Below are 56,909 nucleotides of genomic sequence, written 5' to 3'. Positions count from 1 at the left end.
TCGATGGAGCCGTCCTTGAGCGCCGGGATGTAGGTCTCGCGGCTGCCGATGTTCAGCTTCTTGCTGACCTTCACGCCGGCCTTGGTCAGCGCGGCGGCGTAGATCTCGGCGAGCAGCTGGCTCTCCGGGAAATTGGCCGACCCGACGGTGATCGTGTCCGACGGGGACTGGGAGCCGCTGTTGCCACCGGCGAGCGGGTCGCCACCGCCGCCCCCACCGCACGCGGTCAGGCCCAGCGCTGCCACCAGGACGGTGACCAGGCCGGCTACGGTTCGCTTCATCTCTGGATTCCTCCACTCGTCCTCACCGGGCGCAACCCGGGTGAGACAACCAGCCGTTGCACGCCGGTGAGCACCAGCTCGACCAGCACCGCGAGCACGGCGACCAGGATCGCGCCGCCCGCCATCTGGGGATAGTCGTGCAGCGCCAGGCCGTCGAACACGTACCGTCCGAAACCGCCGAGCCCCACGTAGGCGGCGATGGTCGCGGTGGCCACCACCTGCAGGGCGGCGCTGCGCACGCCGCCGAAGATCAGCGGCATCGCGTTGGGGATCTCGACCTGGAACAGGATCTCCCGCTCGGTCATGCCCACGCCGCGGGCCGCGTCGACCACGACCGGCTCGACGGCGCCGATGCCGGCGTAGGCGCCGGCCATGATCGGCGGGATGGCCAGCAGGGTCAGCGCGGCGATCGGCGGGATCAGGCCGATGCCGGCCAGCAGCACCACCAGCGTCAGCACACCGACGGTGGGCAGCGCCCGCAGCACGTTGGCCGCGCCGACCAGCACGAAGCCGCCGCGCTTGGTGTGCCCGACCATCGCGCCCAGCGGGAAGCCGATCACGACGGCGATGAGCAGGGCCAGCGCGGTGTACCAGAGGTGCTCCACCAGCCGTGCCGGCACTCCGGTCGAGCCGCTCCAGTTGGCGGGGTCGAACAGCCAGCTCGTCAACAGGTTCACGGCCTACCTCCCCACCCTGGTCCACGGCGTCACGAGCCGCCCGATCAACTGCAGCACCAGGTCCGCGATCAGGGCCAGCACCAGCGTCGCGACGATGCCGGTGACGATCTCGGTGACGAACTGGAGCTGGAAGCCGTTGGTGAACAGCTGGCCGTAGCCGGCGATGCCGATCAGCGCGCCCACGCTGACCAGGCTGATGTTGGACACCATGGCCACCCGCAGGCCGGCCACGACGACCGGGATGGCCAGCGGGAACTCGACGCCCACGAAGCGCTTGAGCGGCCGGTAGCCGATGGCCGTGGCCGCCGCGACGATGGTCGGCGGCACCGACGACAGCGCGTCGGCGATGGACCGGACCAGCAGCGCGATGGTGTACACGGTCAGTGTGATGATCACGTTGACCGGGTCCAGCGTCTTGGTGCTGATCAGCGCGGGCAGGATGACGATCAACGCCAGGGACGGGATCGTGTAGAGCAGGCCGCTGACCGTCAGCAGGATCGCCCGCGCGGGCCGCCAGCGGCTGGCCGCCCAGCCCAGCGGGATCGCGATGATCAGGCCGATCACCACCGGCAGCACCGACAGGTAGACGTGCGTCACCGTGAGGTCACCGAGCAACCCCAGGTGGTCGAACACCCACGTCATTGCGGGACCTCGCCGGAGGTGCGCGCGGCGGCCAGCGCCCGGAGCACCTCGTCGGCCGTGATCGAGCCGACGAGCTCGCCGCTGCCGTTGACGGCGACACCGTGTGCGGACGGGGAACTCAGGGCCGAATCGAGGGCGCTGCGCAGCGAGCCGTGCTCGGTGTCGTACAGGGATCCGCCCGACATCACCAGATCCGCGTCGACGGTGGCGTTCTCGTCCACACCGGACAGACGGTCGGCCGACAACCAGCCGCACGGGTGCCGGCGCTCGTCGACGACGACAATCCAGCCGTCGCTCAACTTCCGCCGCGCGTCGCCGGCGGTGTCGCCGAGCTGCACGCTGGCGATCTCGCCGACGGTCAACCCGGATGCGGTGAGGAAGCCCAGCGCCCGGTAGCCGCGGTCGCGCCCGACGAAGTTGCTCACGAAGTCGTCGGCCGGGCGGGCCAGCAGCTCCGAGGGCTTGTCGTACTGGGCCAGGATGCCGCCGGTGCGGAACACCGCGACCTTGTCGCCCAGCTTGATGGCCTCGTCGATGTCGTGCGTGACGAAGACGATCGTCTTGTCCAGCTCGCCCTGCAGCCGCAGCAGCTCGTTCTGGAGGTCCTCGCGGACGACCGGGTCGACCGCGCTGAACGGCTCGTCCATCAGCAGCACCGGCGGGTCGACCGCCAGCGCGCGGGCCACACCGACGCGCTGCTGCTGGCCGCCGGACAGCTGGGCCGGATAGCGGCCGGCCATGGTGGCCGGCAGGCCCACCGTCTCCAGCAGCTCCGCGGCCCGCTTGCGGGCCTTGGCCCGGCTCCAGCCGGCCAGCACCGGCACGGTGGCGACGTTGTCCAGCACCGTGCGGTGCGGGAACAGCCCGGCCTGCTGGATCACGTAGCCGATACCCCGCCGCAGCAGCGGCGGGTCCGACTGGCGCACGTCTTTTCCGTCGACCAGGATGGCGCCCGAGGTGGCGTCGATCATCCGGTTGATCATGCGCAGGGAGGTCGTCTTCCCGCAGCCCGATGGTCCGACGAACACCGTGATCCGTCCTGGATCCACGGTCAGGTTCAGTTCGTCGACGGCGACGGTGCCGTCATCGAACCGCTTGGTCACGGCCTGGAACTCGATCACCCCGAGGTCCTTCCGGTCGTTGCGGTAGTGCGGACGACAGTAGCCGCAACCTATGACAGCGGCACTCCGTTCCAGCATGTGCGAACCAGTAGGCTTACCCGATTGTGACCCCACTCGACCAGGCCCGCGCGGCCATTTCCGGCCACGGAGCGCGCACCGGGCCGGCACGGCGCGTGATCGACATGCTGTGCCGGCGCCCGCATTCGCTGGCTGAGCTGGTGCGCGACTCGGCCCTGCCACGGCGCGGGGTCGAGGAGTTGCTGTCCGCGCTGGACGGTGACCTGGTGCGAAACCGTGACACGTACGAGATCCGGGCCTCGGCCAGAGCCTCGTACACCGAGGCTTTCCCGGTTCCCCCGATCGTTGAGCCGGATCTCGCCATGATCCGTTCCGATGTGGACTCCGTGCCGCCGCCGCTGGCCGCGCTCGACCACGTGCAGGCCACGCCGGAGACCGTGGCGCGGCGGGCGAAGTGGCTGAACGAGCAGTATGAACTGTCCGGGCGTACCGTGCTCTGCCTCGGTGACCACGACCTGACGTCGCTGGCGGTGGCCGCGGTCAACCCGGCCGCCGCGGTGATCGTCGTCGACCTGGACGACCGCGTGCTGGCCCACATCGACACCCGCGCGCGGGAGCGGGGCCTCAACATCCGCTGCCTGCACGCGGATCTGCGCTTCGGACTGCCGCCTGCCGTAACGGAATCGTCAGATCTGGTCTTCAGCGATCCGCCCTACACGCCGGAAGGCATGGCGCTGTTCGCCGGCCGCGGCATCGAGGCGCTGCGCGACACCGCTTCCGGACGGCTGCTGCTGGCCTACGGCTTCAGCGACCGGACGCCCGCGCTGGGCCAGAAGGTGCAGCAGGAACTGCTCGGCATCGGGCTGGCGTTCGAGGCGATCCTGCCGGGCTTCCACCGGTTCGACGGGGCGCAGGCCATCGGCAGCGCCGCCGATCTCTACGTGTGCCAGGCGACCTCTCGCGGCCGCAAGGCGGCGCAGCGCACCGGCATCTACACCCACGGCCCGCAGTCCATCGAGGCTGTGTCCATTGTGGACAATTCGGCACTGCTGGCGTTCACCGGTGATTCCGTTGTGCAGCAACCGGATTGGACCCAGCCGATCACCGGACGTTCCCTCACGGTCGACGCCTCGGCCGACCCCGGCCCGTGGCTGCTGCGAATTCTGTTGGCCTGCAACGCGGAGAAGCTGTCGGTGCTGGTGCCCAACAACCATGTGGACGTCCGCGACGAGCGGGGGCAGAAGTCACTGTCCACTGTGGTCGCTTCGAAGTACCGGCTGCGGTTCCATCGCAGCACCCCGGACGGCAAGCACGCGGTCGTGGTGGCCACGCGCAGCGGCGCCGGGTTGCTGGACCGGGTGCACGGCAAGCTCGGGAACATGTTGCGGGAAAACATGATCGCCGAATCCGGCGGCACGTTGACGAAGCGTGAGGCCAAGGAGCTCGTGGCGGCCAGGATCCCGGGCGAGACGGACCTACGGCTGATCGACCTGCCCCGGCACCGGATCGAGGCCATCGTCGCCTGAGCTTATGCAGGGAAGGACGCCTTACCCGCGTTCAACGAGGGTAAGGCGTCCTTCCCTGCATAAGAAGGGGTTAGCCGGCGCGGGGGACGTGGAGCGGGCCTAGGGCCAGGATGGCGCGGAACTCGCGTGGGGGGACGGGGCGCGAGAAGAGCCAGCCCTGGTAGGCGTCGACGCCGACGCCGTGCAGCACGTGGAACTGGGTCGCGGTCTCCACACCCTCGGCGACACAGCTGCGACCCATGGCCCGGGCCATGTCCACGACCGCGCGGGCGACCGCGAAGTCGGACGGGTCGTTGCCCACGCCGGACACGAACCGCCGGTCCACCTTGATGATCTGCGCCGGCAGGTCCTTGAGCCGGGCCAGCGAGGAGTAGCCGGTGCCGAAGTCGTCCACCGCGAACCGGACGCCCTTGGCCACCAGGATGTCCATCTGCTGCATGGTCTTGCACGGCAGGTCGACCAGCGCCGTCTCGACCAGCTCCAGCACCACCCGGTCCCACGCGATGCCGGATTCGGCCACGGCGTTGGACACCGCGTCCACGAAGTCCGGGTCGCCTGGAACAAGCCCGGAAAGGTTTACAGCGACGGCGACGGGCTTGCCGTTCGGCACCGGCCATGTCGAAGCCTCGCGCAGCGCGGTGCGGAGCACCCATCTGTCCAGCTCACGCATCATGTCGGCCTGCTCGGCCACCGGCAGGAACGCGTCCGGCGCGAGCAGCCCGCGATCCGGATGCGGCCAGCGGACCAGCGCCTCGGCCGTCTGCACGGTGCCGTCCACGCCGACCACCGGCTGGAAGTGCAGCGTCAGCCCGTCCTTGGCCAGCGCCTCACGCAGCTGCCCCTCCAGGTGCACCTGCCGGTCGGCCGACGCGATCAACGCCGCCGAGGCCAGCGAGACCCGCCCGGCGCCACGCCGCTTGGCCTCGAACATCGCGGCGTCGGCGAAACGCAGCAGGTCGGCCCCGCTGGTCCGGGAGCCGTTGGGGATCGCGGCGCCGATCGACGCCGACACCCGCACCAGCTGACCGTGCACCGGCACCGCGGCCCGCAGCAGGCTGGCCACCCGCGTGCCGAGGGCCTCGACCCCGCCGGCCGCGTCGATGTCGTCGCAGATGATCACGTACTCGTCGCCGGACATGCGCGCCGCCGTGCAGCCGGACGGCAGGCCGCCCTCCAACCGCCGGGCCAGCGCCACCAGCAGCTCGTCGCCGGCGTCATGGCCGAGGGAGTCGTTGACCCGCTTGAAGTTGTCGATGTCGCAGAACAGCACCGCGATCTTCTCGGCGCCTTCGCCGGCCAACAGCCGGGTCAGCGTCTCCTTGACCGCGGCGCGGTTGGGCAAACCGGTGAGCTCGTCGTGATGGGCCTGATGCCGCAGGGATTCCGCGACGCGGCGGCGCTCGGTGATGTCCTGGAACACGACCAGCCAGAACCGGCGGCCGTCGTCCTGCACGGAGATCGCGATGTGCAGCTCGCAGTACACCAGCTCGCCGTCCGGACGGAGCAGAATGCGTTGCGGCACCTTGAATCCGCCCTCGCGCTCGGACGTGAGGCGGGCCGCCGCGGACAGCCAGCCCACCGGCTCGTCCGGGTGCGTGATGCTGCTCGCGGTCATGCCGCGCAGCTGCTCCAGTTCGATGCCGAGCAGGTCGCACAGCGCGTCGTTGGCGTCGACCAGGCGCTCGGCCTCGTCGAACAGGCCGATGCCGACCGGCGTCACCGCGACCAGGTCGGTGAAACGCTGGCTGGACAGCTTCATCCGCGCCTCGGCCGTGCGCTGCGCGGTGACGTCCTGCGCCGTGCCGACCAATACCGGGCCGACGCCCTGCACCGAAGCGCCGTGACAACGCAGCACGCGGACCAGGCCGTCCGGGCGGACGATGCGGTGCTCGCACTCCACCGGCTCGCGATTGACCGCCAACTGCTGCCACAGCTCGTCCACCCAGCCGCGGTCGTCCGGGTGCACCAGGCTCATATAACGCTGGTAGGTGGCGCGTTCCTGCTCGTCCACACCGAGCAGCTCGCGCATCATGCCCGACCAGGTGCAGTCGTCGGTGCCGGTGTTCCACTCCCAGGTGCCCAGGCTCGCCACCCGCTGCGCGTCGGAGAGCCGGCGGCGCTCGTCACGCAGCTCACGCTCCAGCGCACGCTGCTCGGTGACGTCCTGGATGGTGCCCAGCAGCTGCTCGACCTTGCCGTTGGAGGACAGCTGGGCCCGGGCGCGGCAGATGTACACGCGCTCGCCGACGTCGCGGATCTCGACCTCTAGCGGTTCGTCGGTCTGCGCCGTGAGCAGCTTGTCCCGCATCTCGGTGATCAGCAAGTGGTCGTCCGGATGCACGCCCGGCATGAAGGTCTCGTCCGACGAAGAGCCGCCCACCAGCTCGTACATCTCCCGCAGCACCTCGCTGCGGTAGGTGTAGCCGGTGTTCACGTCCAGCGTCCAGCTGCCGATGCGGGCCATCCGCTGGGCCTCGACCAGCCGGGCCCGCTCGTGGGCCAGCTCGTCGTTGGTGCGGTTCCGCTCGGTGATGTCCCTGATGTAGCCGGTGACCAGGCCGAGCCGGCCGTCCACGCCGACCGTGGACCGGGCCTCGCCGCGCAGCCAGCGCACGTCCCCGTCCGGGCGCACGATGCGGTACTCGATGTCGATGGCCTCGCCCGAGAACTGGTGGTTGCTCCAGTAGTCGCGCACCATCTCGACGTCGTCGGGGTGGACCAGGTCCAGCACGGCCTCCGCGCCCGGCTCCACGGAGCCGCGTTCGATGCCGAGGATCTCGTAGTGGCTGTCCGACCACACCGTCTTGCCGGTCGCCGGGTCGAACTCCCAGGAGGCGATGCCGGCCACGTGCTGCACGTCGGTCAGCCGGCGCCGCTCCTCGCGCAGCTCGGCCGCGGCGGAGGCGAGATCGGAGACATCAACCAGCACGATGGCATGCAACCCGGTGCCGGGCACCGGCGTCTGAACCACACGGACCGGCAGTTCACTGCCGTCCACCCGACGGAGCCGGAGATCGGGCTCCTGCCCGGCGAACAGGTCGCGCAGCGCGGCGCCGCCCAGCCGGTCGGGGTCGGTGGCGCCGATCATCGCGGCCGCGGCGGCGTTGGCCTGCATGACCAGGCCCTTCGCGTCGACACGAAGGGTCGGCGGCTCGGACAGCGTCAGCCCGCCCAGCTCGATCGGGCCGCGGCGGGCGTTCGGCAGCCGGGCACCACCGAGCGTGACAGGTGCGCGTCCCGCCTGCCCGCTGCGCTCAGCCACGGCTCCGCCCTTCCGCGTCGGCCACCGGGGCGGCATGGGTGGGCCAAGCCGGCGACTGCATCACAGTGCGCCGGGGGCGCGTCGGTCACGACACGCCCCCGGGGAGCACCTGACGCCAGCGACGGTATCGCGTCCACCGCCGAACTCACAGCCGTCCCCGCCAATATCCTGGCGACGTATGAAAAAAGCGGATCGACCGGCCGAGCGGGTCCGCGTTCGCGACTACGCTACTCCATCCGCCGCAGCGGCCGCGGCGACGGCCCGCGCGACCTCGACGGACACCCGCGGGTCCAGGGCGCTGGGCACGATCCGGTCCACCGCCAGCTCGTCCGTGGCGACCTGGAAGATCGCGTCGGCCGCGGCCAGCTTCATGTTCTCGGTGATCCGGCGGGCCCCCGCGTCCAGCGCGCCGCGGAACACGCCCGGGAACGCCAGCACGTTGTTGATCTGGTTGGGGAAGTCGCTGCGGCCGGTGGCCACCACCGCGGCGTGCCGGGCGGCGACGGCCGGGTGGATCTCCGGGTCCGGATTGGACAGCGCGAACACGATGCCCTGCGGGGCCATCGTCGCGATCAGGTCCTCGGCCACCGTCGAGCCGGACAGGCCGAGGAACACGTCCGCGCCCTTGAGCGCCTCGGCGACGCCGCCGCGCAGGCCCGAGGCGTTGGTGCGGCCGGCCAGCTCCCGCTTGATCGGGTTCAGGTCGTCCCGGTCGGTGTGCACGATGCCGCGCGAGTCGAGCATCGTCACCTCGCCCACGCCGCCGGCCATCAGGATGTTCGCGCAGGCCACGCCGGACGCGCCGGCGCCGGCCACGACCACGCGCAGGTCGGCGAAGTCGCGCCTCAGCACCGTGGTGGCGCCGCGCAGCGCGGCCAGCACCACGATCGCGGTGCCGTGCTGGTCGTCGTGCATGACCGGGCAGTCCAGCGCCTCGATCAGCTTCGCCTCCAGCTCGAAGCAGCGCGGGGCGGAGATGTCCTCCAGGTTCACCGCGCCGAACGACGGGCGCAGGCGGACCAGCGTCTCCACGATCTCGTCGACGTCGGTGGTGCTCAGCACCAGCGGGATGGAGTCAAGGCCGCCGAACTTCTTGAACAGCGCGGACTTGCCCTCCATCACGGGCAGCGACGCGCTCGGACCGATGTCGCCGAGGCCGAGCACCGCGGTCCCGTCGCTCACGACCGCGACCAGGCGGTGCGCCCAGGTGTACTTCGCGGCCAGGGAGGGGTCCTCGGCGATGGCGCGGCTGACGCGCGCCACTCCGGGCGTGTAGGCGATCGAGAGCGCCTTGGGGTCGGCCAGCGGGGCCGTCACGGCGGTGCCCAGCTTGCCTCCCTCATGGGCGGCGAATATCTCGGTGTCGGTCAGTTCGGTGGCGGATTCGTTCACAGCAGTCACGGCGTCCCTCATCAGACACGGCGGCGTGGCGGGCGCGCGTGGTCGCGATCGACGCTGTCGCGTCGGTCACTGCGCGTCGTGCAGTCGATCCGAGCACCGCGTTCCGGGTATCGAAACTGTGGTCGGACGACGCTGGGGTTGGCACAGTGTGACAGCCGATCACCGGTCTGTCTGCGGCGGGGATCACATTCTTTGCCCAGCTCAGAGGCGGTTCAGCAAGACGACCGTACGAATTGCTTGCACCGACCGGTCAGTTTCCGCAGGCAGTTCGGTTCACGATCGGTCAAGCGGCTAACCTCCGACGCCATGCAGGTTCGCGAGCTCGACATCGCAGGTTCTTGGGAATTCACTCCACCGGCCTTTCCGGACCACCGGGGCCGGTTCGCCGCCCCGTTCCAGGGGCAGGCGTTCGCCGAGGCCGTCGGCCACCCGCTGCGTCTCGCGCAGACCAACCACAGCGTCTCCCGCCTGGGCACCATCCGCGGCGTGCACTTCGCCGACGTGCCGCCCAGCCAGGCCAAGTACGTCTACTGCCCGGCCGGCTCGCTGCTGGACGTGATCGTCGACATCCGCGTCGGCTCCCCGACCTTCGGGCAGTGGACCTCCGTGCTGCTCGAGTCCGAGAAGCTCAACGCCGTGTACGTGTCGGAGGGCCTCGGCCACGCGTTCATCGCGCTGGCCGAGAACACCGCCATGGCCTACATCTGCTCCGAGGGCTTCAACCCCGGCGCCGAGCACGGCATCACGCCGATGGACCCGGCGCTGGGGCTGCCCTGGCCGTCGGACATCGAGCCGATCCTGTCCGACAAGGACCGCGACGCCCCGACCCTGGCCAAGGCCAAGGCCGCGGGCCTGCTGCCCAGCTACGACGACTGCGTCGCCTACCGGGACAAGCTGCGCGGCCTCAGCTGAGCCTTCCCGGGCGTGGCCACAGTCTCCAGGTGGCCACGCCCAGCACGTCCGCCGGTCCCAGGTCGCGGGAGTCCGTCGAGCCGAACTGGTTGTCGCCCACCACGAACCACTGCTCCCCGCGCTGGTCGACGGCGCGCTTCACCGACAGCTGCTCCGGTCTCTGCCGCCACCGGACCAGCACGATCGCGCCCGCCGTCGGCCGTCTGCGGAAGTTGACCAGCAGCACGTCCCCGTCCTTGAGGGTCGGCGCCATCGACGGGCCGCGCACCCGCAGTCGACGCAGCGGCCAAAGATCTATTCCCACCGGTGCCAACGATCACCTCCACCTGCCCGCTCCGGCCGTCCGGAGTAGGGTTCCGCACGTCGGAGCATCCACTGTTTGGGAGGACCCATGCGACTGCTGTCGCGCATCCTCGGCCCGCGCCTCGAGGCGACGGCGCACTGCGACCTTCCGTGCGGCGTTTACGACCCCGCCCAGGCCCGGATCGAGGCCGAGTCGGTCAAGGCGATCCAGGAGAAGTACCAGGGCAACGAGGACCCCGAGTTCCGCACCCGGGCCATCCAGATCAAGGAGCAGCGCGCCGAGCTGGTCAAGCACCACCTCTGGGTGCTGTGGACCGACTACTTCAAGGCGCCGCACTTCGAGAAGTACCCGGAGCTGCACACCTTGTTCAACAAGGCCACCAAGGCGGCCGGCGCCTCGGGCGCCAAGGGCTCCATGGACCCGGCCAAGGGCCAGGAGCTGCTGGACCTGATCGCCGAGATCGACAAGATTTTCTGGGAGACCAAGGCGGCCTGAGCACCATCGCCTGCTGACGGCGCCGACCAGCGGAGACGCGTTCCGCCGGTCGGCGCCGTTTGTCGTTCCCGGCTAACGATCACCCGGTCGGGGACGAATGCTCTGCCGTACGGCCATTCGGTCGAGCCGCAGGGGAGCCGTCATGACGTATCAGATGCCCTATCGCGCCGCAGTCCAGCCGCCCGCGGTCTCGGACGGGCACGTGGTGTTCGCCTGGGTGGTGACGGTGCTGACGGTCGGCTACATGCTGCCGTGGGCGATCGCCGCGAGTGGACGCAAGTCCAACACGGCGTCGGTCGCGGTGATCAACCTGCTGCTGGGCTGGACGTTCGTCGGCTGGATCATCGCGCTGGTGATGGCCTGCTCGGCCGACCAGGTGGCGCTGGCCGTGGCGCCATCGGTGCAGGTCAACGTCATGAACGCGACGCCGCCACCCGGCTGGTACCCGGACGCGTCGGGGATGCAGCGGTACTGGAACGGCACGGCCTGGACGGGGCAGACGATCTAGGCTGGCCCTGTGACAACGGTCTGGATGCGCTACCTGTCCGGCGCCGACATCGACTCGCTGGGCATCACGGATGCCGAGATCGTGGCGGCGGTGGAGGACGTGCTGGCCGACCACGGCAACGACCGCGTGGTGTTCGAGCCACGGACCCACCTGGTGCCGGACAACGGCGGCCGGGGGCATTTCAACGTGCTCCGGGGCAGCCTGACCGACAAGGGCGTCGCCGGGGTGAAGGTGGTGGGCGACTTCGTCGCCAACCACGAGCGGGGCCTGCCCAGCGAGATGGCGCTGATCAGCCTGTTCGACCCGGAGACGGGCATGCCGAAGGCGATCGTGGACGGCACGATGATCACCGAGGCGCGGACCGGGGCGATGACCGCGGTGGGGGCGAAGTACCTGGCCCGCGCCGACGCCAAGGTGCTGGGGCACGTGGGAGCCCGCGGCACGGCCTGGTGGAACGTGGTGCTGCTGGACTCGGTCTTCGACTTCGACGAGATCCGGGTGACCAGCCGCCGGCCGGAGTCCCGGGAGCCGTTCGCCGAACGGCTGAGCGAGCATCTGGGCAAGCCGGTCACGGTGGCCACGACGTGGGAAGAGACGCTCGACGGGGCGGACGTGCTGGTCGAGGCGTCCCGGCTGAACGAGCCGGAGCCGTTGCTGCGCAAGGAGTTCCTCCGCCCGGGGAGCTTCCTCGTGCCGTACGGGACGATCAGCGCGCTGGCGCTGGACCTGCTCGACGACGTGGACAAGATCGTCGTGGACAACTGGCGGGAATCGCAGTCGGGCAACCCCAGGTTCGGCGCGCTGCGGCCGCACCTGAACGCGGGCCTGCTGACCGAGGACCGCATTCACGCCGAGATCGGCCAGATCGTGGCCGGCCACCGGCCCGGCCGCGAGAACGACAAGGAACGCACCCTGTTCTGGCACCGCGGACTGTCCACAACGGACCTCGCGGTGGCGGACATGATCCTGCACCGGGCCGAGGCGAACGACGTCGGCACGATGCTGCCGTACCGGTGAGGGACCTGGACATCCTGGCCGTGGCCAGGGGACAGCGGGTCGAACTGGGCCCGCTGGACGACGTCGCCGCCAACCGGCGGGCCATGCTGGCCGCGCTGGAGGCGGCCGACAAGCCCGTGTACGGCGTCAACACGGGCATGGGCCGGCTGGCCGGCGTCGCCCTCGACGCCGAGCAACAGGCCGCGCACCAACGGAATCTGCTCATCGGGCGGGCCGTCGGCGGAGCGCCGTGGCTGCCGGAGCCGGATGTCCGTGCCCTGCTGGCGGTGAAGCTCCAGGGCCTGCTCGCGCCCACCACCGCCGCCGGCCCCGAGCTCGTCAAGTTCCTGGCCGACCGCCTGAACGACAACTTCGTGCCGGCCGTGCCGCGCTCCGCGCTGGGCAGCGCCGGCGAGATAATCCCCCTGTCCCACGCGTTCCAGACCTTCGTCGGCATCGGCACGGTCCTGGAGGACGGCGTCGAGAAGCCGGCCGCCGAGGCGTTGAAGCGCCGCAAGGCGAAGCCGTTTGCCTTGGGCCCCAAGGAAGGCGCGAGCCTGATCCAGGGTTCCCCGCTGGCCCTGGCGCACGCCTACATGCGCGGCGCCGACGCCGCCCAGGCGCTGGAACTCCAGACCCTCGCCGCCGCCATGGCCGTCGACGTGCTCGGCGCGCCCCGCTCGATCTACCACCCTGCGCTGGCCGGCCCCGACACCGTGCTCGCCGCCGTGCTCGACGACATCCGTTCCCGCACAACGGATTCCGCCACCCGCTCCGATCTCGTACAGGCCCCGGTGTCGTTCCGCGTCGCCCCGCAGGCCATCGCCCACGCGCAGCGCACCCTCGACGACCTGACCGCCGCACGAGGCCTTCTCCTTGCCGCGCCGACGGATTCCCCCTCCTTCCTGGACGGGCGCTTCACCTCCACCGCCGGCTACCACGCCGTCACCATCGGCCTGCGCCTCGATGCCGTCACCGCCGCGCTGACCCATCTCGCCGAGATCAGCGTGCAGCGACTGCACCGCTTCATGGACACGCAGTTCACCGGCCTGAACGCCCAGCTCGCCGTCGATCCCGGCCCCCAGGCCGGCCTGTCGCCCATCCACAAACGGGCCGCCGGCGAGCTGCACGAGATCCGCCGCCTGGCCGCACCGGCCACGCTCGGCTCCCTCGACACCTCCGCCGGCCAGGAGGACGTGCAGGCGCACGCATGGGCCGCCGGCGAGCAGCTCCGGCAGGTGACCGACCACCTGCTGTCGATCACCGCCTGCGAGCTCATCGGCATCGCCCAGGCGCACCACCTCCGCGGCCTGCCCGGCGCTCCCCGCCTGCGCGGCGCCTACGCGTGGATCGCCGAGACCGTTCCCCCCGTCCTGGTCGACCGTCCCCTCGGGCCCGACATCGCACGCCTGCGGGCCAAATTCGCCGAAGAGTGAACCGCGCCACCCCACGTGCGTCCAATGGGCAGCAAGTTCACTCGGACGGAGGAACGATGGGGCGTTGGCTGCCGGCCCGGCTTGTCGTGACACTGCTCGGCCTTGCCCTGCTCACCGCCTGCGGCGCCGGCCCCACCCACGCCCAGCCGCCCGCCGACTCCGGCTACACGCCACCGGTCGACTGCGGCCCCGTCACCAGCCCCGCCGGCAAGCGCTCCCTCGTCTCTCCCGCCTTCCCGGCCGGCACCGCCGCCTGCCCCGAGGCCATCGCCGTGCTCAGCTCCTACTACCGCGACGCCCCGCGCAAGGCCCAGGGCACGGCCCGCCGCCTCGTCGTCAACGGCTGGACCTGCGAGTCCGACACCGACTCCCACAACGCCCCCCAGGTCGGCTGCGACCGCAACGGCGTCGCCTTCCTCACCCAGAACCACTGACTCACGCGATGGCGCGCCAGATCGCCGACCAGTGGGCGACGACGCCGGCGACGTCCGCGTCGAGGCGCCTGTCGCTGCGGCGGCGGGAGGGGAGCAGGAGTTTTCCGCGCCGCACATCGAGAATCGCCGGCACACCGTCCGGAAGGACCTGGTCCATCACGGATCGCATCATGTGCAGCGGGACGGCGGCGGCCTCGGGCCGCAGCTCCGGCTCCTTCATGTAGAGCTGGACGGCCAGCTTGGGGCCCTTGGCCGGCCGCAGGCCGAGCTGCGGGGCGACGTCGAACACGGCGTCGGACCCGACCCAGGTGCCCGTGCCGACCGGCACCAGCGTGCCGCGGAAACCCTCGTGCCAGCGCTGGAAACCCTTCTGCAGCTCGACGAAGTGCCCGTGCTTGGCCGAGTCCTCGACCTTGGCCACGGCCAACTCCAACGCGATCTGCGGCGACGGATCGGCCAGCGCGCGGCGGATGGCCGCGACCATCGGGCCGTAGTAGGCCCACGGCTGGCGGCCCTCGTCGAGATACATGCGCCGCTGGTCGGACACGATCCTGGTCTGCGAGCCGGGCCCGCAGTTGGCGAAGTCCACCACAACCCCGAGTTTTGGATGACGCACCGACGACACCGTCCTCTCCCCTGGACTACCTCCAAATTTTACCTCATCCAGCCCAATTGTTCGATCGCCTGTTCGATGCAGTGCGTTGGATCACACGACCGGCCGTGAGCGCACCGCGGGGCTACGATCCGCTGGGTGGCAGACGTGTACGTCATCAGGCACGGGGAAACCGAGTGGTCGCTGACCGGCAAGCACACCGGCAGCACGGACGTCCCCCTCACGGCTCACGGCGAGCAGCAGGCCCGCAAGGCCGGCGCCGTACTGGCCGAACTCCGAGGCACCACCGTCCCACCCAGACTCGTGCTCGCCAGCCCGCGCTCCCGCGCCGGGCGCACGGCGCAGCTGGCCGGTCTGACCGTGGACGAGGTGACCGAGGACCTCGCCGAGTGGGACTACGGCGACTACGAAGGCCTTACCACGGAACAGATCCGTGCGTCGGCGCCGGACTGGACGGTGTGGACGCACGAGATCCCGAACGGCGAGACCGCCAAGGAGGTCGGCGACCGCGCGGACGCGGTGCTGGCCCGGGCCCGCAAGGGGCTGGAGCGCGGCGACGTGGTGCTGATCGGCCACGGCCACTTCAGCCGCGTGCTGGTGGTCCGCTGGCTGGGGCTGGACCCCGCGGCCGGCGTGCGGATCGGGTTGGACCCCGCGGGCATTTCGGTGTTGGGTGACGAGCGAGGCCAGGCGCAGATCCGGCGCCTGAACGTGCCACCCCTGGGGGAGATCTGATGATCCGCGGCGTCCGTGAGTCCGATGTCGACGCGGTTGTGCAGCTCGTGTACGACCTGGCGGAGTACGAACGGGCGCCGCAGGAGTGTCACCTCACATCCGAGCAGCTGCACACGGCCCTGTTCGGCCCGTCGCCCGCCCTGTTCGGCCACGTGGCCGAGGTGGACGGCGAGGTCGTGGGCATGTCCCTGTGGTTCCTCAGCTTCTCCACCTGGACCGGCACGCACGGCATCTACCTGGAGGACCTGTTCGTCCGCCCGGAGCACCGCGGCAGCGGCCTCGGCCGGGCGCTGTTCCTGGCCCTGGCCAAGGAATGCGCCGACCGCGGCCTCGGCCGTTTCGAGTGGTCGGTGCTGGACTGGAACCAGCCGGCCATCGACTTCTACGAGGCGATGGGCGCGGCCCGCGTCAACGACTGGTACCGCTACCGGTTGGCCGACGAGCCGCTGCTCAAGGCCGCGGCTCGGGCGTAGCCCCGTCCTCCTCGGTGATGCCCATCGCCCAGGCCCGTGAGGACGCGAGGAACAGCAGCAGGACGAGCACGGCCAGGCAGTAGGCCGTGAACAGGATGTCCACGGCCAGCGAGTCAATGGGGTCGAATCCCCACCAGATGCCGCCCAGCACCAGCAGCTGGAGGAAGACCGCGCCGTTGCGGGCGCCGCGTGTGCCGCGCCACAGCAGGATGCCGGGCACCAGGAACGCGGCGGCGATCACCACGTAGACGCCGGCCTCACCGAACGCGACGAGTGCCGGGGCTCCGCCCGACAGGCCGAGCACAACCGTGACGACCGCGACCACCACAGCGGCGATTCCCTGGACGGTGACCAGCGCGCCGGCAGCGCGAACGGGTCCGGGGGCGGCGATTTCGCGTGACAACGGACACCTTCCTCGACCTGCTACCTGCGCACATCACGATCCGTGCGCACGGATCGATCGTAGGCCACCCGGACGGCCGGTCCCGCGGCGCCGACGCAGGGGGGAGGATTCGGGTGTTGTCGTAGAGCAGACGGTCGTCTGGGTGCACTCGCCGACAACGCAGGGTCCGAAGCGTCGTCGGCACGGAAGGGAGAGCTCCCTCACTTTCGATGAGCGACAGCCACCCGTACGGGGACGGAGGACCGGTCGCCGGTCACGGTCTGTCCTACGCTGCTGGTGTGCGTGCCCTTCTCGTGGTCAACCCGCAGGCGACGGCGACGTCCGCCGCCGGGCGGGACGTGCTGGCCCACGCGCTGGCCAGCGACGTGCAGCTGGAGATCGTGGAGACCAGCTACCGGGGGCACGCGGCCGACGCCGCCGCGCGTGCCGTGGCGGACGGGGTGGACCTGGTGGTCGCCCACGGCGGTGACGGCACCGTCAACGAGGTGGTCAACGGGCTGCTCTCGAAGTGCCCGGATCCGGCGGACACGCCCGCCCTGGGCGTGGTGCCCGGAGGCTCGGCGAACGTGTTCGCGCGGGCGCTGGGGCTGCCGAGGGACCCGGTCGAGGCCACCCACCGGCTGCTGATGGCCATCGAGTCGGGCAGCCGCCGCGAGATCGGGCTGGGCCTGGCCGAGCCAGCCGACGCCGACAGCCGCTGGTTCACGTTCAACGCCGGCCTCGGCTGGGACGCCGACGTGGTGGCCGAGGTCGAACGCCGCCGGGACAAGACAGCCAGCCCCCTGCTGTACGCGTCGATCGCGCTGGCCAACTACGTCAGGCAGATGCTCACCGCCACCGACCTGGTGGTCGAGCTGCCGGACGGCACCAAGGAGAAGACGCGGCTGGCGTTCGTCTCCAACACCGATCCGTGGACCTACCTGGGCGCCAAGCCGATCCACATGAACCCGGACTGCTCGTTCGACGGCGGTCTCGGCCTGTTCGCGCTGCAGAGCCTGGCCCCGCCGGTCATCGCGCGCACCCTGTCGCAGATCCTGCTGCCGCTGGGCCCGCCCTCCGGGGGGAACCTGCTGCGACTCGACGATGTCGCCCACATCAGGGTGACCGCGGACCGGCCCGTGCGCCTTCAGGTGGACGGCGACGACCTGGGTGAACACCGTCAGGTAAAGTTCACGTCAGTGCCGAAGGCGCTGAGGGTGGCCGTGTGAAGTGCCCGTGGCGTCGTACTGCGTTCGTGACCGGAGCGTAATAGACTGGTCGCGAGGCCGAGACGTAGGGCATCATGGCTGGTCACGGACCGGCACCAGGGGTCAAACGCGCCGATCTTTCGGGTGAGTTCTCTCACCGAGTCGAGGCCGACCTCTTGACATCCCCGAAGTTCGTGAAAGCATTCACAAGCACCCCGACGACCGCTGACGACAACAGTGCGCTCGTAGCGCGCTTAGCGAGGAGCTAGAGAAATGGACTGGCGCCACCGCGCGGCCTGCCGTGACGAGGACCCCGAGCTGTTCTTCCCCGTTGGGAACAGCGGTCCCGCGTTGCTGCAGATCGCCGAGGCGAAGACCGTCTGCCGCCGCTGCCCGGTTGTGTCCGGTTGCCTGTCGTGGGCGCTGGAGAGCGGGCAGGACGCCGGCGTGTGGGGCGGTATGAGTGAGGACGAGCGGCGTGCGCTGAAGCGTCGCAACGCTCGTACCCGCGCTCGTAGCAACGCCTGACGAGAGCATTTCTTTTACAATTTCTCATCGCGCAAGAGGCCTGGAACCTTCCCCCGAGGTTTCCAGGCCTCTTGTACGTTGTTGACGATTTAACTCATCGATACCGGCGCTACGCCAGACATCTGTTGACCTATCGACTACGGCGCAGTGTCTGCCTAGCGGCTCCGCCGCGGTGTCGATCTAGCGGCTCCGCCGCAGGGGCACCCGCAGGATCGCCTCGGTCCCTCGGGGGTCCCGCCTGCGCAGCGACAGCGAGCCGCGTAGCTCGGACTCCACCAGCGTGCGCACGATCTGCAGGCCCAGGCGCTCGGTGCGCTCCAGCGAGAAGCCCGGCGGCAGGCCGCGGCCCTCGTCGGACACCACCACGTCCAGATACTTGGCCGAGCGTTCCGCGCGCACCACCACCTCGCCCGAATCACCGGCCGGATAGGCGTGTTCAAGGGCGTTCTGCACGAGCTCGGTGAGCACCATGACCAGCGGCGTCGCCAATTCGGCCGACACCACGCCGAGCTTGCCCTCCTTACGCACGTTGACGCCGGTCTCCGCCGTCGCCACGTCCGAGAGCATCGGGAACACCTGGTCCAGCACGTCGTCCAGATTGGCCCGCTCGTCCACCGACATGGACAGCGTCTCGTGCACGAGGGCGATCGAGGTCACCCGGCGCACCGATTCCTGGAGCACGTCACGGGCCTCGGCATTGTTCGTCCGCCGGGCCTGCAGCCGCAGCAGCGCCGCCACTGTCTGGAGATTGTTCTTCACGCGGTGGTGGATCTCGCGGATCGTGGCGTCCTTGGACAACAGCGCCCGGTCCCGGCGCTTCACCTCCGTGACGTCGCGGACCAGCACCAACGCGCCCGCGGCCTTGCCCAGCGGCCGCAGCGGCAGCGCACGGAACAGCACCGCCGCGCCGCGCCGGGACTCCGCCTCGATGCGCATGCTCGGGTTGCCGTCCAGCGCGGTCCGGATCCGCTGCGCCACCTCCGTCGCGTCGAACGGATCGGCCACGAGCGACCTGGTCAGCGGGGCCAGGTGCACGCCGACGAGATCGGCCGCATGCCCCATGCGGTGATACGCCGACAGCGCGTTGGGACTGGCGAACACCACCGCGCCCGAGCTGTCGATGCGGATCAGACCGTCGCCCACGCGGGGGCTCGTGTGCACGTCGGCCGACGGCTCGATGGCCGGGAAGGTGCCGTCCGAGATCATCTGGCACAGGTCGGCGGCGCTGCCCAGGTAGGCGATCTCCAGCGGGCTCGGCACCCGCGGCACCGCCAGGTTGGTGTCCCGGGACAGCACCGCGATCGTGTCGCCGTTGAAGCGCACCGGGATCGTCTCGCGGCGCACCGGCACGCCCAGGTGCCAGCGCGGGTCCTCCTCGCGGCAGATCCGGCCCTCGACCAGGGCGCGGCGCACCTGCGGGTGGTCGTCCGCGGTGACCGTGCTGCCCACCATGTCGTCGGGGTGGGCCGTCGGTCCGGTCGTCGGCCTGGCCTGCGCGGCGCACAGGAACTTGCCGGCCGGCCCGTCGTCGTCCAGCGGGACCCAGAGCACGAAGTCGGCGAAGGACAGGTCCGACAGCAACTGCCACTCGGCCGCCACCATCTGGAGGTGGTCGACCGCGGCGCCGGGCAGGCCGGTGTGCTCGGCCAGCAGGTCGGTGAGTGTTGACACGGTGCCGACGCTAGTCGGTCCGCTTACTCGACGACGGCGATGAGGTCGCCTTCCTGCACGACGTCACCCTCGGCGACCGCGACCTTGGTCACTCGGCCCGCGTGGTGGGCGACCGCCGGAATCTCCATCTTCATCGACTCCAGGATGACGATCTCCGCCCCGTCGGTCACGGAGTCGCCCTCGTGCGCCACGACCTTGCTCACGTTGGCCACCATCTCGGCCCGGATCTCCTCGGTCATGCCCGTCATGGAACCACGGATTCGGGAGCCCGCCACCGGCGTGAGACAATCGGGGGACAGCAATACTCGCCCAAAATCGGGCACTGCCACGAGGGAGACACTCATGTCGAAGCGTGCTCGCAAGCGCCGCGACCGCAAGAAGGGCGGCGCCAACCACGGGAAGCGGCCCAACGCCTGAGACCCGTGCGTGTGACGCACGAAGGCCCCGGTGACCTGGTCACCGGGGCCTTCAAACGTCTTGGGGGCCTGTGGAGTTAGGGCTCGACCTTCGCCTGCGTGCGCTCCAGCACCTTCTCCTTGATGCACGCCCGCAGCCGGTCCTTGAACTCGGCCGAGGCGTGGTCGCCGCCGCACTTGCGGGCCAGCAGGATCTTCAGGTGCTCCTCGATGCCGTACTGCTCAAGGCACGGGCTGCACTCGTCCAGGTGATGGCGCAGGATCTCGCGCTGGTTCTGGTCGCACTCGTTGTCCAGGAAGGCCCAGACCTCGGCCAGCACCTCGCGGCAGCCCGCCTTGACGGAGTCGCCGCCGTGCAGATCGTCGGTGCCGTGCAGTCCGTCAGCGCCGTGCAGTTCGTCGGAGCTCACGACCCGGTCACCTCCCGCTCGCGGGCCGAGCGCAGAAAGCCGCGGTCCCGGGCGACGTCGGTGAGCAGGTCCTTGAGCTGGCGGCGGCCACGATGCAGGCGGGACATCACGGTCCCGATCGGGGTGCCCATGATCTCGGCGATCTCCTTGTACGCGAAGCCCTCGACGTCGGCGAGGTAGACCGCGATGCGGAACTCCTCGGGCAGCTGCTGCAACGCCTGCTTGACGTCGTCGTCGGGGAGCCGGTCCATCGCCTCCACCTCGGCCGAGCGCAGGCCCTGCGAGGTGTGGCTCTCGGCGGCGGCGATCTGCCAGTCGGTGATCTCGTCCGCGGAGGTCTGGATCGGCTGCCGCTGCTTGCGCCGGTAGCCGTTGATGTAGGTGTTCGTCAGGATGCGGTACAGCCAGGCCTTGAGATTCGTCCCGCTCGTGAACGACTCGAAGGCGCTGTAGGCCTTCAAGTAGGTCTCCTGAACCAGGTCCTCGGCGTCCGCGGGGTTGCGCGTCATGCGCAGCGCGGCCGAGTACAGCTGGTCGAGCAGCGGCATGGCGTCACGCTCGAAGCGCGCGGCCCGCTGCTCGGCAGTCTCCTGCTCGACGATGTTGTTGTCGTTGACCTGGGCGGAACTACCCGGCACCTGGCTCCCTCCCCGCCGGCGCGCGAGCCGGGCGGACGCTGTCGACGCTCCCCGTGCGGGAAGCGTGTCGTTCGCCCCTGAGGATACGCGTCGGGCCGTGGAGCGGCCGAGCACAGCGCTTGAAGTAGCCACGTGGGGTCCAACACGACTGCCCCCGTGCGCATTCCTGGTGAGAGCCGCGTCATAGGGTCTTCCCGTGGCAGGACAGGGAACCCCAGCGACCGCGCTGCTGGCCAAGCGCAAGGTGCCGTACACGCTGCACAGCTACGACCACGACCCGCGGCACGACTCCTTCGGTCTGGAGGCCGCCGAAGTGCTCGGCCTCGACCCCGCCCGGGTCTTCAAGACCCTCGTCGCCGAGGTCGACGGCCAACTGGCGGTCGGCGTCGTCCCCGTCACCGGCCAGCTCGACCTCAAGGCCCTCGCCGCCGCCCTCAAGGGCAAGAAGGCCCGCATGGCCGAGGTCGCCGCCGCCGAGCGCGCCACCGGCTACGTCGCCGGCGGCATCTCGCCGCTGGGCCAGCGCAAGCGCCTCCCCGTCGTCATCGACGCCTCCGCCTCCGCCTTCGACACCGTCTTCTGCTCCGCCGGCCGCCGCGGGCTTGAGGTCGAGCTCTCCCCCGCCGCCCTGGCCGACCTCACCGGCGCCGTCGTCGCCCCCATCGCCGGCTGACGCAGCTGCTCGGCATGGGCCGGCGGTCCCGGCCCGCCCGTCGCCACCGGTGGTCCTGGCGGCTCCGCCCACCCACTTCTCCGCTGTCGGACCGCTCAGTGCTGGCGGCGAAGTCCCAGCCCGTCGGCGGCACACTCACCGCCCACGACCGACCCCATCGCCACGCGACCATGGCCCACCCGAACCATGACCCACCCGACCCATCGCCACGCGACCATGGCCCACCCAATCCCAGGGGGCGTCCCCCAGCCCATTCTACCAGCGCAAACCCATAGTCGATCTTGAAACGGCGTGGGCTGTGGACAACCGGACGACGGCGGCAAGTCCTGTGGACAACAGCCACATGCGCTTCCCATGTGGCGTCGGATGCCACATGGGAAGCGCATGTGGCGTCAGGCGGCAAACGGGAAGCGCATGTGGCGAAGCAGCTAAGCGTCCAAGGTGTGCAGCACCCTGTTCAACCACTCCTCGACGGCCTTGGTCACCCCGTTGACGTCGGCCTTCAACGAATGGTCCCCGGCCAGCGCCACGACCTCACGGTGGTGCGCGGCCCCGGGCATCCCGAAGGGATCCCGAGACCCCTGCACGACCAGGGTGGGCACCTCGACGCCGTCCAGCTCCGACAGCCGGGTCTTCTCCGGCTTGCCGGGCGGATGCACGGGAAAAGCCAGGCACAGCACGGCAACGGCCTGGCCGTCGCCGGCGGTCCGGCAGGCCACCCGAGCACCGGAAGAGCGGCCGCCGAACAGCAGCGGCAGGCCCTCGAACCAGCGTTCGCCGAGGTCCTCGACGACGGCGAGCCAAGCGGTGTCGAGCTGCTTGGCGGGGGCAGGGGCACGGCGGCCGGCGACGCGGTAGGGCTGCTCGACCAGCGCCACATGGACCCCGGCCGCGGTGGCGGCACGGGTTGCGGCGACGAGGTCGGGGGCCTCGATGCCGCCGCCGGCGCCGTGCCCGAGGAGCAGGGCGGCGCGGCTCTCGGCGGCGCAGTGGAGCTCGGCCCGAGCGGGGCCGAAAGGCGTCTCGATCTGGGTCCTGGTCACGAGAACAGGTCCAGCTCGACGGGCTCGGGCACGGGCGGCTCCAGCAGCGAGGGCCCGTTGTTGCGGATGCTGTTCACGGCCGTCGACACCGGCCGGATCTCGAAGCGAGACACGATGTCGGAGGACGGCTTGAGCAGGTCCATGACGTCGTCGCTGCCCTGGTCGGGGGCCAGCCACTGCTCGTGGGACTCCCGCGGCAGCACGATGGGCATGCGCTCGTGGATCGACGCCAACGGCCCGAAGGCGTCGGCGGTCAGCACGGCGCAGGTGACCAGCCACGGCGACTGGGGCTCGTTGGGGTCGCGCCACGCGGTCCACAACCCGGCCATGGCCAGGCTCGAAGAGTCGGGACTGGTGACGTAGAAGGGCTCCTTGGCCCCGGCCTCGCGCCGCCACTCGAACCAGCCGTCGGCCGGCAGGATGCAGCGCCGGCGGGCCATGGAGTCCCGGTAGGCCGGCTTGACGGCGGCGGTCTCGGACCTGGCGTTGATCATCTTCACGCCGACGTTGCGGTCCGGCGACCAGGTCGGGATCAGGCCCCAACGCATGACCCGGATGGTGCGCTCGACCCGCTCCACGTCCGGCTGCCCGTCGCCATCACGCGGATGGCGGGCCACGATGGCCAGCACGGGTTTGGTCGGCGCCACGTTGTAGTCGGCGCCGGGCGCGTCCGAGCCGCACGCGTCCAGCGCGTCGAACTCGACGGCCAGCTGCGCCGGATCCTTCGTGGAGGCATACCTGCCGCACACCCCTGACCACCTCCGAATTCCATCGTCGCACGTCACGGCCCCCGAGGAGGAAGCAAAGCGGCCGAGTAGGGAATCATCACCCCCATGACGCAGCCGTGGCCCACTCCGTCCGTCACCCAGCCCGTGCGCGCGACCGTGCCCGTGCCCGGTTCCAAGTCGATCACCAATCGTGCCCTGTTGCTCGCCGCGCTGGCCGACGGCCCCTCCACCGTGCACCTCCCGCTGCGCAGCCGCGACACCCAGCTGATGGCCGCGGCGCTGCGCTCGCTGGGTGTGCGCGTGGCCGACGGGCGGCAGGGATCGTGGGAGGTCACGCCGGGTCCGCTGCGGGGCGACGCCGACCTGGACTGCGGCCTCGCGGGCACGGTGATGCGCTTCGTGCCGCCGGCCGCGGCGCTGGCCGACGGGGACGTCCGCTTCGACGGCGACGAGCAGGCCCGGATCCGCCCGATGAACACGGTGCTGGACGCGCTGCGCTCGCTCGGCGTGACGATCGACGGCGACTCGCTGCCGTTCACGCTGCACGGCAACGGCGCGGTGCGGGGCGGCGAGGTCACGATCGACGCCTCCGGCTCCTCGCAGTTCGTCTCGGCCCTGCTGCTGTCCGGCGCGCGCTACGAGCGGGGCGTCACCGTGCTGCACGACGGCAAGCCGGTGCCGTCGCTGCCGCACATCGAGATGACCATCGAGATGCTGCGGGCCGTCGGCGTCCAGGTGGACGACAGCGAGCCCAACCGCTGGCACGTCGCACCGGGCCCGATCCGGGCCCGGGACTGGCACATCGAGCCGGACCTGTCCAATGCGGCGGCGTTCCTGGCCGCGGGCGCCGTCACCGGCGGCTCGATCATCGTTCCGGACTGGCCGCTGGTCACCACGCAGCCCGGCGACGAGATGCGCGACGTCCTGGAGCGGATGGGCTGCCAGGTGTCGCTGTCGGACAACGGCCTGACCGTCACCGGTCCGGAGCGCCTCAACGGCATCGACGTCGACCTGCACGAGGCCTCCGAGCTGACGCCGACCGTGGCGGCGATGGCCGTGCTGGCCGACAGCCCCACCCACATCCGCGGTGTGGCGCACATCCGCGGCCACGAGACGGACCGCCTCGCCGCGCTGACCACGGAGATCCGGGGCATCGGCGGCGACGCCGACGAGACCGAGGACGGCCTGGTCATCCGGCCGGCCAAGCTCACCGGCGGTCTCTGGCACGCCTACCACGACCATCGGATGGCCACCGCCGGCGCGATCATCGGCCTGCGGGTGCCGGGCATCTCCGTGGACGACATCAAGACCACGACCAAGACCATCCCGGACTTCCCGGGCATGTGGGACGCCATGCTGCAGCTGGCGGAGCGGGTGTGACGCGCGGCGACTGGCGTCGGCTCGACGAGTCCGACGTCAAGGTCCGGCCGGGCAAGGGCTCCCGCCCCCGCAGCAAGAAGCGGCCCGAGCACTCCGACGCCGAGTCGGGCATGGTCGTCGCGGTCGACCGCGGCCGATGGACCTGCGCGGTCGACGGCGATCCCGAGCACCTGGTGACCGCGATGCGGGCCAGGGAGATGGGCCGCACGTCGGTGGTCATCGGCGACCTGGTGGACATCGTCGGCGACACCTCGGGCACCCCCGACACGCTGTCCCGGATCGTGCGGCGCTCGCCGCGCAGCAGCGTGCTGCGCCGCACCGCCGACGACACCGATCCCTTCGAACGGGTCGTGGTCGCCAACGCCGAACAGCTGATCATCGTGACGGCGCTGGCCGATCCGCAGCCGCGGACCGGCTTCATCGACCGGTGTCTGGTCGCCGCCTACGCCGGCGGTCTGACGCCGGTGCTGTGCCTGACCAAGTCCGACCTGGCCAGCCCCGACGAGCTGCTCGGGGTGTATGCCGAACTGGACCTCGTGGTCGTGGTGACCCGGTCGGACCGGGAGCCGACGGTGCTCGCCGAACGCCTGGACGGCCGGGTGTCCGCGCTGGTCGGGCACTCCGGCGTCGGCAAGTCGACGCTGGTCAACAAGCTGGTGCCGGCGGCGGACCGGGCGACCGGCGCGGTGAGCGGCGTCGGCAAGGGTCGGCACACGTCCAGCTCGGCGGTGGCGTTCCCGCTGCCGGCCGGCGGCTGGGTGGTGGACACCCCCGGCATCCGGTCGTTCGGCCTGGCGCACATCACGCCGGACGACATCGTGGCGGCGTTCCCCGGCATGGCCGAGGCCGCCGAGGAGTGCCCGTCGGGCTGCGGGCACCTCGGGCCGCCCGACGATCCGGACTGCATGCTGGACACGGTCGTCGCCGACGGGCTGGCGACCGAGGGCAGGCTGCGCTCGCTGCGTAGGCTGCTGGCCTCGCGGGCGGGGCTGGTCGAGGAGTAGGCAGTGGTGGAAGACGAGAAGCTGGCCAAGGTGCTGGTGGCGGTGCGGGACAGCTCGCGCTACGCCAGCGTCGCCGACGACACCGTGCGCCGCATCGCGACGGCATCGCTGAGCGCGGCGCGCGGCGACGTCAACGACGCGGTCAAGCGCACCAAGCGCGGGCTGCACGAGATCTTCGGCGCGTACCTGCCGAGCACGCCCCGGTACGACAAGTTGCTCGGTCTGCTGCGGGAGGCTCAGAGCGTCGAGGAACGGCGGGACGTCCTGTCACGGACGATGTCCTCGCACGCCTCCACCAAGGAGCGCCTGCCCATCCTGACGGAGTTCTACGCGGCGGTCTTCGAGCGGCTGCCGCAGCCGCCGCGGGTGATCACCGACCTGGCCTGCGGCATGAACCCGCTGACCGTGGAATGGATGCCGGTCGGCGAGGACGTGCTGTACCGGGCGTCGGACATCGACAGCCGGCTGATGGCTTTCCTGGACGAGGCCCTGACCGTGCTGGACGTGCCGCACGAGGTCGCCGTGCACGACCTGCTGACCGGCCCGGACCCCAAGCCCGCCGACGTGACGCTGCTGCTCAAGGCCGTGCCGTGCATCGAGACGCAGCAGAAGAAGCTCGGGTGGGGGCTGATCGACGCGATCAACTCGCCGGTCGTGGTGGTCAGCTTTCCGACGAAGACGCTGGGGCAGAAGTCCAAGGGCATGTACCGGACGTATTCCAGCGGCTTCGCCGCGCACGCCGAGGGGCGGCCGTGGCAGGTCGAGGAGCTGGAGTTCGGCAACGAGCTGGTCTACGTGGTTCAGAAGTGAGCCGTGTCGCCGGGCTGACCGTCGCCGCGGTCGCGGTGTTGGCGCTGACGTCCTGCACGTCGGCCGTCGACGGTTCCGGCTCGTCCGATCCCGCTGTCGTGCCACCCGCGCAGGCCGAGCTCTCGGCGTTGTCGGCGGCGGTGACCGCCCGGCTGTCCGGCAAGGGCTCGGCGAAGTTCACCGTGGACTCCACCACTGAGCTGCTCGCCGCGCACTCCGTCACGTCGGTGACCGGCGCGTTCCGCCGCGACGACCAGGGCCTGTGGATGACGGCGACGATGACCGTGAAGTCGCCCGACGCCACCACCCTGTCGTTCGTGCTCACGCCCGCCGCCGTCTACGTGCGGCCGCCGGCCGACCAGAAACTGCCGGCCGACAAGCCGTGGGTGCGGGCCACCTCCGATGGCGCCGACGACTTCTCGAAGGAGTTCGCGCCGCTGTTCGCGTCGTTGAAGCAGACCACGCTGTCGCCGCTGGCCATGCCCCTTGACGGCTCGTCGACCACCCTCATCGGCTCCGAGGTCCAGCCCGTGGGCCTGATTCCGGCCCGGCACTACGCGTTCCGCACCGACCTCGCCGCCGTGGCCAAGACCCTGCCCGACGGGCCGTTGAAGGACACAACCCTGTTGGAGGCCAAGCTCGGCGGCATGGTCGAGGAGCTGTGGGTCGGCAACGGCAACGTGCCGCTGCGCTCCGAGTCCAAGCTGGACATCCCGGCCACCAAGGGCACCCTGACCGTCAGCCGCACCTACTCCGGCTGGGGCCAGCCGGTCGACGTCCCCGTCCCCCCCGACAGCCAGCTCTCCCCGGCCCCCAAGGCCGGCTAACCCCCGGCCCGTTATGCAGGGAAGGACGCCTTACCTGCATGGCCGGATGCAGGTAAGGCGTCCTTCCCTGCGTTCAACGAGGGTAAGGCGTCCTTCCCTGCATCAGCCTCAGCGGCCTCAGCCCATGTGCGGGTAGCCGTGGGTGGTCGGCGGGACGAGGGTCTCCTTGATCGAGCGGGGACTGGTCCAGCGGGTGAGGTTGAGGATCGAGCCGGCCTTGTCGTTGGTGCCCGACGACCGGCTGCCGCCGAACGGCTGTTGGCCGACCACGGCGCCCGTCGGCTTGTCGTTGACGTAGAAGTTGCCGGCGGAGAAGCGAAGCGCCCGGTGCGCCTGCTCGATCGCGGCCCGGTCGGTGGCGAAGATCGCCCCCGTCAGCGCGTACGGCGTGGAGGTGTCCACCACGTCCAGGATCGAGGCGAAGTCGTTGTCCTCATAGACATGCACGGACAGGATCGGCCCGAAGAACTCGGTCGTGAACACGTCGTGCCGCGGATCCTGGCCCACCAGCACGGTCGGCTGCACGAAGTAGCCGACGCGGTCGTCGGCGACGCCGCCGACCAGGATGTCCACCAGCCGCTCGTTGCGCACCCGCTCGAACAGCTCGCTGTGCTTGCCGAACGCCCGTGAGTCGATCACGGCCCCGCCGAAGTGCGAGAAGTCGGTGACATCGCCGAAGCTGAGGTTGCGGGTCACGTCGGCGAGCCGGTCGCGCACGCCGCCGTCCCACAGCGAGCGGGCGATGTAGGCCCGTGACGCCGCCGAGCACTTCTGGCCCTGGTACTCGAATGCGCCCCGGACCAACGCCGTGACCAGGGCATCCGGGTCGGCCGACGGGTGTGCGACGACGAAGTCCTTGCCGCCGGTCTCGCCGACGATCCGCGGGTACGACCAGTAGTGGTCGAGGTTGTCGGCCATGGTGCGCCACAACCGCTTGAACGTGGCCGTGGAGCCGGTGAAGTGCAGCCCGGCGAAGTCACGGTCGGCCAGGGCGACCTCGCTGACCGCGGCGCCGTCGCCCGTGACCATGTTGACCACGCCCGGCGGCAGGCCGGCCGCCTCCAGCAGCTGCATGGTGAAGTGCGCGGCCAGCTGCTGCGTCGGCGACGGCTTCCACACCACGGTGTTGCCCATCAGCGCGGGCGCCAGCGGCAGGTTGCCGGCGATGGCCGTGAAGTTGAACGGCGTGATCGCGACGACGAAGCCGTCCAGCGGACGGTGGTCGAACCGGTTCCACACGCCCGGGCTGGACTGCGGCTGCTCGGCGATCAGCTGCCGGGCGAAGGACACGTTGAACCGCAGGAAGTCGATCAGCTCACAGGCGGCGTCGATCTCCGCCTGCTGCGCGGACTTGGACTGGCCGAGGATCGTCGCGGCGTTGAGCGTGTCCCGCCACGGCCCGGCCAGCAGATCGGCGGCCCGCAGCAGCACCGCCGCGCGCTCGTCGAACGGCAACTCGCGCCAGGCCGGCGCGGCGTCCTTGGCCGCCTGCACGGCGTCGGCGACGTCGTCCTTGCTGGCCTGCCCCGAAACGCCCAGCACGTGGGCGTGATCATGGGGCTGCACCACGTCGATCGGCTCGCCGCCGGCCATGCGCCGACGGCCGCCGATCGTCATGGTCAGGTCGTGCTTGGCGCCTTCGAGTTCGGCGACGCGCCGCCGCAGCGACTCGCGTTCGGCGCTGCCGGGGGCGTAGGAGCGAACCGGCTCGTTGTACGGCTGGGGTACCGAGGTGACCGCGTCCATGCCCCCATCACATCAGCTCCAGCAGGAATGGCAACTCCTGCGGGGCATACCAGGCCAGGGCGTGATCCTCGGCGCTGCCGACGGTGAACTCCGCGTCCGGGTCGCCGAGATCGGCCGCGTCGACCACGGCCGAGGCCGCCCGGACCGCCGGCTCCGCCTCGGCCGTGTCCACGTGCACTGCGGCGATCATCTTCATCGTCACCATGCCGGGCACCTTGACCACCGAGTAGTCCAGATCCGGCCGCAGCTTCACGTCGTCGACGTCCGCGGCGATCACCGCGCGCCGCGGCAGCGCCTCCGGATTCTCCGACAGGTCCGCGGCCAGCAGCCGGAGCGAGGCACGGGCCGCGTCCAGCATCGCGATGTACTCCATGTCCTCGGCGTCGCCCGAGGCATAGGACTCGCGCAGCGCCGGCGTCAGCGCGAACGCCGTGCCGCCGACCGGCCGAAACTCCTCGTCGGCCACCAACTGGTGCAGCATGCCGAGCGTGGCGGGCAGGTACACCCTCATGACGTGGCCACCGTTCCCACGAGTTCTTCCAACGATTCCTCGACCATTCCCGCCACGACGTCCACATCGGACATCGCGTCCCGGTCGGCGTTCAGTCCGAAGTAGACACCGCCGTCGTAGGAGGTGACCCCGATGGACAGCGCCTGGTTCTTGGCGAGCGGGACGATCGGGAACATCTCGATCATCTTCGCACCGGCCGCGTACAGCGGGACCTGCGGGCCCGGCACGTTGGTCACCACGACGTTGAAGATGCGGCGGGAGAACGAGCTCGCCGCCCGTGCGCCTAACGCGTGCAGCGTCGGCGGCGTGATGCCGCCGACCCGGACCAGCGTGTCCGCGGCCACCGACTGGCCGGACTCCTTGTGCGCGCGCATGGCGTGACTGATGTGGTGCAGCCGGACCACCGGGTTCGGCTCGCCGACCGGCAGGTCCACCAAATACGCCTGCACCTTGCTGCCGACGCCGTTCTCCGACGCGGTGTCCCGCACCGACAGCGGCACCAGCGCTCGGATCGTGTGGTACGAGTTCACCGCCTCGCCGCGGGAGAGCAGCCACGTCCTGAGGGCGCCCGAGACCGTCGCCAGCACCGCGTCGTTGACCGTGCCGCCGTGCGTCTTGCGGACCGCGCGGAAGTCGTCCAGCTTGGTGCGCGTCGTGGCGAAGCGGCGCTGGTGCGAGATCCGGACGTTCAGCGGGCTGCCCGGCGCCGGCCGGGCCGCCGCCTTCGCCGCCGACACGATGCCCGTGACCGCCTCGGCCACCTTCTGCACCGTTGCCGCCGCGTCCAGCGCCGCCGAGCGGGCGTTCTCCACCAGCTCGCCCGGCCGCTGCACCATCTCGGCCACCGCGTCGAACACCAGCTGCGGCATGCCGGGCTCCGGCTGCGGCATCCACAGGCTCTCGGCCGGCGGGCGCGGCGTCGCCGACACGTCCAGGATCACCTGGCCCAGCTCGACCGCGCCGATGCCGTCGACCATCGCGTGATGGGTCTTGGTGATCACCGCGATCCGGTTCCGCTCCAGGCCCTCGACCAGGTACGTCTCCCACAGCGGCCGGCTGTGGTCCAACGGCCGGGACATCAGCCGCGCCGCCAGGTCGTTGAGCTGCTCGTCGCTGCCCGGCTTGGGCAGGGCCGAGCGGCGCACGTGGTAGGTGACGTCGAAGTCCGGGTCGTCGGCCCAGACCGGGCGGGCCAGCCGGCCCGGCACCTGGACCACCTTCTGCCGGTAGCGGGGGACCAGCGACAGGCGCTGCTCGATCAGCGCGACCAGGCCGTCGTAGTCGAAGCCGGCCCGGGGCTTGCGGAAGACCGCGATCCCGCCGACGTGCATCGGGGTCGTCTGGTCTTCCAGGTACAGGAACGACGCGTCCAGCGCCGAGAGGCGGTCCGGCATATGCCGATCCTGGCACATCCGTACCGCTGTGCCATCCTGCTCGACGTGCGTGAGGTCTCCGATGTGTCCCCGAAGGATCGCTTCGTCACGGTGTACGGGCGCAAGCCGGTGTTGGAGGCCCTGGCCGACGACGGGCTGTCCGTCGACAAGGTCGTGCTGGCCGACACCGCGCGCGGTCCCGCCGCCCGGGAGATCCTCGACGCCGCGCGGGCCCGTGGCGTCCAGGTCCAGCGGGCGTCCGCCCAGCGGGTCAAGGTGCTCGCCGGCAACGGCAAGCAGGACCAGGGCGTCCTGGCCGACGTCGTCGCCCCTCGCATGCGGACCCTGGCGTCCGCTCTCGGCGACCGCCGCCCGCCCGCTTCCGTTCTGCTGCTCGACGGCATTACCACGCCCGCCAACGTCGGCATGATCCTTCGCACCGCCACCGCCGCCGGGCTGGAAGGCATCGTCGTTCCGCGCAAGGGCGTCGCGACCATCGACCCCCTCGTCGTCAAGGCCTCCGCCGGCGTCGCCTTCACCGCCCCCGTGCTGCGCTGCTTCACCGCCGAGGAGGCCGCCGCGTCGTTGCGGGACGCCGGCTACACCCTCATCGCCATGGACGCCGGCGCGCGCAACACCGTCTTCACCGCCGAGTTTCCCGCCAAGGTCGCCTTCGTCATGGGCAGCGAGACCTCCGGCATCACCGACGGCGTGCGGCCCCTCATCAACCGCTGGGTGTCCATCCCCATGTCCGGCGGCGTCGAGTCCCTCAACGTCGCCAGCGCCGCCGCCGTCCTCTGCTTCGAACTCGTCAGGCGGTCTGCACCACGTAGTCGATGATCCCGCTGTTCTCGCACCGGGCCGTCGACCCGTGCTTCCCGGCCAGCGGCCCCCGCACCACCCACCCGCCCTCCGGTCTGTCCACATCCCCACACTTCGCGATCACGCGGTACACCGGCATCGGGCACACCGCCGTCACCGCCTGGCCGTGAGCAGTGGTCGCAAACGTGAAAACGCAGGCCAGCGCCGCTATGTCCATACCCCCGGACGCTAGCTCCGCCCCCTCCCGCCCATCCCCCACTCCGCCCTCGTTCCCCCGACCGAGCGACCCAGTTATCCACAGGCGCCCCCTCGTTCAAGATCATCCGCACCCCACCGCGGGTACGATGGTCCAGGGCACGCCACCCCGGGAGTGGTGGGCGGCGGTCTTTGTCGGTTCCATAAGGCGCAGCTGCGTGGTTGGGGCTGTTTTGTCGGCCGTGCCGTGTGGTGGCCGCGAGGCCGGACCGTCTTCACCCGGCTCGGGAAGTCCGTCGTTGTTCACCCGGCGAAGGCGCTCTGGACGGTGGCCGAAGCGCTGAAGGCTCAGCCCACCCGCTCTCCTGAGCCGAGGTCACCAATCGCCGAACAGGGCGGAGAGCTCGGCCAGGGTGGAAGCCACCGAGGTGTGGTGGATGCCCACCAGCCCGGTCGCGGCGGCGCCGCGGATGTTGACGGCGAGGTCGTCGACGAAGGCGCACTCCCCCGGCTGAAGGCCGAGGCGCTCGACGGTGAGGCGGTAGATGGCCGGATCGGGCTTGGCCACGCCGACGTCGCCGGAGAAGACGAGGACGTCGAACAGGGCGTCCAGCCAGGGGATGGGCTCGCCGGGACCGTCGGCATTGGACAGCAGGGCGGTGCGGATGCCGGCGGCCCGGGCGGAGCGGACGGCGCCGATCAGCGGGGGCTCGCCGACGCCCTCGGGACCGCGGTCGGTGAGCACGCCGCCGAAGTCGACGATGAGTCCCTTCATCACCCGATCAGGCTATAGGTGTCCGTAAATCGCGCGCCCGCTGCTCTGTCTCGTGTGGGGGAACGAGAAGACGGGGGCAACAGTGGGTCAGCCATGGCGCGTGACCACGATCGAAACGCCGATAGTCGTGCGGGCGCTGCCCAGCTACGAACCGGAGCCGGGCCGACCGGCGATCGGGCTGGCAAGGCGGCGGCTGCGGCTGGTTGAGGATCCGCCGCGGACACCGCCGGCGGTCGAGGAGTTGCCGGCGGCGCTGCGGGACCGGATCCGACACCTGGTCAACCAGGTGCTGGAGGCGATCGACGGGCGGCGGCCGGTGGGCCAGCTCAGGCCGCACTGCACGCCGCAGGCGTTCGCCGCGATCGAGACGAGGTCACGGGGACGAGCGGCGCCGAGCCGGAGCCGGCTGCTCAGCCTGCACGTGCGCCAGCCGTCGGAGGGTGTGCTGGAGACGTGCGGCCTGGCGGAGATCGACGCCAGGCCGAGGGCGATCGCGGCTCGCTTCGAGCTGCGGGAAAGGGTGCGGTGCATGGTGTTCCGAGTGCTGTGAACGTAGAACGGGGCCGTGCCCGAAGGCACGGCCCCGTTCTACGACAAAACCTCAGCGACGCGGGCGCTTGCGGTCCTGCTTGGACTGGTTGCGGGCGGCGGCGCGGCGCTCACGACGAGTGCCGGCGTCGCCGTCGCCCTTGTCCTCGCGGGCGTTGGCCTCGCCGTCCTCGTTCGGGCCGCTGTAGGACAGCCGCTGCTGCTCGTGGTGGTCCAGGCCCTTGCCCCGCAGCGCGGGCGGCACCTGGGTGCCGGACGCGGGCTGCGGCGGAGCGGGCGGGGCCGGCGGAGCGGCGACGGAGCCCTGCTGCTGGTGCATGGCGATCGGCGGCACGTCGGACGCGGCGACCTGCACCGGCTCCGGCTCGGCCGCCTCGACCTGCAGGTTGAACAGGAAGCCGACGGACTCCTCCTTGAGGCCCTCCAGCATCCCGTTGAACATGTCGAAGCCCTCGCGCTGGTACTCGACCAGCGGGTCGCGCTGCGCCATGGCCCGCAGGCCGATGCCCTCCTTGAGGTAGTCCATCTCGTAGAGGTGCTCGCGCCACTTGCGGTCGAGCACCGACAGCACGACCCGGCGCTCCAGCTCGCGCATGGCGCCCTCGCCGACCTTGCCGTCGATGTCGGCCTCACGCGCGGCGTAGGCGTCGCGGGCGTCGGTGAGCAGGGACTCCAGCAGGAACTCGGAGGTGAGGTCCTCGGCGTCCTCGGTCAGCGCGTCCCAGTCCAGCGACACCGGGTACAGCGTCTTGAGCGCGGTCCACAGCTTCTCGTGGTCCCAGTCCTCGGCGTAGCCGGCCTCGGTGGCGCCGTTGACGTACGCGGTGACCACGTCGGTGATCATGTCCTGCACGTTGTCGTGCAGGTCCTGGCCCTCCAGCACCAGCCGGCGCTCGGCGTAGATCACCTTGCGCTGCTGGTTCATGACCTCGTCGTACTTGAGGACGTTCTTGCGGATCTCGAAGTTCTGCTGCTCGACCTGGGTCTGAGCGCTGCGGATGGCCCGGGTGACCATCTTGTGCTCGATCGGCACGTCGTCCGGCACGCGCAGCCGGGTCATGACGACCTCGACCATGGAGGCGTTGAACCGCCGCATGAGCTCGTCGCCCAGCGACAGGTAGAACCGGGACTCGCCCGGGTCGCCCTGACGGCCGGAGCGGCCGCGCAGCTGGTTGTCGATGCGGCGGGACTCGTGCCGCTCGGTGCCGAGCACGTACAGGCCGCCGAGCTCGCGGACCTCGTCCGCCTCGGACTTCACCTGCGCCTTGGCGGCCTCCAGCTCGGAAGCGTACGAGGCGCGCCACTCGTCCGGCGTCTCGTCCGGGTCGAGCCCGCGGGCCCGCAGCACCTCCTCGGCGATGGACTCCGGGTTGCCGCCGAGCATGATGTCGGTGCCTCGACCGGCCATGTTGGTGGCCACGGTGACCGCGCCCTTGTGCCCGGCCTGCGCGACGAACAGCGCCTCCTTGGCGTGGTTCTTCGCGTTCAGCACGTTGTGCGGGATACCGCGCTTGACCAGCAGCTTCGACAGGTACTCGGAGCGCTCGACGCTGGTCGTGCCGATCAGGACCGGCTGGCCCTTCTCGTTGCGCTCGGCGATGTCGTCGGCGACCGCCTCGAACTTGGCCTCCTCGGTCTTGTAGACCAGGTCGGGCTTGTCCTGACGGATCATCGGCTTGTTGGTGGGGATCGGCACCACGCCGATCTTGTACGTGGTGTGGAACTCGGCCGCCTCGGTCTCGGCGGTGCCGGTCATGCCGCCGAGCTTGTCGTAGAGGCGGAAGAAGTTCTGCAGCGTGATCGTGGCCAGCGTCTGGTTCTCGGCCTTGATCTCGACGCCTTCCTTGGCCTCGATCGCCTGGTGCATGCCCTCGTTGTAGCGCCGGCCGGACAGCACGCGGCCGGTGAACTCGTCGACGATCAGCACCTCGCCGTCGCGGACGATGTAGTCCTTGTCGCGCTTGTACAGCTCCTTGGCCTTGAGCGCGTTGTTCAGGTAGCCGACCAGCGGGCTGTTCGCGGCCTCGTACAGGTTGTCGATGCCCAGCTGGTCCTCGATGAAGGTCACGCCGGCCTCGGTGACGCCGACGGTCCGCTTGCGCTCGTCCACCTCGTAGTGGGTCTCGTTGCGCATGAGCGGCGCCATCCGGGCGAACTCCTGGTACCAGCGCGAGGACTGGTCGGCCGGGCCCGAGATGATCAGCGGCGTGCGGGCCTCGTCGATGAGAATCGAGTCCACCTCGTCGACGATGGCGTAGTTGTGGCCGCGCTGGACGCACTCGTCCAGGCTCCACGCCATGTTGTCGCGCAGGTAGTCGAAGCCGAACTCGTTGTTCGTGCCGTACGTGATGTCCGAGGCGTAGGCCGCCCGGCGCTGCTCGGGCGTCATGTCGGAGATGATCACGCCGACGGTCAGGCCGAGGAAGCGGTGGATCCGGCCCATCCAGTCGGCGTCGCGTTTGGCCAGGTAGTCGTTGGTGGTGATGACGTGCACGCCGTCGCCGGAGATGGCGTTGAGGTAGGCCGGCAGCACGCAGGTCAGGGTCTTGCCCTCACCGGTGCGCATCTCGGCGATCTGGCCGAGGTGCAGCGCGGCGCCGCCCATCAGCTGCACGTCGTAGTGGCGCTGGCCCAGCACCCGCTTGGCGCCCTCGCGGACCACCGCGAAGGCCTCCGGCAGCAGCTCGTCGAGGCTCTCGCCGTCGGCATAGCGCTTGCGGAACTCCTCGGTCCGGGCCCTCAGCTCCTCGTCGGTCAGGTCGACGACGTCGTCCTCGAGCGAGTTGATGAGCTTCGCGATATTGCGCAGGCGCTTGAGCATCTTGCCTTCGCCGGCGCGGAGCAATCGGGACAGGACCATCCGGGGGACCTCGCTCGTCGGGTTCTCGTCACGCGCCCTGGGTGCGGACGCCCTTTTCCGTCATCGTAGGCGGCGCGACCGTCAGCAGGTAACGGCCGGCCCCCACTACAACGTGGAAGCCGGCCGTCAAGGTTCCCGTGCGCGTCAGCCCAGCCTGATCACGCCGTAATCGAAGCCCTTCCTGCGGTAGACGACGCTCGCGCACTGCTTGTCGGCGTCGTGGAAGAGGTAGAAGTCGTGTCCGACCAGTTCCATCTCGTAGAGGGCCTGGTCGACGGTCATCGGTTTGGCGGGGTGCTCCTTCTCGCGGACGACCTGTCCGGGGAGCGATTCGTCGACGGCGTCGGCGTCCCAGCGCTGGGCCGGCACCTCGGCCAGGCCCGGGTCGTAGGCCGGGGCCATCTCCAGCACGGCCGTCGCGGCCATCTGGGCGCCGTCCTCCATGGGGGAAGCCAGGGCGCCGACAGCGCCAGTGGCCTCGGCGACCGACGCGGGACTGCGACGGCCGTAGTGCACACGGCGACGATCATGCATCTTGCGCAGCCGGTTCTCCAGCTTGGTCACCGCGCAGTCGAGCGCTCCGTAGAAGTCGCCGGCGCATGCCTCGGCACGCACCACGGGGCCCCGCCCCTTGGCTGTGATCTCGACCCGCTGGCAGTTCTTGGACTGACGGCGGTTGGGCTCGTGGAACAGTTCCACGTCGAATCGGATGACCTTCTTGTCGTAGCGCTCAAGACGGGCCAGCTTGTCGGCCACGTGCACCCGGTAGTGATCGGGCACCTCGACGTTGCGGCCCTTCACGACGATGTCCATACACGACCTCCCTCGCTGCTGCGAGAACATCAATGCTGGGGATGGAGTTCGGCGCCGGGTGGTGACCGAGGCGGCTCAGATGCCGCTGCTCGCCGGCGCCAGGGTCATGGGCTGTTCGCCTCCTCCCCGCGGGCCGGGATTGCTGATAGCGGAGCACGTTAGCCCCGGATTCGCCGTAGCGACAGACCCCGTCGCAGGGGAGTTCAAGCCACCACGTTGCGTGACCGAACATGTCGTGGGCGCGCGTCGGGAACGCGCCCGCCCCACGGGGCGCACCGAACGGGTGGAGCCCGCTTCACTCCGACGGCGCAGGACCCCGGTCGGCCGCGCTCGCCGTGGCACTGCGGCGAACGGGCTGAGCAAGGGCCTCATATCGGGGCAACGTGCCAGTCCACTCGGGGGTTCCCGGTCACGTGTGCGATCTGCCGCCACCGATTCGGGTCGCCCCGATGGTGGTAGTCGCGGTGCACGACCGGGCGGCGGCGCCGATCTTGGCCCGACCGGCCGGAACCGGGGACAGTGATCGAGACCCTGGTTTCAAGTTCACCCGACTGGGTGGTATCTCCCGGTCAGTCCCACCGAAGGTCGTGGCCAAAAACCCGACATTCGCTTCACGTCCACCCCCAGGTGTCGGTGTGAGGTTCTCTCAATCATGCGAAACCTCTTCAGGTTTGGGGCGTTACCCGAACCCGTCGGTAATAAACACGACCGCCCGGAACTGCCAGGTTCGAGGTGCATGCTCGACCCGTGACGACGAAACTGCTCGATCTTGTCCTGCCGGTCCGGTGCGTCGGTTGCCGAACGAATGGTCGGCTGTGGTGCGACGCCTGCGCGGCCGAATTCGGAGCGCTCATTCCGGTGCGGCGGCCGGCCTTGGAGGGCGGGCCGCCGGCCTATGCGCTCGCGGCGTATCGCGGCCCGGCCCGTGACGCGGTCCTGGCCTACAAGGAGCGCGGCCGACGGGAATTGGCCGAGCCGCTGGGAGCGGCGATGGCCCGAGCCCTGCCGTGGATGCCACGACCGGGGCCGGATCCGGACGGCGTGTGGTGGCTGGTGCCGGCCCCGTCGCGTCGGCGGACGTCCCGGCAACGCGGCGGCGAGCACATGACGGTGCTGGCCCGCCGATGCGCCTCGGAGCTGGCCCGCGCCGGTCACGGCGCCGTGGTCGCCCCGATGCTGGAACTGGCCCGCTCGGCCACCGACTCGGTCGGGCTGGACCCGGTCGCCCGGGCCGCCAACCTGGCCGGACGAGTGCGGATCCGACCGCGGGCGACGCCGCCCCGCGGCAGTCCGGTCGTGCTGCTCGACGACGTCATCACCACCGGGGCCACGGCCGCCGCGTGCCACCGGGTGCTCACCGAGGCCGGACTGGAGGTGACCGCCGTAGTCGCACTGACCAGCACCGACTGACCAGTCCCCAGCTGGCCGGCATTCGAGTGGACTGCCATCAGCTCCGCTCCGGCGAGGCCGCGCAGCCAGACTCGGCTCGGCCCCCCGCAGGGACCGAGCCCCGCCCTGCCGGAGGCGGGGCAGCCAAACACATTAGCCCGGGTAGAAGGGCACGGCCGAGGATCCGCGGCCGACGTTGACGCCGCCCTGCACCCGCCACACCGATCCCGAGTCCGAGGAGGTCCACATACCCCCGGCGTCCACCACGATCACCGAACGGCTCGGCGCCGCCGTGACGGCCGTGACCGGCGCGGTCAGGTTGGCCGCGTTGTAACGGGAGAACACCGGATCGCCGTCGGCGGCGACCTGCACGATCGGCGACTCCGGCGACGAGGTGGCGACCACCAGCTGGTCCTGGAGCAGCCAGTCGACGCCCACGACGCTGGTGAGCGCGTCCGGCAGCAGCGGTCGGGGCGAGCGCAGCGCCACCGTGTCCGAGTTGGGCGTGCGGACGACCGCGCAGACGATCAGCTGCGAGTTGGCGATCACCGCCGCGCGAGTGCCGTCCCGGGACAGCCTCAGGTCGGTGATGGTGCCGAGCTGGCTCAGGTCGTTGCTGTTGACCGACCGCGCCACCCAGGTGCCGTCGGCCGACTTGACCACGCGGGCCACCCGGCTGCCGTCGGCCACGGTCCAGACCTCGTTGCTGGGGTCGGTGGCCGAGTCGGCGGAGACCCAGGTGGGCCGGGTCAGGGTGCCCGCGGTCAGGTCGACCACGGACGCGGCCTGGGTGAGGCCACCCACCCTGAGCTCGGCGTTGGCGCCCGGCTTGCTGATCGTGGCCAGCTCGGTGCCGTCGATCGACTGGGCGGCGGTCAGCACGGTGTAGCTGCCGTTGCCGGCCGGCCCGTTGATCGGCTTGCCGTCGGCGAGCTGCTTGACCCGGCCGTCGTGCACGAGCAGGCCGGTCAGGTCGGGTCCGGGGCTGGTGCCGATGTCGTAGGCCGGCAGGTCGCCGATGCGCCAGTCCAGGCGCTCCGACGACAGGGCGGCGCCCTCCACCTCGACGCGGATGCGGTTATTGGTGACACCGGCCAGCGACTGCACGATCTGGGCGATCATCAGCTTCACGTTGCCGGCCGAACCCGTGTCGCCGGGATGGCTGAGGTTGACCAGCACCGCGCCGTCGCCGGTCTCGGTGACCCCGGTCGCCAGCACCGCCTCGGGGCTGAGCGCGCTGGTCACCGCGCCCTGCATGGCGTCGGACGGTCCGGCCAGCAGCCGGTCGATCACGCGACCCGGCAGACCGCTGGCCGGCTGGGCCACGATGTAGCGCAGATCGGGCACGAGCACGCGCTTCTGCGGGTCCAGGAAGTACACGCGGGTCTGCCGGTACACCTCGTTGAACCGGTCGAGCGTCATGAACACGCCCGGCGGCGGCGAGCTGATCCGCCACTGGCCGTCCTGCTTGTCCAGCTCGATGGTCAGCGTGGTGGGCGTGGAGGTCGGCACGAACGCGAAGTCCGAGCCCAGGCGGCCGATGATCTGCGCCGTCAGCAGCACCTTGGCCTGGTCGGGCTTGGTCTGCTCGGGCAGCGTGTTGTACGTGTTCTGGATGATCGTGATCGACGAGGCCGGCTGCCACCGCCCCTGCGCCGCCTTGGTCAGATACGGCCGGCCCGCGGCGTAGCTGCTGGTCGAATCCGCGTTGGCGTCCAGGAACGCCCGCACCAGATCCGCCGGCGCCAGCCCCGACGGCGGATCCGGCACCGGCGCCGCCTTGCCGCCCCCGTCGCCCGCCGCTATGCCCTGCGCCGGCGTCTCGTCCGGAATCGCCGCGCACCCCGCCACCACGACCAGCGCCATCAGCAGCGCCATCACCGCCGCGGCCGGCCGCCACCTGCGGATCACCGGGCCTCCCCCGCCGACTTCGAGGCCAATTCGCTCCCGCCGCCTCCCGGCACATCGTCGAACTCCGGATCATGCCCAACCCCTGCCGGCTCGGACGCCGGGCCAGGCACGTCATCGAACTCGGGGTCATGCCCGATCACCGCCGAACCCGCCCGATCGGGCACACCCCCGGACTCGGGCGCAGGGCTGGGCACATCATCGAACTCAGGATCATGACCGACCGCCGCCGAACCCGCCCCGGCCGGGACACCACCGGACGCCGACGCGACGCCGGGCACATCGTCGAACTCGGGATCATGGCCGACGGCCAACGGATCCGCCGCCGGGGTGGCAACGCCTGTGGGCGCGAGGCCGGGGACATCGTCGAACTCAGGATCATGGCCGACGGCCGACGGATCCGGCGGGGTGGGAACGCCGACAGGCGCGGAGTTGGGTACGTCGTCGAACTCGGGGTCGTGGCCGACGACGGCCGAATCGGCCCGATCGGGCACGCCGGCGGGCGGCGGGCGGTGCACGTCGTCGAGTTCGGGGTCGGGGCCGATTTCGCCGTGGTCGGGGGCGGGCTCCGCGGAGGCGGAGTGCCAGGCGATGGGGAGGTCGGGGGTGGCCTCGTCGAGCTCGACGGAGTCGGCGGACTGCCAGGCGATCTCCTCGACCTGGGCCTCGGCGTCGACCTCGGTGACGACGAGGGGGCTGACCTCGTCCTCCTCGCCTTCGCGGAAGGGGCGGACCTCGTCGGGCGGCAGCGGCAGTGGGCTGTCGGTGAGCTCGGCGCCCTGGCGGCGGGGCAGGGTGAGGCGGAAGCAGGCGCCCTGGCCGAGCGCGCCCCAAGCCTCGAGCCAGCCGCCGTGCAAACGGGCGTCCTCGACACTGATGGCCAGCCCCAGACCGGTGCCGCCGGTGCGGCGGTTGCGGGAGGGATCGGCCCGCCAGAAGCGGTTGAACACGAGCTCGGCCTCGCCGTCGCGGAGGCCGACGCCGAAGTCGCGGACGACGATGGCGACGGCGTTCTCGTCGGCGGCGACGCGGACCCGGACAGGGAGGCCCTCGCCGTGGTCGACGGCGTTGTTGAGCAGGTTGCGGAGCACACGTTCGACGCGGCGGGCGTCGACCTCGGCGGGCACCTCGACGTCGGGCAGGTACATCTCGACAGAGCTGCCGGAGCTGGCGGCGACGGGGCCGACGGCGAGGACGGCGCGCTCGACGACGCCGCGCACGTCGACGAGGTCGGCGGCGAGCTCGTCGACGCCGGCGTCGAGGCGGCTGATCTCCAACAGGTCGCCGAGCAGGGCCTCGAAGCGGTCGAGCTCGTCGACGAGCAGCTCGGTGGAACGGGCGAGACCGGCGGGGAACTGCTCACGGGAGGCATGCAGCACGTCGGCGGCCATGCGGACGGTGGTGAGCGGGGTGCGAAGCTCGTGCGACACGTCGGAGGTGAACCGGCGCTGCAACAGCCCGAACTCCTCCAGCTGACGGATCTGGGCCTGGATGCTCTCGGCCATCTCGTTGTACGACTCGGCCAGCCGCGCCACGTCGTCCTCGCCGACCACGGGCATCCGGTCGTCGAGCTTGCCGTCGGCGAACCGCTCGGCCACCTCGGCGGCCTGTCGCACGGGGCGGACCACCTGCCGGGTGACCAGGTTGGTGATGCCGGCCAGCAACAGCAGCAGCGCGATGCCGCCGACGATCAGGGTGTTCTGCACGACCTCGGTGGTGTGCTGCTCGGGGGTGAGCGGGAACAGCAGGTACAGCTGCACGGGATGGTTGGTGCTGGGCACCTGGGCGCCGACCATGAGCATCGTGGTCGGCACGTTGTCGCGCATGACGGTGTGGATCCGGCTGGCGATCTCGTCGTTGAGCACGAACCGCTTGAGATCGTCGGGGATGTCCGCGTAGTGCGTGGTCGCGGTGACGTTGCCGGCGGCGTCGGTGGTGCGGGCGTCGGCCAGGATGGGCTCGAACGCGCCGGCCGAGGAGCCGTCGACGTTGGCCGAGCCGCTGCTGGTCAGGGAGTTGAGCGCGGCGTTGAAGCGGCTGCCCAGGCTGTCCGGGCCGGGGCTGACGCCGACCAGCTGGTGCTGCACGGCCTTGACGCTGGCCTTGATCTGCACGGTCGCGGCCTGCGTCTTGCTGCTGAGCATCTGGTCGGTGATCTGCGACTGCAGCACCATGCCCAGCACGAAGACGACGGCCGAGGACAGCGCGAGTGTGCTCACCACCACCCGCAGCTGCAACGACCGCCGCCACAGCTCACTGGCCCGTTGCCAGCGCTCCCGCACCAGGGCCGGCGCCTCCTGCAGCCACCGGGTCACCGGCCTGGTGTCGACCCGCATCCGTCAGGCCCCGATCACGGAGGACCGGCCTTGTATCCGACGCCACGGACCGTGAGCACCACCTCGGGGTGCTCCGGATCCTTCTCGACCTTGGAGCGCAGCCGCTGCACGTGCACGTTGACCAGCCGGGTGTCGGCCGCGTGCCGGTAGCCCCACACCTGCTCGAGCAGGACCTCGCGGGTGAACACCTGGCGCGGCTTGCGGGCCAGGGCCACCAGCAGGTCGAACTCCAGCGGCGTGAGCTGGATGGCCTGCCCCTCCCGGGTGACCTCGTGACCGGGCACGTCGATCGCCAGGTCGCCGATGGCCAGCACCTCGGCCGGCTCGGACTCGGTGCGCCGCAGCCGGGTGCGGATGCGCGCGACCAGCTCCTTGGGCTTGAACGGCTTCACCACGTAGTCGTCGGCGCCGGACTCCAGCCCCAGCACGATGTCCACGGTGTCGCTCTTGGCCGTGAGCATCACGATCGGCACGCCGGACTCGGCGCGGATCGCCTTGCACACGTCGATGCCGTTCATCCCGGGCAGCATCAGGTCGAGCAGCACGATGTCGGGTTTGAGCTCACGGAGCGCCGGCAGCGCTCGGGCGCCGTCGGCCACGACGGCGGTGTCGAAGCCCTCACCGCGCAGCACGATGGTGAGCATCTCCGCCAGGGCCGGGTCGTCATCGACCACCAGGACGCGTGCCTTCATGCCTACCATCGTCGCACTGCTGGCCGGGCGGCCGCGCGCACCCCAGCGATCACCACCGGCTGCGATCGGTCCGTTGCGCTCCGCCGTGGTGCTCCAGCGGTCGGTCATGAGCCATCACCACCCTCGTCCCCGTCGAGTTCACGAGCTACAGCGTGTAACGCTCACGGTTCGTTACCGAGGTTATAGTTGAAGCTTAAACAAGCCTCGGGAGGCAGCGATGGCGATCCGCCGGCTCAACCACGCGGTGCTGTACGTGCGCGACACCGGTCGCAGCGTCGCCTTCTACACGGAGGTGCTCGGCTTCCGGGTGGTGCACCAGTTCCCCGGCGCCGCGTTCCTCCAGGCGCCGGACTCGGACAACGACCACGACCTCGGCCTGTTCCAGGTCGGCCCGGACGCCAAGCCGTCGGGCGCCGGCAAGGAGACCGTCGGCCTGTACCACCTGGCCTGGTCGGTCACCACGCTCACCGACCTGGCCGCGCACGCCGACCGGCTGCGCGAGGCGGGCGCCCTCGTCGGCGCCTCCGACCACGTCACCACGAAGGCCCTGTACGCCAAGGACCCCGACGGCATCGAGTTCGAGGTGTCCTGGCTGGTGCCGCTGGATCGGGTCACCGACGCGATGCGGGACACGACCGGCATGGGCCCGCTCGACATCGACGCCGAGATCGAGCGCTGGGGCGCCGACCTGGTCGGCGCGCTCTGACCCAGAAGCTGATCTAGCCCAGGAGCTGATCGGCGAGCGCCGCGAAGTCGGCGCCGCCGACGCCGTCGACCACCGTCCACGGGGCGAGCCACCCCGTGTCGACGAACTGGTCGTAGACCACGGCGCAGCGGGCCTGGAGGCCGTCGTCGGTCTCGTAGCTGTCCCGCTCGCGCTCGGTCTGCTCACGGCCCGCGGCGCGGGCGGCGGCGACCTCGACGGGAACACGAAGCAACAGCTGGCGGTCGGGCAGCGGGAGCTGGAAGCGTTCGACCTCAAGGTCATGAACCCAGCGCACGAAATCGCCGTTTACATCCTCATGGAGCCGCGCCGCCCCGTATGCCGCGTTGGACGCGATGTAGCGATCCAGCAGCACGACGTCGTGCTGGGCGAGCGCCTCGGCGATCACCGGCGCGGCCGCCTGGCGGTCGAGGGCGAACAGCACGGCCATGCCGTGCACGGACTTCACCAGGTCGCCCAGGCGCAGGTACATGGCGTCGCGCACGAGGTCGGCGTGCACGTCCTCGCCGTAGCGGGGGAAGGCGATCCGGGTCGCCGTCGCACCCCGCTTGTCCAGCTCCGCGGTCAGCGCGTCGGACAGCGTCCGCTTGCCCGCGCCGTCCAGTCCTTCGATCACGACAAGCCTCGCCATGGGCGTCCACGCTACGGACTTAACCGATCGTGTGATGAAACGGCCCTGGTTGGACGGGACTCTGACGGCTGGGCAACCTATCGTGTTCGTACCCGCGCCAGACGTAGCCGCAGATGGGAAGGGCCGTGGGCGGAGTCGACTACTACGAGTTGCTGGAGATCAAGCCTGGCGCCTCCCAGGCCGAGATCAAGTCTGCCCACCGTTCGCTGGTGAAGGTGCTGCATCCGGACGCCGGCGGCAGCCAGATCATGTTCCGGCTGGTCCAGGAGGCGTACGAGACGCTGTCCGACCCGGCCCGGCGCGCCGCCTACGACCAGCGCCGGGCCCGAGGCGTGCCCGAGCAGCGCCGGCCACGGCCGGCGACGCCGGAGTGGGAGACGTGGGAGGAGTACCAGGAGGAGGCCGCCGACGCCGAGCGCGAGGAGCGGCCGCCGGAACCGCCGCCCAAGCCGGCGGGCTTCCCGTCCGGCCTGCGGACCATCCCGACCGACTCGATCCCGTGGTGGCAGCGGGTCAACCCGAACGCGCGGGTGCACTGGCGGCCCGGCTTCGGCTGGGCCCAGCGCTGGTTCTTCACCGTCGCGACGGTGTGGACGGCGCTGCTGGTGGCCACCGTGGTGCCCATGCTGGCCAGCGGGTTCTCCTTCGTCGCGGTGATCGTGATCGTGCCCATCGCCTACGTGGCGGTGACGATCGCGGGCAAGGCGACGCCGAAGTTCCTGGCCGTGATCACCTACATCTGGGCCGGCGGCATGGCCGCGCTCGGCGGCTACGCGATCACCACCGGGGCGCTGTCCGGCATCGCCGTGGTGCTGCTGGCGGCGGGCGTGTTCGCGCTGCCGCCGCTGGCCCGCTGGTACCTGTCCTCGCGCGTGACCGAGCGGATCTTCACGCACGAGTTCCGCACGTTCAACCTGTTCGGCGCGCCGGGCACGCGGCTGCTGCCGTCCGAGGACGAGCCGGTCAAGGACTGCACCCAGAGCGAGTGGATGACGCTGGACCTGCTGTCCGGCTACCTGGGCCAGATCCCGGCCGCGCGCATCTTCCACGGCCTGGCCTGGCCCGGCTCCTCACGGGCCGAGGTCGACCACGCCGTGCTGTGCGGGCGCAAGCTGCTGCTGATCGAGTCCCGGACGTGGCCGGCCGGGCACTACACCAGCGACGGCAACGGTGGCCTGCTGCGCGACGGCGAGACCTTCGACGGCGCGTCGCTGCGGCTCGGGCGGACCGTCGCGGCCTACCAGATGCTGCTGCCCAAGGTTCAGGTCGAGGGCATCGTCCTGGTGCACACCGAGGAGCCGGGCCTGGTGACCTGCCGGATGCCGGACTCCGTGCCGCTGGAGGTGCTCAGCCCGGAGACCTTCGTCCGCCACGTCGGGGCCCGGCTCGCGGAGGAGCCGGCAGTCGTGGAACGGGACGTCTTTCTCACACTGCTGGACCAGGTCAAGCAGTGACATGGTGCCGCCTCCGGCGGCACGGCTCGACTGTGCTTGTTGGCGCCGCCTCCGGCAGCGCGGCGAGGCCGCTCGTGACCGGTGCCTCGCCCTTGCTGGACTTTCGAACGCCGCATCGGCGCGGTGGTGGGGCGCGTCGGGTGGCGGCGATCGAAAATCCAGCAACCGTGCGAAGCACCGGCGCGGCCTCGCGACCGGTGCGCTGCCGCTAGGGCGAGCTTGTCGGGCACTGGCGGACTGCCAGGACGTCGGGGCCGGTGACCGTGAGGGTGGCGGAGGCGATGGTTTCGGCGTTGGCGTCGCCGGAGCCGTCGGAGGAGATCCGGAAGTCGGAGGCGCCGTTCTCGCGGTGCGCGAACTTGGCGTCCTTGACCGTGATCGTCACGTCCTTCCACGTGTTGGTGCCGGTCTTGGTGATCCGCTTGGCGTCGACGTAGGCGGCGTTGACCGAGTCGTACTGGACGACGAACGTGTCGGTGCCGCTGTCCAGGTACCGCACGGTGATCGTGGCGTCGTAGGGCCCGGTGCCGGGGATGGCGCGCCCGTCGGCCTGGAAGTACAGGTACCGGTAGTCGCCCCAGTCGTGGGCGTGCGCCATCTTCCGCGCCGACACGCCGCCGACCTCGACCGGCGCGGTGGCGCCGTCGTTGGCGTACTCGACCTGGGTCAGCCCGCAGTCGGTGTTGGTGGCGCCGAGCGTGCTGCACCCGGTGGTCGTGTGATCGGTCCCGGCCACGGCGAAGTAGGCCGTGGCGCGCTGCTTGTCGCCGAAGTCGACGCTCACCGGGTAGATGCCGCTCGCAGCGGCATTCAGTTGCACGGCGGCGGTCGAGGTCCCGTTGGCCGGCACCACGAGTTGTCCTCGCGTCAACGATGCCGTCGCACCGGGCGCCACGGTCAGCGTCCACGGCACCTGCACCGGGTGGTCGGTGATGTTGCGGGCGCCGACCTGGAACGTGTTCTGGGTCGACGTGCCGAGCGGCGTCAGGTAGCCCAGCGCCGGCGCCTCACCGTCGCGATAGGACTTGGGTGGCGCGGCGGTCCACGTGGTGCCCTCGGCCAGCCGGTACTCCACGCGGCCGCCCCATGACAGCAGATCCGACGGCAGCCAACTGCGGTTCCAGTTGACGCCGTTCACCGCCATGCCCTGGATGTGCGGCCCGACGCCCTGAGTGTCGATCACAATCTTGCGGCCGGTGCCGGTCTTGATCTCCACGTGCGGGAACACCGGCGTGTTCACGGCCAGGTCGGTGGCGCCGGGCGTGACGGGGTACAGGCCCATCGCCGACCAGACGTACCAGGCCGACTGCGCGCCGAGATCGTCGTTGCCGGGCTCGCCGTCGGGCGTCGGGGCGAACAGCTCCGTCTGCACCCGATGCACCACGTCCTGCGTCTTCCACGGCTGGCCCAGGTAGTTGTATGTCCACGGCACGCTGAACATGGGCTCGTTGCCGGCCCAGTAGTACGGCTGCACCGGGCCCACGTTGAGCTTGGTGAACAGGTCGTCCAGGCGCTTGGTCGCCGCGTCCCGGCCGCCGATCGCCCCGATCAGGCCGGCCAGGTTCTGCGGCACCATCCACGTGTACTGGGCGGCGTTGCCCTCGGAGTAGCCCGTCGGCGCGAACTGGCCGGGCGGCGGCGGCACAAGCACCTCGCCGGCCGGGTAGGCGCCGTCGGCGGCGTGTTGGCGGACGTAGCCGGTGGTCGGATCGAACACGTGCTGCCAGTTCTGGCCGCGCCGGGCGAAAGTCGCCGCGGTGTCGTCGTCGCCGAGGGCATCGGCCAACTGCCCGATGGCGAAGTCGTCGATGGCGTACTCCTGCGTCATCGACACGTTCTCGTCCGCGCCCATCGGCACGTAGCCGAGCTGCTGGTAGGCCACGACATTGGGCCGTTCCTCGTAGCCCCAGCCGACCTTGCCGTCCTTGGTGGCGCCCTTGACGAGCTGGGACAGGGCCTTGGCGGTGTCGAAGTCCCGCGCGCCGAAGGCGTAGGCGCCGGCGATGATCGGCGCGATGGAGTCGCCGTTCATCACGCCGGACTCGTCGTTGTAGACCGGCCACTTCGGCAGCCAGCCGTACTGGTCGGCGTCCTCGACCAGGGACTGCATCATGTCTGAGGTCTCGTCGGGGGCCAGCGTGGCCAGCAGCGGGATCTGGCAGCGGTAGATGTCCCAACCGGAGAAGTTGGCGTACTGGGTGCGCGGTCCGGCGTTGTGGATCTTGCCGTCGAAGCCCGGGTAGTTCCCGTCGACGTCGTTGAAGGTCACCGGGTACTGGAGCGAGTGGTAGAGGGCGGCGTAGAACGTCTTCAGCTGAGGGGCCTGGCCGCCGCCGATGGCGATGCGGCCGAGATAGGACGCCCAGCGCTGCTGCGTCGCCGTCCGCATGCCGTCGAAGTCCCACGCCGGGGCGTCGGCGGCGATGTTCTTTGCCGCCCCGTCAGCCGAGACGAAGGAGATTGCCACCTTCGCCCGTATCGTCGCGTCCTTGCTCGTGTCGAAGTCGAGGGTCGCTCCGACCTGTGGCCCGGCGATCTGCGGGCCGGCCAGGCCACGGGCCTTCTGCCCCGGCGTGACGACGTTCGGAACCGCCCGGGCGCTGCCCGCCCACGACGTCTTCGCGGTGAACGGCCGATCGAAGGTGATCGCGTAGTGGACGGTGTACTTGTTGCCCTGGCCGCAGAATCCGCCCGAGGTGGCCGAGCCGGTGACGGTGTGGTCGTCGGGGAAGGCGACACTGGCGTCGGTGTCGCCGTTGAGGCTGCCGCCGGCTTTGACCAGCACGTGCGCGGGGGCGTTGGGCGGGAAGGTGAAACGGCCCTGGCCGGCCCGCAGGGCGGTGGTCAGCTCGGTCTTCACGCCGCCCGCGGTGACGGTGTAGTAACCGGGCGAGGCTTGCTCACCTGAGTGTGTGAACGGCTCCTGCAACGACCAGGGGCTCGCGCCGACGTCGCCGCTGACCGGCAGGATCGGGACGTCGCCGAACTGGCGGCAGCCGACCGAGGCGTGCGTGAGGCTGAAGCCCTTGATGGTCTTGTCCTCGTAGGAGTAACCCGCGTAGTGGTCGGCGGTGTCCGGGCTCCACTGGAGCATGCCGAACGGCGTGCTCGGGCCGGGAAAGTTGTTGATCTCACCCACGGCCGCGCCTGCGGAACCGGTTCCAATCATGGGGTCCGTCACCGCGACCGGATCGGCCAGCGGCGGTTGGCCGGCCAGAGCCCGTGGCGCGAGAGGGACCAGATTGAGCAGGACCAACGCGAGCAGCGAGACGACGAGCGGGCGCATCGGACCCCCAGGACGGTGACAACGTTGACAGCGTCTCCAGCAGTGTCGAGCCGTTGCCGCCGGCTCGACAAGTGATCGTCAAAAACTCGCACGGATGGCCGCAAGAGACGCACCGTGAAGGTCACTCGGAGGGGTCGCTATCAATCACCAAAACGAGTGACTACTCTAACGTCCACTTCAGACACGGCGGGCCGGGAGATGGGTGGTGCCGCGTTGGCCGGGGAAAGCCTGGACGCACCGAGTGACAAAGTGCACCCGACTGGCGGACTGCCGCCCACGCTAGCCACTGCGCTGCGTGACGGGCCGTTCCATCAGGCCCTGCACCAGGCGATCACCCATCGCGGGCTGCCGCTGGCCCGGCTGCGAGCGGCCCTCGACGACGCCGGCACGCACATCGGCCAGTCGACGCTGAGCTACTGGCAGCGCGGGTTGCGCCGGCCCGAGATGCCGCGGGCCACCGAGGCCGTGCTGGCGCTGGAACAGGTGCTGGACCTTCCGTCCAACTCGCTGCTCGGCCTCATCGAGCCGATGGGCGAGCACTCGGGACGGTCCACCAACCTCGCCGCCGAGGAGTTCGAGGCCGACCTGCGCAACGCCTGCCTCGACGTGCTCGCCCTGCACGAAGTTGTCACCGTCAACGCCGCGCGGACTCGGCGGTCGGTGCTGAGCCGGCTCGTCGTGCGCGCCTGCACCGACGGCGCCGACCGGTACCTCGCGCTGCACCCCGCCGACGAGCAGGGCCACGTCGAGCACTCCGCCGTGCACACCGGGGAGGGCTGCCGCGCCGGGCGCATGCGCAAGCGCGGGCCCGACGGCTCAGTGGCGTTCGAGCTGCTCTTCGACCGGCGGCTGTCCCCGGGCGAGACGCTCGTGTTCAGCTACACGGTGATCGACACCGCCACCGGGCAGACCGGCGGACACCTGCGCCGCTTCCCGTCCGCCGCCGGCAACTACCTGTTACAGCTGCGCTTCCACCGCGGCGTCCTGCCGGCCCGCTGCTTCCGTGAGCAGCACGGCGACGACATCCGGCACGAGGAGCTCAACTACGGCCTCGACGGCGTGGTGAGCGCCTACTTCGAGCCCGTGGACTGCGACCGCGCCGGCATCACCGTCCACTGGGGCCCGGCGTAAACGCTTCCCCTGATGCAGGGAAGGACGCCTTACCCGCGTTGAACGAGGGTAAGGCGTCCTTCCCTGCATGTGGTCTAGCAGTTGCTCAGTAGCGGTAGGCGTTGGGCTTGAAGGGGCCCTCCACGTCTACGCCGATGTACTCGGCCTGCTCCTTGGTGAGCTTGGTCAGCTCGCCGCCCAGGGCCTCCAGGTGGATCTTGGCCACCTTCTCGTCGAGGTTCTTCGGCAGCACGTAGACCTCGTTGTCGTACTCCTTGAACTTCGTGAACAGCTCGACCTGCGCGATCGTCTGGTTCGAGAAGGAGTTGGACATCACGAAGCTCGGGTGGCCGGTGGCGTTGCCCAGGTTGAGCAGGCGGCCCTCGGACAGCACGATGATCGCCTTGCCGCTGGGGAAGACCCACTCGTCGACCTGCGGCTTGATGTTGTTGCGCCGCACGCCCGGGACCTTGGCCAGGCCGGCCATGTCCAGCTCGTTGTCGAAGTGGCCGATGTTGCCCAGGATGGCCAGGTGCTTCATCTCGGACATGTGGTGGGCCATCACCACGTCCTTGTTGCCGGTGGTGGTGATGACGATGTCGGCGATCGGCAGCACCGTCTCCAGCTTGGCCACCTGGTAGCCGTCCATCGCCGCCTGCAACGCGCAGATCGGGTCGATCTCGGTGACGATGACCCGCGCGCCCTGGCCGGCCAGCGACTCGGCCGCGCCCTTGCCCACGTCGCCATAGCCGCAGACGACCGCGACCTTGCCGCCGATGAGCACGTCGGTGCCGCGGTTGATGCCGTCGATCAGCGAGTGGCGGATGCCGTACTTGTTGTCGAACTTCGACTTGGTGACCGAGTCGTTGACGTTGATCGCCGGGAACAGCAGCTCACCGGCGGCGGCCATCTGCGTGAGCCGCAGCACACCGGTGGTGGTCTCCTCGGTCACGCCGCGGATGGACCGGCCGGTCTTGGTCCACTTCTGGCCGTCGACCTCGAGGCTGTTGCGCAGGACGTCGAGGATGACCTTCCACTCCTCGGAGTCGTCCTCCTCGGCCTGCGGCACGACGCCCGCGGCCTCGTACTGGGTGCCCTTGTGCACCAGCAGCGTGGCGTCGCCGCCGTCGTCGAGCAGCATGTTCGGGCCCTCGCCGTCCGGCCAGGTCAGCATCTGCTCGGTGCACCACCAGTACTCGGGCAGCGTCTCGCCCTTCCAGGCGAAGACCGGCACGCCCTTGGGCTCCTCCTGCGACCCGTGCGGGCCGACCACGATCGCCGAGGCGGCGTGGTCCTGGGTGGAGAAGATGTTGCAGGAGGCCCAGCGGACCTCGGCGCCGAGCGCGACCAGGGTCTCGATCAGGACCGCGGTCTGCACGGTCATGTGCAGCGAGCCGGAGATGCGCGCGCCCTTGAGCGGGTAGACCTCCGAGTACTCACGGCGCAGCGCCATCAGGCCGGGCATCTCGTGCTCGGCCAGCCGGATCTCCTTGCGGCCGAACTCGGCCAACGAGAGGTCCGCGACGGCGAAGTCGACGCCATTGCGGGTTTGCAGCTTCGGCGGGGCGATCGCCGTCATCGTGGAGTCCTCCAGAGCCGATTGGTCGTCGGCCATGCACACTAGTCGGTCCGCCACGCCGGAGGCTCGGACACGGGTCATTGCCGGCTGAATGGCCCAGGATGGCCCGGTGCTGATAGCAGGACCCGACACCCGTGTCATCGAACTGCGGGTGCACGGTGTCATGGGGACCACACCGGAATCACTGGTCGACGCGGTCGTCGCCGTGGACGTGGCGGGCGACGGCGTCGGCCGTCTGGTGCGCCCGGCCGACCGGCTGCGCAGACCCGCGCCGGGGCCGGTGCTGCAGGCCGGCGGGCGGCCGGTGCCGCGGACCGTCGAGGGCTACCTGTGGAGCGCCATGACGTCCGGCGGCGCGGCCAAGGCCGCGTGGGCCCTGCTGCTGCCGTTCTCGTTGGCCAACATGACGCACTGGATGCTGCCGCCGACCGGTCGCTTGCTCGGTGGGACGCTGCGGTCGCTGGTGCGGCTGGCGGCGTTGGTGCTGACGATGCTGTTGGTGACGCAGTTGACAGTGGTGAGCCTGGACCTGGTGGCCGGGCAGTGGCTGGACCAGTTCACGCAGCTGCGGCCGTGGCGGGCGCCGATCGGGCTGGCGCCCGTGTTGATCGTGGTGGCGCTGCTGCACAAGCTGTCGGCCATCGACTGGAAGGTCGTCAAGCCGTCGCCCGCGCCCCGGCTGGACCTGCTGCCCGGCGCCCGGATCGCCGCCGACCCGGACGCGCCGGCGCTGCATGTGTTGCACGCCACAGCGGGGCTCGCGTCGGCGGCGCTGCTCGCGGTGGGCGGTCCGTTCGGGCCGTCGTCGGACCGCGTGTTCGTGCCGTGGGTGGCGGCGTGGGTGCTGATCGGGTTGAGCGTCCTGATCACGTTGGCGTTGGACGCGCCGACCGAGGGCCGGTGGTTCAAGCCGTGGGCCCGCCGGTTGTTGGTCGTGGTGACGCTGGTCGAGGTCTGCGCGGCGGCGTTGACGCCGATGCCCGGCCATGGGCAGCACCTGCCCGGCACGGATCCGACCGTGGAGTCGATCGCCGCCGTGCTGGGGTTGGTGTGCATCGTGTTCGGGCTGGTGCTGATCCCGGCGGCGGTGTTGGCGCGGGGCGGGTGGTCGGAGTTGCCGGCCTCGCTGCGGCCGTGGGCCGGCGGCTGGATGGCGGCGCCAATTCTGGCGACGGCCGCGCTGCTCGGTGGCGGGTTCGGGGCCGGTGTCGCGATCACCGTGCAGAAGGCGCTTGGCGACGATTCCCTACAGCTTCCACCCGGATATCGTTACGTGACAACGCTGTGGGGCGTCGCCGCGGTGCTGGCCGTGATCGTCGGGGCTGTTGGTGCGGCCGTCTTTGTGGTGCCGCGTGGGCGTAAGCCAATCGAGATCGACCTGCTGCACGGGGGAAAGCCGGAGGACGCGGCCCGCGCGGCTCAGGCGTGGCGAGCGGCGCGGTTGAAGCGGAATCATGCCCACCACGCGATTCTCGGTACCGCCGGCGTGCTGTCGGCCGGGACTCTGGTGTCGTTCCTGATGCAGGTGCGCGGCGTCGCCCTGCCGTGGTGGGCGCAGCCCCTGCCGGGCATCGGCATCACCGCGCTCGGGGCGCTCGCGGTAGGGGCGCTGCGTCAGGTGTACGTGGCGACGAAGTCGCCGGGGGCGGCGCGGCAGCTGGGTCTGCTCAGCGACATCGCCGGGTTCTGGCCGCGGGAGGCGCATCCCCTTGTGCCGCCTTGTTATGCGCTGAAGGCGATCCCGGAACTTGTTGCCAGGGCGCGAGAACACCTCGCCGACCCGGGAACCCGGGTGGTGCTGGCCGGCTACAGCCAGGGCAGCCTGCTCGCCGCCGTCGCCGCCGCCCGCCTGTTGGACACCTTGCCGGCCCACGAGCGTGAACGCGTCGGCCTGGTCACGGCCGGGTCGCCTCTGCAGTGGGCTTACCCACGGGCGTTTCCGGCCGTGGTGTCGCACGATTCGTTGGCGGAGCTGGCCAAGGCGATGAACGGCCGGTGGCGGGCGGTGTGCCGTGGCACCGACGCGATCGGCGGCGGCGTGACGACGTGGGAGCGGCAGGCGTTCGACGGGCAGCTACTGGGCGTCGGCTTCGAGGGGGCCTTGCCGGCCGCCGAGCGCAGCCCCAACGGGGCCCTGGTGCTCGGCGGCGACCACTGGCTGGCCGATCCTCAGCAGGGCCCGCTCTCCGGCCGTCGATGGAGCCCCGGCGTGCTGCGGCATCGCGACTACACGTCCGATCCGGAGTGGGACCACGCGATCGCCGCGGCGGCCGGGCTCGATGTGGCCGAGCCGCCGCTGACATTGTGGAACTTCAAGCACTGAAGTGGTTGGCCAGCAGGGCATCCGCCGTCTCGACGCGGCCGGCGTCGGCCAGCAGGCCGGCCGGCGCCAGCACGTAGTGCCGGTCGACGGTGATCTCCGCGTTGCGCAACACCGGCCGTAGCACGGGATCAGCGCGCAGCCGTTCTTCGATCGCGTGGAGGTGCTCGGGGGTCGCGTGCCGGAAAACGCCGCCGGACAGCACGAGCAGGCCCGCGCCCTTGGGGCCCAGCTGTCCGTCAACGAGCCGCAGGTGTCGGCGCACCGCCAGCGTCGCGGCCAGCCCGGCCAGCGTCGCATCCACGTCCCGGCCGTGATCGTCGTCCGGGATCCAGTCCACAGCGGCCGATCGTTTTTGCGCTTCCTCTTCCAGATCTGTTTGCGTGTCAAGGCGTTCCACCTTCGCCTCGGACACGATGCCCGGGGCCGACCAGCGCATGCCGAGGTCGCCTTCGACCGTGCGACGATCCGGCGGCAGCGCCACCGTCCGCTGCATGACATTCTCGTCCACAGTGGACACTGCCGAGTAGACGTCGGTCGTCGCGCCGCCGACGTCAACGACAAGGACGGCACCCGCCTCTCGGGCCGCCAGGATCGTCGCCAGGCGCGAGACGCCGCCGAGCACCGCGTCCGGCGTCACCGCCCTGACCAGGTTGCGGAAAGTGTTGCCTTTGGACAGTCCCTTGCCGCCGATCACGTGGCGCAGGAACAGTTCCCGGATCGCCGCGCGCGCCGGCCCCGGCGCCAGCTCTCCCACGTCCGGCAGCACGTTGTCCGTCGCCACCACCGTGCGGCCGGTCTCGCGCAGCAGCGCCTCCGCCTCCGCGCGGGCGTCCGCGTTGCCCGCCAACACGATCGGCGGCTTCAGCCGGTTGGCCGCGATGCGCTTGGCGTTGTGCAGCAGCACGCTGCGGTCGCCGCCGTCCGTGCCGCCGGCCAGCAGCACCAGATCCGGCCGGGTGGCACGAAGTTCACGGATCGCCGCGCCATTCAGTTGCCCCGCAACAACATGGACGATCTTGGCGCCGGCCGACAGCGCCACCCGGTAGCCGGCTTCCGCGCTCACCAGCCGTTCCTGGCCGACCACGGCCAGCCGCAAGCCCCCGCCGGCGCTGGAACAGGCCAGCACCGGCAGACCTTGAGCGTCCAAACGGGTGGTGACGGATGCAATCCCATCCAGCACTTCCGGCGCAGTGGTGGGATGTTGCGCCGTCCCCACCAGGATCCCGCGCTCGTCGACCAGGGCGCCCTTGGTCCACGTCGAACCGATGTCCAGGCACAGCAGCGTGCTCATAACAGACAAGCTACGTTGTGCCCGCGCACTGGCGTGAAAGCGGGCGCTGCCTCATTCTGTGTGTGGAAGATCACCTTCCCCGCCCGAGGGAGGTCAGCCATGCTCGCCGAACGCCAACCCACCTGGACGTTGCAGATCGGGGTCCGACCGGACGTCCGCACCGCCCTCTTCCTCCGGGACGTGCTCGCGCTGAGCGTGCCCCACGACCCCTACCCGCCGACCGATCCGTGGGTGCCCGTGCTGCCCGCGCCCGGCGTCGACCGCGCGGCCGTCTGCGACGAATGGCTGCACTGGTTCGACGGCATCCTCGACGGCATGTCGCTCGGCGACGACCGGTGGATGGCCCGGTGGCCGGCCGTGTGCCGGGCGCTCGGCGCGCTCATCGAGCCCATCCGGCAGTGGGACGCCCAGCTCACGCGGCACGAGCTGCGGCACGGCCGGCACCGGGACAGCTCCCGGCTGTGGATCACCGACCTCGTCTCCGACGTCGGCGCCGAGCTGGAGCGGTCCGTCCGACCGTTCCACCTGATGATCACCGAACTGCCCGTGCGCGGGCAGTTCTGGATGCGGCGCGGGTTCAACCAGGTGCTGGCCTCCCCCGCCCTCATCGACAACACCGCCGCGTTCAGCTGGGCGCTGCGGCCCGTGCTGCGGGAGATCGCCTAATGTCCTGAGTTGTTAATGCGGGAGCAGTAGCGGGCGATGGAGTCGAGGATCTGGTCGGCGGTCTTGGTCCAGACGTAGGGCCGAGGGTTGTCATTCCAAGTCCGAATCCAGTCGCGGATGTCGGCGTTGAGCGCACGGACGCTGCGATGCGCGCCGCGTTGCAGCTTCTTGGTCGTCAGCTCGCTGAACCATCGTTCGACCAGGTTGAGCCAGGAGCTGCTGGTCGGGATGAAATGCAGCACGAACCGGGGATGCGCAAGCAGCCATCGCTTGATCGCAGGGGTCTTGTGGGTGGAGGCGTTGTCCACGACGACATGGACGTCC

53 protein-coding genes and 1 pseudogene (1 of these 54 running past the window's edge) are annotated in these 56,909 nt (G+C 70.5%); 25 read left to right on the top strand and 29 right to left on the bottom strand.

The window, feature by feature from the left end; all coding sequences use genetic code 11:
- The 4 genes in view from AB0M73_RS00270 to AB0M73_RS00255 are tightly spaced (at most 3 nt apart) and all read right to left on the bottom strand, a layout consistent with a single transcriptional unit that may run on beyond the window.
- Window positions 1-281: the start of an ABC transporter substrate-binding protein gene (locus AB0M73_RS00270; RefSeq protein WP_363885119.1), read on the bottom strand. 643 nt of this gene lie to the left of the window's left edge; only the first 281 of its 924 coding nucleotides appear in the window; it begins with the start codon at window positions 279-281; the stop codon falls past the left edge of the window.
- Window positions 278-958 (bottom strand): ABC transporter permease, encoded by a 681-nt coding sequence (locus AB0M73_RS00265; protein ID WP_363885118.1) that lies wholly within the window; start codon window positions 956-958, stop codon window positions 278-280. The genes AB0M73_RS00270 and AB0M73_RS00265 overlap by 4 nt, the downstream gene beginning before the upstream one ends.
- Window positions 959-961: 3 nt before the next feature.
- A complete protein-coding gene (locus tag AB0M73_RS00260) occupies window positions 962-1,600 on the bottom strand; it encodes an ABC transporter permease (protein WP_043722076.1) in 639 nt (212 codons plus the stop codon).
- A complete protein-coding gene (locus AB0M73_RS00255) occupies window positions 1,597-2,721 on the bottom strand; it encodes an ATP-binding cassette domain-containing protein (RefSeq protein WP_363885117.1) in 1,125 nt (374 codons plus the stop codon). Before AB0M73_RS00255 ends, AB0M73_RS00260 begins: the two co-directional genes overlap by 4 nt.
- A gap of 104 nt (window positions 2,722-2,825) precedes the next feature.
- Between AB0M73_RS00255 and AB0M73_RS00250 the strand changes: the two genes are divergently transcribed.
- Window positions 2,826-4,265 carry a bis-aminopropyl spermidine synthase family protein gene (locus AB0M73_RS00250; protein WP_363885115.1) on the top strand — a complete coding sequence of 480 codons (1,440 nt, stop codon included), beginning with the start codon at window positions 2,826-2,828 and terminating at the stop codon, window positions 4,263-4,265.
- Between the two features lie 70 nt (window positions 4,266-4,335).
- Here the strand turns inward: AB0M73_RS00250 and AB0M73_RS00245 are convergent, their stop codons facing one another.
- Together AB0M73_RS00245 and AB0M73_RS00240 are read right to left on the bottom strand one after the other, a co-directional pair.
- Window positions 4,336-7,527, bottom strand: coding sequence for an EAL domain-containing protein (locus AB0M73_RS00245; protein ID WP_363885114.1), 3,192 nt, complete (start codon window positions 7,525-7,527; stop codon window positions 4,336-4,338).
- Window positions 7,528-7,749: 222 nt separating this feature from the next.
- Window positions 7,750-8,940 (bottom strand): NADP-dependent malic enzyme, encoded by a 1,191-nt coding sequence (locus AB0M73_RS00240; protein WP_363885112.1) that lies wholly within the window; start codon window positions 8,938-8,940, stop codon window positions 7,750-7,752.
- Window positions 8,941-9,234: 294 nt separating this feature from the next.
- On the opposite strand from AB0M73_RS00240, the gene rfbC reads away from it, so the two are divergent.
- Window positions 9,235-9,840 (top strand): dTDP-4-dehydrorhamnose 3,5-epimerase, encoded by a 606-nt coding sequence (rfbC, locus tag AB0M73_RS00235; RefSeq protein WP_363885110.1) that lies wholly within the window; start codon window positions 9,235-9,237, stop codon window positions 9,838-9,840.
- Here rfbC and AB0M73_RS00230 read toward each other — a convergent pair.
- A complete protein-coding gene (locus AB0M73_RS00230) occupies window positions 9,833-10,144 on the bottom strand; it encodes a S26 family signal peptidase (RefSeq protein WP_043722067.1) in 312 nt (103 codons plus the stop codon). The genes rfbC and AB0M73_RS00230 overlap by 8 nt on opposite strands.
- 93 nt (window positions 10,145-10,237) lie before the next feature.
- Between AB0M73_RS00230 and sodN the strand changes: the two genes are divergently transcribed.
- The 5 genes from sodN to AB0M73_RS00205 all read left to right on the top strand — a co-directional run bounded on the left by sodN (window position 10,238) and on the right by AB0M73_RS00205 (window position 14,013).
- Window positions 10,238-10,639 carry a superoxide dismutase, Ni gene (gene sodN / locus AB0M73_RS00225; RefSeq protein WP_198047823.1) on the top strand — a complete coding sequence of 134 codons (402 nt, stop codon included), beginning with the start codon at window positions 10,238-10,240 and terminating at the stop codon, window positions 10,637-10,639.
- 142 nt (window positions 10,640-10,781) lie between these two features.
- Window positions 10,782-11,147, top strand: coding sequence for a superinfection immunity protein (locus AB0M73_RS00220; RefSeq protein ID WP_363885108.1), 366 nt, complete (start codon window positions 10,782-10,784; stop codon window positions 11,145-11,147).
- A gap of 9 nt (window positions 11,148-11,156) precedes the next feature.
- Entirely contained in the window at window positions 11,157-12,164 is a 1,008-nt protein-coding gene (locus AB0M73_RS00215; protein ID WP_363885106.1) for an ornithine cyclodeaminase family protein, read from the top strand.
- A gap of 20 nt (window positions 12,165-12,184) precedes the next feature.
- Entirely contained in the window at window positions 12,185-13,579 is a 1,395-nt protein-coding gene (locus AB0M73_RS00210; protein ID WP_363885663.1) for an aromatic amino acid lyase, read from the top strand.
- Window positions 13,580-13,635: 56 nt separating this feature from the next.
- Window positions 13,636-14,013 (top strand): hypothetical protein, encoded by a 378-nt coding sequence (locus tag AB0M73_RS00205; protein WP_363885104.1) that lies wholly within the window; start codon window positions 13,636-13,638, stop codon window positions 14,011-14,013.
- Window position 14,014: 1 nt separating this feature from the next.
- Here the strand turns inward: AB0M73_RS00205 and AB0M73_RS00200 are convergent, their stop codons facing one another.
- On the bottom strand, window positions 14,015-14,629 hold the full coding sequence (locus AB0M73_RS00200) for a hypothetical protein (protein WP_363885102.1): 615 nt from the start codon (window positions 14,627-14,629) through the stop codon (window positions 14,015-14,017).
- Between the two features lie 126 nt (window positions 14,630-14,755).
- On the opposite strand from AB0M73_RS00200, the gene AB0M73_RS00195 reads away from it, so the two are divergent.
- Window positions 14,756-15,361, top strand: coding sequence for an acid phosphatase (locus tag AB0M73_RS00195; protein WP_157494896.1), 606 nt, complete (start codon window positions 14,756-14,758; stop codon window positions 15,359-15,361).
- Entirely contained in the window at window positions 15,361-15,834 is a 474-nt protein-coding gene (locus AB0M73_RS00190; RefSeq protein WP_363885100.1) for a GNAT family N-acetyltransferase, read from the top strand. Before AB0M73_RS00195 ends, AB0M73_RS00190 begins: the two co-directional genes overlap by 1 nt.
- Here AB0M73_RS00190 and AB0M73_RS00185 read toward each other — a convergent pair.
- The gene (locus AB0M73_RS00185) at window positions 15,812-16,237 is read right to left on the bottom strand and encodes a hypothetical protein (protein WP_363885099.1); all 426 of its coding nucleotides are present in this window, start codon (window positions 16,235-16,237) and stop codon (window positions 15,812-15,814) included. The two genes, AB0M73_RS00190 and AB0M73_RS00185, sit on opposite strands and share 23 nt — an antisense overlap.
- A 278-nt stretch (window positions 16,238-16,515) precedes the next feature.
- Between AB0M73_RS00185 and AB0M73_RS00180 the strand changes: the two genes are divergently transcribed.
- Together AB0M73_RS00180 and AB0M73_RS00175 are read left to right on the top strand one after the other, a co-directional pair.
- A complete protein-coding gene (locus AB0M73_RS00180; RefSeq protein WP_363885097.1) occupies window positions 16,516-17,445 on the top strand; it encodes a diacylglycerol kinase family protein in 930 nt (309 codons plus the stop codon).
- Window positions 17,446-17,697: 252 nt separating this feature from the next.
- Complete coding sequence (locus AB0M73_RS00175; RefSeq protein ID WP_043722052.1) at window positions 17,698-17,952, top strand: WhiB family transcriptional regulator; 255 nt, start codon at window positions 17,698-17,700, stop codon at window positions 17,950-17,952.
- A gap of 180 nt (window positions 17,953-18,132) precedes the next feature.
- Here AB0M73_RS00175 and AB0M73_RS00170 read toward each other — a convergent pair whose 3' ends face one another.
- The 4 genes from AB0M73_RS00170 to AB0M73_RS00155 form a co-directional block, all read right to left on the bottom strand.
- Entirely contained in the window at window positions 18,133-19,623 is a 1,491-nt protein-coding gene (locus tag AB0M73_RS00170) for a histidine kinase N-terminal domain-containing protein (protein ID WP_363885095.1), read from the bottom strand.
- Between the two features lie 23 nt (window positions 19,624-19,646).
- Window positions 19,647-19,862 (bottom strand): biotin/lipoyl-binding carrier protein, encoded by a 216-nt coding sequence (locus AB0M73_RS00165; RefSeq protein WP_043722050.1) that lies wholly within the window; start codon window positions 19,860-19,862, stop codon window positions 19,647-19,649.
- A 254-nt stretch (window positions 19,863-20,116) separates the two neighbouring features.
- Window positions 20,117-20,449: a mycothiol system anti-sigma-R factor gene (gene rsrA / locus AB0M73_RS00160; RefSeq protein ID WP_363885093.1), complete on the bottom strand. Its 333-nt coding sequence runs from the start codon at window positions 20,447-20,449 to the stop codon at window positions 20,117-20,119.
- Window positions 20,446-21,051, bottom strand: coding sequence for a sigma-70 family RNA polymerase sigma factor (locus AB0M73_RS00155; RefSeq protein WP_157495654.1), 606 nt, complete (start codon window positions 21,049-21,051; stop codon window positions 20,446-20,448). The genes rsrA and AB0M73_RS00155 overlap by 4 nt, the downstream gene beginning before the upstream one ends.
- A 232-nt stretch (window positions 21,052-21,283) precedes the next feature.
- On the opposite strand from AB0M73_RS00155, the gene ybaK reads away from it, so the two are divergent.
- Window positions 21,284-21,760, top strand: coding sequence for a Cys-tRNA(Pro) deacylase (gene ybaK, locus AB0M73_RS00150; RefSeq protein WP_363885091.1), 477 nt, complete (start codon window positions 21,284-21,286; stop codon window positions 21,758-21,760).
- A gap of 428 nt (window positions 21,761-22,188) precedes the next feature.
- Here the strand turns inward: ybaK and AB0M73_RS00145 are convergent, their stop codons facing one another.
- Both AB0M73_RS00145 and AB0M73_RS00140 read right to left on the bottom strand, forming a co-directional pair.
- Window positions 22,189-22,803, bottom strand: a complete 615-nt coding sequence (locus AB0M73_RS00145) for an alpha/beta family hydrolase (protein ID WP_363885089.1) — start codon at window positions 22,801-22,803, stop codon at window positions 22,189-22,191.
- The gene (locus AB0M73_RS00140; RefSeq protein WP_363885087.1) at window positions 22,800-23,552 is read right to left on the bottom strand and encodes an SOS response-associated peptidase; all 753 of its coding nucleotides are present in this window, start codon (window positions 23,550-23,552) and stop codon (window positions 22,800-22,802) included. Before AB0M73_RS00140 ends, AB0M73_RS00145 begins: the two co-directional genes overlap by 4 nt.
- A gap of 84 nt (window positions 23,553-23,636) precedes the next feature.
- Here AB0M73_RS00140 and aroA point away from each other — a divergent pair, with 84 nt between their 5' ends.
- Genes aroA through AB0M73_RS00120 form a run of 4 tightly spaced genes read left to right on the top strand, consistent with a single transcriptional unit; the run spans window position 23,637 to window position 27,552 of the window.
- Window positions 23,637-24,911 (top strand): 3-phosphoshikimate 1-carboxyvinyltransferase, encoded by a 1,275-nt coding sequence (gene aroA / locus AB0M73_RS00135; protein ID WP_363885085.1) that lies wholly within the window; start codon window positions 23,637-23,639, stop codon window positions 24,909-24,911.
- Complete coding sequence (gene rsgA / locus AB0M73_RS00130; protein WP_363885083.1) at window positions 24,908-25,915, top strand: ribosome small subunit-dependent GTPase A; 1,008 nt, start codon at window positions 24,908-24,910, stop codon at window positions 25,913-25,915. The genes aroA and rsgA overlap by 4 nt, the downstream gene beginning before the upstream one ends.
- Window positions 25,916-25,918: 3 nt before the next feature.
- Window positions 25,919-26,725, top strand: a complete 807-nt coding sequence (locus tag AB0M73_RS00125) for a 16S rRNA methyltransferase (RefSeq protein ID WP_363885081.1) — start codon at window positions 25,919-25,921, stop codon at window positions 26,723-26,725.
- A complete protein-coding gene (locus AB0M73_RS00120; protein ID WP_363885079.1) occupies window positions 26,722-27,552 on the top strand; it encodes a hypothetical protein in 831 nt (276 codons plus the stop codon). Before AB0M73_RS00125 ends, AB0M73_RS00120 begins: the two co-directional genes overlap by 4 nt.
- A gap of 117 nt (window positions 27,553-27,669) precedes the next feature.
- Here the strand turns inward: AB0M73_RS00120 and pruA are convergent, their stop codons facing one another.
- From pruA to AB0M73_RS00105, 3 genes are read right to left on the bottom strand one after another with little or no spacing between them, the layout of a single operon-like run.
- Window positions 27,670-29,298, bottom strand: coding sequence for an L-glutamate gamma-semialdehyde dehydrogenase (gene pruA / locus AB0M73_RS00115; RefSeq protein ID WP_363885077.1), 1,629 nt, complete (start codon window positions 29,296-29,298; stop codon window positions 27,670-27,672).
- Window positions 29,299-29,305: 7 nt separating this feature from the next.
- On the bottom strand, window positions 29,306-29,809 hold the full coding sequence (locus AB0M73_RS00110) for a hypothetical protein (protein WP_043722019.1): 504 nt from the start codon (window positions 29,807-29,809) through the stop codon (window positions 29,306-29,308).
- Entirely contained in the window at window positions 29,806-31,203 is a 1,398-nt protein-coding gene (locus AB0M73_RS00105) for a wax ester/triacylglycerol synthase family O-acyltransferase (protein ID WP_363885074.1), read from the bottom strand. The genes AB0M73_RS00110 and AB0M73_RS00105 overlap by 4 nt, the downstream gene beginning before the upstream one ends.
- A gap of 45 nt (window positions 31,204-31,248) precedes the next feature.
- Between AB0M73_RS00105 and AB0M73_RS00100 the strand changes: the two genes are divergently transcribed.
- Window positions 31,249-32,022 carry an RNA methyltransferase gene (locus AB0M73_RS00100; RefSeq protein WP_043731313.1) on the top strand — a complete coding sequence of 258 codons (774 nt, stop codon included), beginning with the start codon at window positions 31,249-31,251 and terminating at the stop codon, window positions 32,020-32,022.
- Window positions 32,019-32,174, top strand: a complete 156-nt coding sequence (locus AB0M73_RS00095; RefSeq protein ID WP_157494893.1) for a hypothetical protein — start codon at window positions 32,019-32,021, stop codon at window positions 32,172-32,174. The genes AB0M73_RS00100 and AB0M73_RS00095 overlap by 4 nt, the downstream gene beginning before the upstream one ends.
- Before the next feature lie 401 nt (window positions 32,175-32,575).
- On the opposite strand, the gene AB0M73_RS00090 is transcribed toward AB0M73_RS00095, so the two are convergent.
- A complete protein-coding gene (locus AB0M73_RS00090) occupies window positions 32,576-32,974 on the bottom strand; it encodes an HAD-IA family hydrolase (protein ID WP_363885660.1) in 399 nt (132 codons plus the stop codon).
- Between the two features lie 100 nt (window positions 32,975-33,074).
- Between AB0M73_RS00090 and AB0M73_RS00085 the strand changes: the two genes are divergently transcribed.
- Window positions 33,075-33,524, top strand: coding sequence for an Rv3235 family protein (locus tag AB0M73_RS00085; protein ID WP_363885071.1), 450 nt, complete (start codon window positions 33,075-33,077; stop codon window positions 33,522-33,524).
- A 51-nt stretch (window positions 33,525-33,575) separates the two neighbouring features.
- Here AB0M73_RS00085 and secA read toward each other — a convergent pair whose 3' ends face one another.
- Together secA and raiA are read right to left on the bottom strand one after the other, a co-directional pair.
- Window positions 33,576-36,383: a preprotein translocase subunit SecA gene (secA, locus tag AB0M73_RS00080; protein ID WP_363885068.1), complete on the bottom strand. Its 2,808-nt coding sequence runs from the start codon at window positions 36,381-36,383 to the stop codon at window positions 33,576-33,578.
- 144 nt (window positions 36,384-36,527) lie between these two features.
- The gene (gene raiA / locus AB0M73_RS00075) at window positions 36,528-37,196 is read right to left on the bottom strand and encodes a ribosome-associated translation inhibitor RaiA (protein WP_363885065.1); all 669 of its coding nucleotides are present in this window, start codon (window positions 37,194-37,196) and stop codon (window positions 36,528-36,530) included.
- A gap of 747 nt (window positions 37,197-37,943) precedes the next feature.
- Between raiA and AB0M73_RS00070 the strand changes: the two genes are divergently transcribed.
- Window positions 37,944-38,606, top strand: a complete 663-nt coding sequence (locus tag AB0M73_RS00070; protein WP_363885061.1) for a ComF family protein — start codon at window positions 37,944-37,946, stop codon at window positions 38,604-38,606.
- 132 nt (window positions 38,607-38,738) lie between these two features.
- Here the strand turns inward: AB0M73_RS00070 and AB0M73_RS00065 are convergent, their stop codons facing one another.
- The 3 genes and pseudogenes from AB0M73_RS00065 to mtrA all read right to left on the bottom strand — a co-directional run bounded on the left by AB0M73_RS00065 (window position 38,739) and on the right by mtrA (window position 43,521).
- Window positions 38,739-40,496 carry an LpqB family beta-propeller domain-containing protein gene (locus AB0M73_RS00065; protein ID WP_363885058.1) on the bottom strand — a complete coding sequence of 586 codons (1,758 nt, stop codon included), beginning with the start codon at window positions 40,494-40,496 and terminating at the stop codon, window positions 38,739-38,741.
- A gap of 731 nt (window positions 40,497-41,227) precedes the next feature.
- Window positions 41,228-42,829, bottom strand: a pseudogene (gene mtrB, locus AB0M73_RS00060) (MtrAB system histidine kinase MtrB); the annotation flags it as partial.
- 14 nt (window positions 42,830-42,843) lie between these two features.
- On the bottom strand, window positions 42,844-43,521 hold the full coding sequence (gene mtrA, locus AB0M73_RS00055) for an MtrAB system response regulator MtrA (protein ID WP_043731303.1): 678 nt from the start codon (window positions 43,519-43,521) through the stop codon (window positions 42,844-42,846).
- A gap of 217 nt (window positions 43,522-43,738) precedes the next feature.
- Between mtrA and AB0M73_RS00050 the strand changes: the two genes are divergently transcribed.
- On the top strand, window positions 43,739-44,227 hold the full coding sequence (locus AB0M73_RS00050) for a VOC family protein (protein ID WP_363885053.1): 489 nt from the start codon (window positions 43,739-43,741) through the stop codon (window positions 44,225-44,227).
- Window positions 44,228-44,240: 13 nt separating this feature from the next.
- Here the strand turns inward: AB0M73_RS00050 and AB0M73_RS00045 are convergent, their stop codons facing one another.
- Complete coding sequence (locus tag AB0M73_RS00045) at window positions 44,241-44,876, bottom strand: dTMP kinase (protein WP_363885051.1); 636 nt, start codon at window positions 44,874-44,876, stop codon at window positions 44,241-44,243.
- A 125-nt stretch (window positions 44,877-45,001) separates the two neighbouring features.
- Here AB0M73_RS00045 and AB0M73_RS00040 point away from each other — a divergent pair, with 125 nt between their 5' ends.
- Window positions 45,002-46,330, top strand: a complete 1,329-nt coding sequence (locus tag AB0M73_RS00040; RefSeq protein WP_363885047.1) for a DnaJ domain-containing protein — start codon at window positions 45,002-45,004, stop codon at window positions 46,328-46,330.
- Between the two features lie 208 nt (window positions 46,331-46,538).
- Here AB0M73_RS00040 and AB0M73_RS00035 read toward each other — a convergent pair whose 3' ends face one another.
- Complete coding sequence (locus AB0M73_RS00035) at window positions 46,539-49,616, bottom strand: GH92 family glycosyl hydrolase (protein ID WP_363885044.1); 3,078 nt, start codon at window positions 49,614-49,616, stop codon at window positions 46,539-46,541.
- 249 nt (window positions 49,617-49,865) lie between these two features.
- Between AB0M73_RS00035 and AB0M73_RS00030 the strand changes: the two genes are divergently transcribed.
- Entirely contained in the window at window positions 49,866-50,747 is an 882-nt protein-coding gene (locus AB0M73_RS00030) for a hypothetical protein (RefSeq protein ID WP_363885040.1), read from the top strand.
- An 85-nt stretch (window positions 50,748-50,832) separates the two neighbouring features.
- Here AB0M73_RS00030 and ahcY read toward each other — a convergent pair whose 3' ends face one another.
- Window positions 50,833-52,305 carry an adenosylhomocysteinase gene (gene ahcY / locus AB0M73_RS00025; RefSeq protein WP_043731298.1) on the bottom strand — a complete coding sequence of 491 codons (1,473 nt, stop codon included), beginning with the start codon at window positions 52,303-52,305 and terminating at the stop codon, window positions 50,833-50,835.
- A 109-nt stretch (window positions 52,306-52,414) separates the two neighbouring features.
- Here ahcY and AB0M73_RS00020 point away from each other — a divergent pair, with 109 nt between their 5' ends.
- Window positions 52,415-54,628, top strand: a complete 2,214-nt coding sequence (locus AB0M73_RS00020) for a hypothetical protein (RefSeq protein ID WP_363885037.1) — start codon at window positions 52,415-52,417, stop codon at window positions 54,626-54,628.
- On the opposite strand, the gene AB0M73_RS00015 is transcribed toward AB0M73_RS00020, so the two are convergent.
- Complete coding sequence (locus tag AB0M73_RS00015; RefSeq protein ID WP_363885034.1) at window positions 54,618-55,919, bottom strand: glutamate mutase L; 1,302 nt, start codon at window positions 55,917-55,919, stop codon at window positions 54,618-54,620. The genes AB0M73_RS00020 and AB0M73_RS00015 overlap by 11 nt on opposite strands.
- A 99-nt stretch (window positions 55,920-56,018) precedes the next feature.
- Here AB0M73_RS00015 and AB0M73_RS00010 point away from each other — a divergent pair, with 99 nt between their 5' ends.
- Window positions 56,019-56,585 (top strand): hypothetical protein, encoded by a 567-nt coding sequence (locus tag AB0M73_RS00010; protein WP_043721982.1) that lies wholly within the window; start codon window positions 56,019-56,021, stop codon window positions 56,583-56,585.
- On the opposite strand, the gene AB0M73_RS00005 is transcribed toward AB0M73_RS00010, so the two are convergent.
- The coding region (locus AB0M73_RS00005; RefSeq protein ID WP_363885031.1) for a transposase at window positions 56,582-56,909 on the bottom strand (328 nt) is incomplete at its 5' end. The two genes, AB0M73_RS00010 and AB0M73_RS00005, sit on opposite strands and share 4 nt — an antisense overlap.

Source organism: Kutzneria sp. NPDC051319 (assembly GCF_040682195.1).
Lineage (GTDB): Bacteria > Actinomycetota > Actinomycetes > Mycobacteriales > Pseudonocardiaceae > Kutzneria.
This window is presented reverse-complemented; position numbering and strand designations above follow the sequence as displayed.

What these genes read in the sequence shown, in the direction of transcription:
- AB0M73_RS00260 (WP_043722076.1), bottom strand. Translation starts at nt 1,600, where the DNA reads ATGACGTGGGTGTTCGACCACCTGGGGTTGCTCGGTGACCTCACGGTG.
- AB0M73_RS00045 (WP_363885051.1), bottom strand. Translation starts at nt 44,876, where the DNA reads ATGGCGAGGCTTGTCGTGATCGAAGGACTGGACGGCGCGGGCAAGCGG.
- AB0M73_RS00240 (WP_363885112.1), bottom strand. Translation starts at nt 8,940, where the DNA reads ATGAGGGACGCCGTGACTGCTGTGAACGAATCCGCCACCGAACTGACC.
- AB0M73_RS00010 (WP_043721982.1), top strand. Translation starts at nt 56,019, where the DNA reads ATGCTCGCCGAACGCCAACCCACCTGGACGTTGCAGATCGGGGTCCGA.
- AB0M73_RS00015 (WP_363885034.1), bottom strand. Translation starts at nt 55,919, where the DNA reads ATGAGCACGCTGCTGTGCCTGGACATCGGTTCGACGTGGACCAAGGGC.
- raiA (WP_363885065.1), bottom strand. Translation starts at nt 37,196, where the DNA reads ATGGACATCGTCGTGAAGGGCCGCAACGTCGAGGTGCCCGATCACTAC.
- AB0M73_RS00205 (WP_363885104.1), top strand. Translation starts at nt 13,636, where the DNA reads ATGGGGCGTTGGCTGCCGGCCCGGCTTGTCGTGACACTGCTCGGCCTT.
- AB0M73_RS00175 (WP_043722052.1), top strand. Translation starts at nt 17,698, where the DNA reads ATGGACTGGCGCCACCGCGCGGCCTGCCGTGACGAGGACCCCGAGCTG.
- AB0M73_RS00090 (WP_363885660.1), bottom strand. Translation starts at nt 32,974, where the DNA reads ATGAAGGGACTCATCGTCGACTTCGGCGGCGTGCTCACCGACCGCGGT.
- pruA (WP_363885077.1), bottom strand. Translation starts at nt 29,298, where the DNA reads ATGGACGCGGTCACCTCGGTACCCCAGCCGTACAACGAGCCGGTTCGC.
- mtrA (WP_043731303.1), bottom strand. Translation starts at nt 43,521, where the DNA reads ATGAAGGCACGCGTCCTGGTGGTCGATGACGACCCGGCCCTGGCGGAG.
- AB0M73_RS00095 (WP_157494893.1), top strand. Translation starts at nt 32,019, where the DNA reads ATGATCCCGCTGTTCTCGCACCGGGCCGTCGACCCGTGCTTCCCGGCC.
- ahcY (WP_043731298.1), bottom strand. Translation starts at nt 52,305, where the DNA reads ATGACGGCGATCGCCCCGCCGAAGCTGCAAACCCGCAATGGCGTCGAC.
- AB0M73_RS00220 (WP_363885108.1), top strand. Translation starts at nt 10,782, where the DNA reads ATGACGTATCAGATGCCCTATCGCGCCGCAGTCCAGCCGCCCGCGGTC.
- AB0M73_RS00110 (WP_043722019.1), bottom strand. Translation starts at nt 29,809, where the DNA reads ATGAGGGTGTACCTGCCCGCCACGCTCGGCATGCTGCACCAGTTGGTG.
- AB0M73_RS00050 (WP_363885053.1), top strand. Translation starts at nt 43,739, where the DNA reads ATGGCGATCCGCCGGCTCAACCACGCGGTGCTGTACGTGCGCGACACC.
- aroA (WP_363885085.1), top strand. Translation starts at nt 23,637, where the DNA reads ATGACGCAGCCGTGGCCCACTCCGTCCGTCACCCAGCCCGTGCGCGCG.
- rfbC (WP_363885110.1), top strand. Translation starts at nt 9,235, where the DNA reads ATGCAGGTTCGCGAGCTCGACATCGCAGGTTCTTGGGAATTCACTCCA.
- AB0M73_RS00190 (WP_363885100.1), top strand. Translation starts at nt 15,361, where the DNA reads ATGATCCGCGGCGTCCGTGAGTCCGATGTCGACGCGGTTGTGCAGCTC.
- AB0M73_RS00105 (WP_363885074.1), bottom strand. Translation starts at nt 31,203, where the DNA reads ATGCCGGACCGCCTCTCGGCGCTGGACGCGTCGTTCCTGTACCTGGAA.
- AB0M73_RS00035 (WP_363885044.1), bottom strand. Translation starts at nt 49,616, where the DNA reads ATGCGCCCGCTCGTCGTCTCGCTGCTCGCGTTGGTCCTGCTCAATCTG.
- AB0M73_RS00165 (WP_043722050.1), bottom strand. Translation starts at nt 19,862, where the DNA reads ATGACCGAGGAGATCCGGGCCGAGATGGTGGCCAACGTGAGCAAGGTC.
- secA (WP_363885068.1), bottom strand. Translation starts at nt 36,383, where the DNA reads ATGGTCCTGTCCCGATTGCTCCGCGCCGGCGAAGGCAAGATGCTCAAG.